This is a genomic window from Lentzea rhizosphaerae (assembly GCF_042649515.1).
GTDB classification, from domain to species: Bacteria; Actinomycetota; Actinomycetes; order Mycobacteriales; family Pseudonocardiaceae; genus Lentzea; species Lentzea aerocolonigenes.
This window is the reverse complement of the sequence record NZ_JBHRZI010000002.1, coordinates 1-57,671: the sequence shown is the minus strand read 5'-3', so window position 1 is coordinate 57,671 and position 57,671 is coordinate 1. Positions and strand designations below refer to the sequence as shown.

Annotated in this window: 37 protein-coding genes (1 of these 37 running past the window's edge); 26 read left to right on the top strand and 11 right to left on the bottom strand. The window is 69.7% G+C overall.

Annotated features, from left to right (window positions below; all coding sequences use genetic code 11):
- The 3 genes in view from ACFOWZ_RS00460 to yjfF are tightly spaced (each overlapping or abutting the next) and all read left to right on the top strand, a layout consistent with a single transcriptional unit that may run on beyond the window.
- Window positions 1-314: the 3' end of a sugar ABC transporter ATP-binding protein gene (locus tag ACFOWZ_RS00460; RefSeq protein ID WP_382367033.1), read on the top strand. Its footprint begins 1,216 nt before the window's first position; the window shows 314 of its 1,530 coding nt (coding positions 1,217-1,530); its start codon lies beyond the left edge, outside the window; it ends in the stop codon at window positions 312-314.
- A complete protein-coding gene (locus tag ACFOWZ_RS00455; protein WP_382367032.1) occupies window positions 311-1,294 on the top strand; it encodes an ABC transporter permease in 984 nt (327 codons plus the stop codon). The genes ACFOWZ_RS00460 and ACFOWZ_RS00455 overlap by 4 nt, the downstream gene beginning before the upstream one ends.
- Window positions 1,291-2,259 carry a galactofuranose ABC transporter, permease protein YjfF gene (gene yjfF, locus ACFOWZ_RS00450; RefSeq protein WP_382367030.1) on the top strand — a complete coding sequence of 323 codons (969 nt, stop codon included), beginning with the start codon at window positions 1,291-1,293 and terminating at the stop codon, window positions 2,257-2,259. Before ACFOWZ_RS00455 ends, yjfF begins: the two co-directional genes overlap by 4 nt.
- Window positions 2,260-2,305: 46 nt before the next feature.
- Here the strand turns inward: yjfF and ACFOWZ_RS00445 are convergent, their stop codons facing one another.
- Both ACFOWZ_RS00445 and ACFOWZ_RS00440 read right to left on the bottom strand, forming a co-directional pair.
- Window positions 2,306-4,177 carry a S8 family serine peptidase gene (locus ACFOWZ_RS00445; RefSeq protein WP_382367028.1) on the bottom strand — a complete coding sequence of 624 codons (1,872 nt, stop codon included), beginning with the start codon at window positions 4,175-4,177 and terminating at the stop codon, window positions 2,306-2,308.
- Between the two features lie 271 nt (window positions 4,178-4,448).
- The gene (locus ACFOWZ_RS00440; protein WP_382367026.1) at window positions 4,449-7,562 is read right to left on the bottom strand and encodes an AfsR/SARP family transcriptional regulator; all 3,114 of its coding nucleotides are present in this window, start codon (window positions 7,560-7,562) and stop codon (window positions 4,449-4,451) included.
- 176 nt (window positions 7,563-7,738) lie between these two features.
- Between ACFOWZ_RS00440 and ACFOWZ_RS00435 the strand changes: the two genes are divergently transcribed.
- Complete coding sequence (locus ACFOWZ_RS00435; RefSeq protein ID WP_382367024.1) at window positions 7,739-10,522, top strand: ATP-binding protein; 2,784 nt, start codon at window positions 7,739-7,741, stop codon at window positions 10,520-10,522.
- A gap of 5 nt (window positions 10,523-10,527) precedes the next feature.
- On the opposite strand, the gene ACFOWZ_RS00430 is transcribed toward ACFOWZ_RS00435, so the two are convergent.
- Window positions 10,528-11,322, bottom strand: a complete 795-nt coding sequence (locus ACFOWZ_RS00430) for a flavoprotein (RefSeq protein ID WP_382367022.1) — start codon at window positions 11,320-11,322, stop codon at window positions 10,528-10,530.
- Window positions 11,323-11,431: 109 nt separating this feature from the next.
- Here ACFOWZ_RS00430 and ACFOWZ_RS00425 point away from each other — a divergent pair, with 109 nt between their 5' ends.
- From ACFOWZ_RS00425 to ACFOWZ_RS00345, 17 genes are all read left to right on the top strand, one after another.
- Window positions 11,432-12,589, top strand: a complete 1,158-nt coding sequence (locus ACFOWZ_RS00425) for a hypothetical protein (RefSeq protein WP_382367020.1) — start codon at window positions 11,432-11,434, stop codon at window positions 12,587-12,589.
- Window positions 12,586-14,637, top strand: coding sequence for a tetratricopeptide repeat protein (locus ACFOWZ_RS00420; protein ID WP_382367018.1), 2,052 nt, complete (start codon window positions 12,586-12,588; stop codon window positions 14,635-14,637). Before ACFOWZ_RS00425 ends, ACFOWZ_RS00420 begins: the two co-directional genes overlap by 4 nt.
- Window positions 14,634-15,122 (top strand): flavin reductase family protein, encoded by a 489-nt coding sequence (locus ACFOWZ_RS00415; RefSeq protein ID WP_382367016.1) that lies wholly within the window; start codon window positions 14,634-14,636, stop codon window positions 15,120-15,122. The genes ACFOWZ_RS00420 and ACFOWZ_RS00415 overlap by 4 nt, the downstream gene beginning before the upstream one ends.
- 270 nt (window positions 15,123-15,392) lie before the next feature.
- Complete coding sequence (locus ACFOWZ_RS00410) at window positions 15,393-16,262, top strand: alpha/beta hydrolase (RefSeq protein WP_382367014.1); 870 nt, start codon at window positions 15,393-15,395, stop codon at window positions 16,260-16,262.
- Window positions 16,259-16,645 carry a hypothetical protein gene (locus ACFOWZ_RS00405; RefSeq protein WP_382367012.1) on the top strand — a complete coding sequence of 129 codons (387 nt, stop codon included), beginning with the start codon at window positions 16,259-16,261 and terminating at the stop codon, window positions 16,643-16,645. Before ACFOWZ_RS00410 ends, ACFOWZ_RS00405 begins: the two co-directional genes overlap by 4 nt.
- Before the next feature lie 93 nt (window positions 16,646-16,738).
- Entirely contained in the window at window positions 16,739-17,179 is a 441-nt protein-coding gene (locus tag ACFOWZ_RS00400) for a hypothetical protein (protein WP_382367010.1), read from the top strand.
- Between the two features lie 50 nt (window positions 17,180-17,229).
- The gene (locus ACFOWZ_RS00395; protein ID WP_382367008.1) at window positions 17,230-18,288 is read left to right on the top strand and encodes a FecCD family ABC transporter permease; all 1,059 of its coding nucleotides are present in this window, start codon (window positions 17,230-17,232) and stop codon (window positions 18,286-18,288) included.
- Window positions 18,285-19,334 carry a FecCD family ABC transporter permease gene (locus tag ACFOWZ_RS00390; protein ID WP_382367006.1) on the top strand — a complete coding sequence of 350 codons (1,050 nt, stop codon included), beginning with the start codon at window positions 18,285-18,287 and terminating at the stop codon, window positions 19,332-19,334. Before ACFOWZ_RS00395 ends, ACFOWZ_RS00390 begins: the two co-directional genes overlap by 4 nt.
- Before the next feature lie 274 nt (window positions 19,335-19,608).
- Window positions 19,609-21,099, top strand: a complete 1,491-nt coding sequence (locus ACFOWZ_RS00385) for a non-reducing end alpha-L-arabinofuranosidase family hydrolase (protein ID WP_382367004.1) — start codon at window positions 19,609-19,611, stop codon at window positions 21,097-21,099.
- Window positions 21,100-21,205: 106 nt separating this feature from the next.
- On the top strand, window positions 21,206-23,113 hold the full coding sequence (locus ACFOWZ_RS00380) for a tachylectin-related carbohydrate-binding protein (protein ID WP_382367002.1): 1,908 nt from the start codon (window positions 21,206-21,208) through the stop codon (window positions 23,111-23,113).
- A 50-nt stretch (window positions 23,114-23,163) separates the two neighbouring features.
- Window positions 23,164-23,997 (top strand): ABC transporter ATP-binding protein, encoded by an 834-nt coding sequence (locus tag ACFOWZ_RS00375; protein WP_382367000.1) that lies wholly within the window; start codon window positions 23,164-23,166, stop codon window positions 23,995-23,997.
- Between the two features lie 93 nt (window positions 23,998-24,090).
- Complete coding sequence (locus ACFOWZ_RS00370; protein WP_382366998.1) at window positions 24,091-25,119, top strand: iron-siderophore ABC transporter substrate-binding protein; 1,029 nt, start codon at window positions 24,091-24,093, stop codon at window positions 25,117-25,119.
- Between the two features lie 26 nt (window positions 25,120-25,145).
- Window positions 25,146-26,942 carry an ABC transporter ATP-binding protein gene (locus ACFOWZ_RS00365; protein WP_382366996.1) on the top strand — a complete coding sequence of 599 codons (1,797 nt, stop codon included), beginning with the start codon at window positions 25,146-25,148 and terminating at the stop codon, window positions 26,940-26,942.
- Window positions 26,943-26,957: 15 nt separating this feature from the next.
- On the top strand, window positions 26,958-37,823 hold the full coding sequence (locus ACFOWZ_RS00360) for an amino acid adenylation domain-containing protein (protein ID WP_382366994.1): 10,866 nt from the start codon (window positions 26,958-26,960) through the stop codon (window positions 37,821-37,823).
- Window positions 37,810-39,501, top strand: a complete 1,692-nt coding sequence (locus ACFOWZ_RS00355) for an ABC transporter ATP-binding protein (protein ID WP_382366992.1) — start codon at window positions 37,810-37,812, stop codon at window positions 39,499-39,501. Before ACFOWZ_RS00360 ends, ACFOWZ_RS00355 begins: the two co-directional genes overlap by 14 nt.
- The gene (locus tag ACFOWZ_RS00350; RefSeq protein ID WP_382366990.1) at window positions 39,498-40,448 is read left to right on the top strand and encodes an alpha/beta hydrolase-fold protein; all 951 of its coding nucleotides are present in this window, start codon (window positions 39,498-39,500) and stop codon (window positions 40,446-40,448) included. The genes ACFOWZ_RS00355 and ACFOWZ_RS00350 overlap by 4 nt, the downstream gene beginning before the upstream one ends.
- Before the next feature lie 23 nt (window positions 40,449-40,471).
- Entirely contained in the window at window positions 40,472-40,858 is a 387-nt protein-coding gene (locus ACFOWZ_RS00345; RefSeq protein ID WP_382366988.1) for a VOC family protein, read from the top strand.
- On the opposite strand, the gene ACFOWZ_RS00340 is transcribed toward ACFOWZ_RS00345, so the two are convergent.
- Entirely contained in the window at window positions 40,844-41,179 is a 336-nt protein-coding gene (locus ACFOWZ_RS00340; RefSeq protein ID WP_382366986.1) for a YciI family protein, read from the bottom strand. The two genes, ACFOWZ_RS00345 and ACFOWZ_RS00340, sit on opposite strands and share 15 nt — an antisense overlap.
- A gap of 196 nt (window positions 41,180-41,375) precedes the next feature.
- Between ACFOWZ_RS00340 and ACFOWZ_RS00335 the strand changes: the two genes are divergently transcribed.
- The 3 genes from ACFOWZ_RS00335 to ACFOWZ_RS00325 are packed head-to-tail and all read left to right on the top strand — an operon-like array spanning window position 41,376 to window position 44,630.
- On the top strand, window positions 41,376-43,700 hold the full coding sequence (locus ACFOWZ_RS00335; protein WP_382366984.1) for a glycoside hydrolase family 3 protein: 2,325 nt from the start codon (window positions 41,376-41,378) through the stop codon (window positions 43,698-43,700).
- A 3-nt stretch (window positions 43,701-43,703) separates the two neighbouring features.
- A complete protein-coding gene (locus tag ACFOWZ_RS00330; RefSeq protein ID WP_382366982.1) occupies window positions 43,704-44,339 on the top strand; it encodes a TetR/AcrR family transcriptional regulator in 636 nt (211 codons plus the stop codon).
- A 6-nt stretch (window positions 44,340-44,345) separates the two neighbouring features.
- Window positions 44,346-44,630: a PASTA domain-containing protein gene (locus ACFOWZ_RS00325; RefSeq protein ID WP_382366980.1), complete on the top strand. Its 285-nt coding sequence runs from the start codon at window positions 44,346-44,348 to the stop codon at window positions 44,628-44,630.
- On the opposite strand, the gene ACFOWZ_RS00320 is transcribed toward ACFOWZ_RS00325, so the two are convergent.
- Window positions 44,605-45,900, bottom strand: a complete 1,296-nt coding sequence (locus tag ACFOWZ_RS00320; RefSeq protein WP_382366978.1) for a nucleobase:cation symporter-2 family protein — start codon at window positions 45,898-45,900, stop codon at window positions 44,605-44,607. The two genes, ACFOWZ_RS00325 and ACFOWZ_RS00320, sit on opposite strands and share 26 nt — an antisense overlap.
- Before the next feature lie 401 nt (window positions 45,901-46,301).
- On the opposite strand from ACFOWZ_RS00320, the gene ACFOWZ_RS00315 reads away from it, so the two are divergent.
- Window positions 46,302-48,986, top strand: a complete 2,685-nt coding sequence (locus ACFOWZ_RS00315) for an AfsR/SARP family transcriptional regulator (protein ID WP_382366976.1) — start codon at window positions 46,302-46,304, stop codon at window positions 48,984-48,986.
- 46 nt (window positions 48,987-49,032) lie between these two features.
- Here the strand turns inward: ACFOWZ_RS00315 and ACFOWZ_RS00310 are convergent, their stop codons facing one another.
- From ACFOWZ_RS00310 to ACFOWZ_RS00285, 6 genes are read right to left on the bottom strand one after another with little or no spacing between them, the layout of a single operon-like run.
- Window positions 49,033-49,545: a DinB family protein gene (locus ACFOWZ_RS00310; protein ID WP_382366974.1), complete on the bottom strand. Its 513-nt coding sequence runs from the start codon at window positions 49,543-49,545 to the stop codon at window positions 49,033-49,035.
- Window positions 49,546-49,571: 26 nt separating this feature from the next.
- The gene (locus ACFOWZ_RS00305; protein ID WP_382366972.1) at window positions 49,572-50,528 is read right to left on the bottom strand and encodes an acyl-CoA dehydrogenase family protein; all 957 of its coding nucleotides are present in this window, start codon (window positions 50,526-50,528) and stop codon (window positions 49,572-49,574) included.
- A 26-nt stretch (window positions 50,529-50,554) separates the two neighbouring features.
- A complete protein-coding gene (locus tag ACFOWZ_RS00300) occupies window positions 50,555-52,096 on the bottom strand; it encodes an aldehyde dehydrogenase family protein (RefSeq protein WP_382366970.1) in 1,542 nt (513 codons plus the stop codon).
- A 20-nt stretch (window positions 52,097-52,116) separates the two neighbouring features.
- Window positions 52,117-52,974: a 2Fe-2S iron-sulfur cluster-binding protein gene (locus ACFOWZ_RS00295; protein WP_382366968.1), complete on the bottom strand. Its 858-nt coding sequence runs from the start codon at window positions 52,972-52,974 to the stop codon at window positions 52,117-52,119.
- On the bottom strand, window positions 52,971-54,698 hold the full coding sequence (locus ACFOWZ_RS00290; protein WP_449280275.1) for an NAD(P)H-dependent oxidoreductase subunit E: 1,728 nt from the start codon (window positions 54,696-54,698) through the stop codon (window positions 52,971-52,973). The genes ACFOWZ_RS00295 and ACFOWZ_RS00290 overlap by 4 nt, the downstream gene beginning before the upstream one ends.
- Window positions 54,699-54,755: 57 nt before the next feature.
- Window positions 54,756-56,696 (bottom strand): molybdopterin oxidoreductase family protein, encoded by a 1,941-nt coding sequence (locus tag ACFOWZ_RS00285; RefSeq protein ID WP_382366964.1) that lies wholly within the window; start codon window positions 56,694-56,696, stop codon window positions 54,756-54,758.
- A gap of 552 nt (window positions 56,697-57,248) precedes the next feature.
- On the opposite strand from ACFOWZ_RS00285, the gene ACFOWZ_RS00280 reads away from it, so the two are divergent.
- Window positions 57,249-57,671 (top strand): DUF222 domain-containing protein (locus ACFOWZ_RS00280; protein ID WP_382366962.1); only part of this gene is annotated, 423 nt, incomplete at its 3' end.

The window sequence follows — 57,671 nt, the reverse complement described above, 5'->3', positions numbered from 1 at the left end:
GTGGCAACCAGCAGAAGGTGCTGCTGGCCCGCTGGCTCGTCACCGAACCACGACTGCTCATCCTGGACGAGCCGACCCGCGGCATCGACATCGGAGCCAAGGCCCAGATCCAGCACCTCGTCACGACCCTCGCCTCCGAGGGCACGGCGGTGCTGTTCATCTCGGCGGAGTTGGAGGAGGTCGTGCGCATCGCCGACCGGATCGTCGTGCTGCGCGACCGGCACAAGATCGCTGAGCTGGACAGCGGCGCGAGTCTCGACGAGGTCGTCGGCCTCATCGCGGGTGAACAGCTCCCGGAAGGGATGGCGTCGTGAAGAACCGCTTGCTCTGGCCGATCGTGGCGCTGGTCGCCCTGCTGCTGCTCAACCTCATCTTCACACCGTCGTTCTTCGCGTTGCGCATCCAGGACGGCCACCTCTACGGCGGCCTGGTCGACGTGCTCAAGAACGGCGCACCCACCCTCCTGATCGCGATCGGCATGACGCTGGTCATCGCCACCCGCGGCATCGACCTCTCCGTCGGCGCCGTCGCGGCCATCGCGGCCGCGGTGACGTGTGTCCACATCGGAACGTCACCGGACGTCGGCACCGCACTGGTGGGCATGGCGATCGCGCTGGTGCTCTGCGCGGTGCTGGGCCTGTGGAACGGTTTCCTGGTCGCAGGCCTCGGCATCCAGCCCATCATCGCCACCCTGGTCCTGATGACCGCGGGCCGCGGCATCGCCATGCTGGTGACCGAGGGCCAGATCATCACGGTGAACAACAACGCCTACCGCCAGGTCGGTGCCGGGTTCGTGGTGCTGCCGGTCTCGATCCTGATCAGCCTCGCGGTGCTGGGCCTGGTCGCGTTCACCACGCGCAAGACCGCACTCGGCATGCTGATCGAGTCGGTCGGCGTGAACCCCGAGGCCTCCCGCCTCGCCGGAGTCAAGTCCCGCACGATCATCTGGACCGTCTACGTGTTCGCCGCGGTCTGCGCGGGCATCGCCGGTCTGATGATCAGCTCGAACGTGAGCGCCGCCGACGCCAACAGCAACGGGTTGTGGATCGAGATGGACGCGATCCTCGCCGTCGTCATCGGCGGCACGTCGCTCGCGGGTGGCCGGTACTCACTCGCCGGCACGCTGCTCGGCTCCCTGATCATCCAGACCCTCACCACGACCGTCTACACGATCGGCGTGGCGGCGGAGGTCACGCTGGTGTTCAAGGCGGTCGTCGTCATCACCGTGTGCCTGATCCAGTCGCCGAAGGCCCGCGCCGCACTCAGCTTCCGGAAGGTGGCCGTCTCGTCATGACCGCTCTCACCACCCGGCTGCCGTCGCGGTTCCTGCCGGTCCTCGCGACCGTGGTGCTGTTCGTGATCACGTTCGGCGTCGGCTCTGTCCGCTACGAGGGGTTCGCGTCCGGTCAGGTCATCGCGAACCTGTTCATCGACAACGCCTTCCTCATCGTGCTCGCCGCCGGCATGACCTTCGTCATCCTCAGCGGCGGCATCGACCTGTCCGTCGGCTCCGTCGTCGCACTGTCCACAATGGTCACCGCAGCGGGCCTCCGCGCCGGCTGGCCGGTCCCGCTGGTCATCATCGCGGTGCTGGTGATCGGCTCGACGCTGGGCCTGCTGATGGGTCTGGTCATCCACAAGTTCGACATCCAGCCCTTCATCGTCACCCTCGCAGGCATGTTCCTCGCCCGCGGCCTCTGCTTCCTCATCAGCGTCGAGTCCGTGTCCATCAAGGACACCACGTTCCGCGACGTCGCCACCGCCGTCATCGAACTGCCCGGCGGCGTCACGATCACCTACAACGTGGTCATCGCGCTCGTCGTCGTGCTGGCGGCGCTGTTCGTCCTGCACCGCACCCGCTTCGGCCGCACGGTCTACGCGGTCGGCGGCAACGAGCAGTCGGCGATGCTGATGGGGCTCAAGACCGGTCGTACCAAGGTCGGCGTGTACGTGATCAGCGGCTTCTGCTCGGCGTTGGCCGGGCTGCTGTTCAGCCTGTACATGCTCTCCGGGTACGGCCTGCACGCGGTCGGCATGGAGCTCGACGCCATCGCGGCAGTGGTCATCGGTGGCACTCTGCTCGCGGGCGGGCTCGGGTACGTGCTCGGCAGCCTCGCCGGAGTGCTGGTGCTCGGCACGATCCAGACGCTGATCTCGTTCCAGGGCACGCTCAGCTCGTGGTGGACGAAGATCGTGATCGGCGCGCTGCTGCTGGTCTTCATCGCGGTCCAGCGCGGGATGATCCGCGACCGGCGCTGAGCCGGACCGCCCGGCTGGTCGCTGACCAGCCGGGCGGTACCCCCAGCTAGGAGGCCAGCGGGACGTCACCTCCGATGCCCCACTGGGTGGTGAACTGGCCGCGCACGTACCAGTTGCCTTCCCACGGACGCCACACGGCGAGATCGGTCACGCCGTCACCGTTGAAGTCGCCGGGCACCGGGATGTCGCCGCCGATCCCCCACTGGGTCGTGCTGATCCCACGCACGTACCAGTTGCCCTCGGACGGCCGCCACACGGCGAGATCCGCGACGGCGTCACCGTTGTAGTCGCCCACCACAGGGATGTCACCGCCGATCCCCCATTGCGTGGTGCTGATCCCACGGACGTACCAGTTGCCCTCGGACGGACGCCACACCGCGAGATCCGTGATGCCGTCACCGTTGTAGTCACCCGCCACGGGAACGTCGCCGCCGATGCCCCACTGCGTGGTGCTGATCCCGCGGACGTACCAGTTGCCCTCGGACGGACGCCACACCGCGAAGTCCGTTACGCCGTCGCCGTTGTAGTCGCCGGGCACCGGAATGTCGCCACCGATGCCCCACTGGACGGTGCCGATGCCGCGCACGTACCAGTTGCCTTCGGACGGACGCCACACGGCGAGATCGGTGACGCCGTCACCGTTGTAGTCGCCGGGCACCGGAATGTCACCGCCGATGCCCCACTGGGTCGTGCTGATCCCGCGCACGTACCAGTTGCCCTCTGACGGACGCCAGACTGTCAGATCCGTTGTCCCGTCACTGTTGTAGTCGCCTTCCGGGCCCCACCGGGTGAACAGCGAGTACAGCAGCAGGTTCGGCGACCCGGTGCCGGGACTGCCGACCACGCCGGGCGTGGCGTTGCGGACGATGGCGTCGTGCACGCGCTGGGCAGGGGCGGCGGGATGCCGTTGCAGGTACAGCGCGGCCACGCCCGCCACGTGCGGGGTCGCCATCGAGGTGCCGCTGATGTTGTTCGTCGCGGTGTCGCTCGTGTTCCACGACGACGTGATGCCGACACCGGGTGCGAACAGGTCGGTGCAGGTGCCGAAGTTCGAGAACGACGCCCTGGCGTCGTTCGTGCCGGTGGCGTTCACCGTCAGCGCCTGCGCGACCCTCGCGGGCGAGGTCTGGCACGCGTCGGTGTTGGAGTTGCCCGACGCCACCGCGTAGGTGATGCCCGACGCGATCGAGTTGCGGATCGCCGTGTCCAGCGGGTCGAACGCGCCACCGCCCAGGCTCATGTTCGCGACCGCCGGCCTGACCGCGTTGGCGGTCACCCAGTCCACTCCGCTGATCACGCCGGCGAAACTGCCGCTGCCGGAGCAGGTCAGCACCTTGACGGCGACGAGCCGCACCGCCTTGGCCACGCCGTACTCGTTGCCACCGATCGTGCCCGCCACGTGCGTGCCGTGACCGTTGCAGTCGGTGTCGTTGCCGTCCCCGGTGGTGTTGGTGCCCCAGCTCGCCCGTCCGCCGAACGTCGAGTGGGACACCCGGATGCCCGTGTCGATCACGTAGGCACGCACACCGGGTGCGGTGGGCCCGTAGTTGTACCGCTGGTCCAGCGGCAGGTTCCGCTGGTCGACGCGGTCCAGTCCCCAGGACGGCGGGTTCACCTGAACGGCGTCCGCCTTCACCACCGCGTCCTGGTACACCGCCGCCACACGGGGATCACGCGCCAACGACTTGGCGCTGGCCGCGGTGGCGTTGACCGCGAACCCCTGCAGCGCGTGCTGCCAGGACGCGGTCACCTTTCCGTTGTACTGCTTGGCGAGCGAGCCCGAGCTCGTCGCCGCCACACCGTTGCGGAGCACGACCACGTACTGGTCCGCGATCGCCTTCCCCGCCGGTGCGGCGATGACGACCCCGTCGGCCGCCGACGCCGTCGTGACACCGGTCGTCAGTCCGGCCGCGGCCACGAGGATCCCTACAAGCGCACGCCGTCTGGCGCGTCTGCCCGAGGTTTTCACAAACGCCCCTCTCATCCGAGACAAGCCTTGTGCAGGCGCACGATGCGCCCGCACAGGAGGTCGTCGCAGCGGAGGTTTCGCTACCGGAAAAGTGGGTATTGGATCCAAATGGCTCCGTCGGGACCACCCGGCTACGCGATGTGCTCGCCAGGCCGCGGCGCAGACAGCAGTCAGCGATCTGGTCCTTTCGCCGCCGGGAAAGTCCTCAACTGCCGGTCGTTCAGGTCGGCACGGCGAGCCCGTCGAGGCGGGCTTTGAGCTGATCGGCTTCCGGCACACCGATCTCGTCGTAGATCGCGGCCGCCTCGCGCCACAACGCCACTGCCGCACCGGGGTTTCCCGTGCTGCAGCGCAACTTTCCGATGCCGTCGAGCGCGCGGGCCCGTTCGTACCGGTCACCGGTCTCGGTGGCCAGTGCGAGCGCCGCGTCGTGGTGCAGCTCCGCCTGGTCGAACCGGCGCATCGCCGTCGCGGCGGCCGCGATGCCGTTGAGCGCCTGTGCTTCCTGGAACCGTTCGCCGAGGCGTCTGTCCAGCGTCAGCGCCTGGCGGAACGACCGCAGCGCCTGTGCGGGCAAACCCATGTGCAGCAACAGGTCCCCCTGGAAGCCGAGCACCGCGGCCTCGCTCGCGATTTCGCCGGACGCCGCGTGCACAGCCAGTGCCCGTTCGACGTGGCGGCGCGCGACCCAGTGGTTGCCGAGCCTGGTGTGCAGGACGGCGAGGTTGCCGGACACGAAACCCTCGCCCTGGCGATCGCCCAGCTCGCGGCACATCTCGGCGGCCCGCCGCAACGACCGCGCAGACTCCCGGTGACGGCCGAGGAGCGCGTACACCAGCCCGAGGTTGCAGTGCTCGATGCTCTCCATCATCCGGTCGTCCAGCAGCTGGGTCAGTTCCAGCGCCCGCCGGTGGCAGTCCACCGTCTCCAGGTAGCTGCCGAGCCGCAGGTGCACGAACGCGAGGTTGGCCAGCACCATCGCCTCGCTCGCCCGGTCGCCGATGTCGCGGGTGATGGCCAGCGCCCGCCGGTAGTGCTCGATCGCGTCGCCGTGCCTGCCCAGCCTGGCGTACACCCCCGCCAGGTTGCTGGTGGTCCTCGCCTCACCGGTCCGGTCACCGGCCTGCCTGCGCAGAGCCAGTGCCGCGTCGAGATGTTCGGCCGCTTCGGCGTAACGACCGAGGTGGTGGCACACGCTGCCGAAGTTGTTCAGCGCCGCGCCGATGCGGGCGGGCTCGCCGAGGCGGCGGGCGGAGTGCAGCGCGTGCCGGTGGACGGTCTGCGCCTCGGCCAGATGACGGCCCTGGTCCAGGTAGGGCCGCAACGCCTGCGCCAGCTCACAGGCCTGGGCGTGCCAGCCGTGGATCGCGCAGTGCGCGACGACGGCGACCAGGTTCGCCCGCTCGGAGTTGAGCCAGTGCGCGGCCAGGACCGGGTCGTGCAGCGGCGGCGTGCGGAACGCGGACGGTGGCGGTGTGCGGCCGCGGCCCAGTGGCAGCACGGTTTCGGCGACGGTCGCGGCGTGCACGTAGTAGTCGAAGAGTCCGGTGAGCGCGACCGCGACGGCGTCGGCCGGCGGTTGGCGCATGCCGTAGGCGCGCAACAGGTCGTGGACGTGGTACCGGCCTTTGGCACCGCGTTGCACCAGATGCGCGCGACAGAGCGCCGCGACGAGCCGTCCCGCCTCCTCGGGCGTGGTCTCCAGCAGGGCGGCGGCAGCGTGCACGTCGAAGTCGGCACCCGGATGCCAGGTGAGAAGGCCGAACGCGCGTGCCGCGGCGGGAGGCAGCACCCGGTAGGACCAGTCGAACACGGCCACCACGGCGGTGCCCGGATCACCGCCGGCGTCCATCTCGTCCAGAGCGCGCTGCCGGTCGGCCAGCGTCGCGGCGAGCTCGTCGAGCGGGGTGGCGGACTGCGCCGCGAGCTCGGCGACGATGCGCAACGCGAGCGGCAGCCCGGCGCACTGCTCCGCGACCGCTCCCGCACCCTCCTGGTCGCCGATCAGCCTTTCGAGCAGAGCCTGGGATTCATCCGGTGTCATCGGATCCAGCCGCACGCGCCGGGCGCCGTCCCGCGCCACCAGACCGGCGAGGTCGTCGCGGCTCGTCACCACGACCACGCAGCCCGCGGTGCCCGGCAGCAGCGGCCGCACCTGCTCGGAGGCACGCGCGTTGTCCAGCACCACCAGCATCTTCCGGTCCGCGATCGCCGTCCGGTACCGGCCGGACAGCTCGGCGATGTCGTGTCCCGCGTGGGCGCCGCGTTCGCCGAGAACCCGCAGGAATCCCACCAGCACCTGCTCGGGCGGCACCGGCGCGCCGGGCCCGTAACCACGCAGGTCCACGTACAGGCAGCCGTCGGGGAACCGGTCACGTGCGCCGTGCGCCCAGTGCACCGCCAACGCGGTCTTGCCCACCCCCGCCGTTCCGACGACCGCGGTGGTGCCGGACGCCGCAGCCGACAGGCGATCCAGCGTGCGCAGCTCGTCGTGCCTGCCGACGAACGGTTCCGCGTCCGGCGGCAACTGCCACGGAACGGGAGCGGCGCGCTGCGGGACGGCGGCGGTCCGCACGGGCCCCGCCAGCCCCGGGTCGTCGCGCAGGATCCGTTGGTGCAGCTGCTGGATCTCGGGACTCGGGTCGGCGCCCAGCTCCGCGTGCAGCACCCGGCGCAACCGGTCGTACGCCCGCATCGCCTCGCCGGGCCTGCCGCTGCGGTACAGGGCGAGCATCAGCTGGCCCCACAACCGTTCCCGCAGCTCGTACCGGCCGGTGAGCTCACGCAGCTCGGCGGCGAGCCCCGCGTGCCTGCCGAGCTCCAAGCGCGCCTGGACGCAGTCCTCGATGGCGTCGACGCGCCGGTCCTCCAGCATCCGGACGGTGGGCGCAACCGCCTGCGGGACCGGCACTCCGTCGAGCACGGGACCTCGCCACAGCGCGCCCGCGCTGGTCAGCCGCTCGACGGCCTGTTCGTGGTCGCCGCGCGCGAGACAGTCCCTGCCCGCGAGCGCGAGGGCGGTGAAGCCGAGGACGTCGAGGTCGTCCGGCTCCGAGGCCAGCAGGTAGCCACCGCTGGCCGTCTCGATCCTCGTGCTGCTCCTCCCGCCGGAGCGCAGCAACCGGCGCAGGTCGCTGACGTACGAACGCAGGTTGATCCGCGCGGACCGCGGCGGGGACCCGTCCCACAGCGCGTCGACGATCCGTTCGGTCGGCACGAAGGTGTTGGCGTGCAGGGCAAGCACGCCGAGCAGCACCCTGGCCATCCGCCGCGCCGGCAACGCGGGACCGTGGTCTGTGGCGATCTCGACCGGCCCGAGAATGCGAAGTCTCACCCACACTCTCCAGCGTCACCAGGAACTGTCGACGTTTCGAGCCTAGGGCCGGGAACGCCGGTCGTACGCACCCAATCGGAGTGAAGCGTTTGCGTACACGACGCCGTGTACGCCGTTGTGTACGCGGGCAGCCGATCGTGCCGGACATGGGAGCCGTCACAGTGCCATCGCCTCGGATGATCGGGCGAGAAGAGGAGTTGCGGGTGCTCACCGGGGTGGTGGAGACCGGCGGCGCCGCGATCGTGCTCGGCGAGCCGGGCATCGGGAAGTCGCGGCTCGTGACCGCGGCGGCGGATCACGGGGTGACGCGGGGAATGCGGGTTTTGCGAGGCCGGGCCGATCCCTCGGCACCGCTGCGGGCGTTGTCCGAGGCGGTGCTCTCACTCGCCCGCGACGACGGCCTGCCCGCCGACCCCGTGCTCCTGCCCTACCGGCACGCGCTCGCCCGGTTCGCCCCTGAATGGCGCGACAGCGGGACCACCGACGAGCCCCTTGTCGTTGTCGCAGAAGGGCTTCTGCGGCTGCTGGGCGTCCTCGGCCGCGACACCGGCTGCGTGCTGGTCCTGGAGGACCTGCACGACGCGGACGTGGGGACCGCGGCGATTCTCGACTACCTCGCCGACAACCTGGCGGAGCAGCGGGTGGCCCTGCTCGCGACCGCGCGGGACGAGGAGTGCCCGGTGCTGGAGCTGGCGCGGGACGGCAGGCGCTTCGGCCTCGCCGTGGTCGAGCTCGCCAGGCTGGACAGGGCGCGGACGGGTGAGCTGGTCGCGTCCTGCCTCAGCGTGGCGTCGAGCGCGGTGCCCCGTGCCGCAGCGGAGAGGGTGTTCCGCGACAGCGAGGGTGTGCCGTTCGTCGCCGGGGAGCTGCTCGCGGCCGGCCATCTCGTGCAGGAGCTGGGCGGGTGGTCGGTGCGGGATGGCGCGGACACCGTTGTGCCGGAAGCGGTCGTGCACAGCGTCGCGGGCCGGGTGCGCAGGCTCGGCCCCGAGCTCACCGATCTGCTCACCACCGCCGCGGTGTTCGGGCGCCGGTTTCCGCTGCCGGTGCTGCGGATCATGTCCGGTCTCGGCAGGCACGAACTGGTGCGGCGGCTGCGTCCCGCCGTCACGAAGCAGCTCGTCGCGCCGGATCACCTCGCGGCGGGCTGGTACTCGTTCCGGCACGCGCTGACCCCGCGGGCCTTGCTGGAGAAGGCAGGCGGCGAACGGGCCGAGCTCGCCCGGCGCGCCGCCGAGGCAGTGGAGGCCTGCTGGCCGGGGCTGCCCGGCGAGTGGTGCGCGGTGGCGGCCGGGCTTTGGCTCGTGGCCGGCGAAACCGGCACTGCCCGGCGGCTGTTCGTCGACGCGGGACAACGCGCGCTCACCGACGGGAACGCGGCCGCGGCCGTGGGGCTGCTGCGCCGGGCACAGGAGCTGGCGACGGCGTGCTGCGAGCCGATCGCGGTGCTGACACCGCTGCTCACCGCACTCGCCGAGGCGGGCGAGGTCGAACAGGCCTTCGCCCTGGCCGCGAACGTCGACGACCTCGGTCTCGATCAGGCAGGACGAGCCGTGCTGCACACCACGCTCGCGCAGGTGGCCGTGCGGGCGGGACTGCCGTCACGCGGCCACGAGGAGCTGGAAACCGCTCGGAGGCTGCTGGGCCCAGGCGCCTCACCAGAGCTCACCGTGAGGATCGACCTGATCACCGCCGGACTCGGGCACCCGGACGCGGAGGACCTGGCGTTGCGCGCACTCGCCCAGGCCGCCCGCTCCAGGTTGCCCGTCCTCGCCTGCGAGGCGTTGGAGCTGCTCGGAACCCTTGCGGTGCAACGAGACCCCGCCGAGTCGGATGCGCGGTTGCGGCGGATGGCCGAACTGGCGCACCGGCACGGGCTGCCGGCGATGCGACTGCGGTCGCGCGCGAGGTCCGCCGTCAACCACTCCCTGCGCTCCGGCGACGACACCCGGCTGCGTCAGGTGTGCGGTCAGGCGTTCGAGGCGGGCGCGGTTCTGGAAGGGCACCTGCTGCAGGCGAAGCTCGTCATGACCACGGTGCTGCGCGGCGAGTTCGTGCTCGCCGCCGAGCTCGCCGACCGCTGCCTGCCCGAGGTGACCCGGCTGGGTCTGCGGCAGGTGGCCGACGACGTGATCACCGCCAAGGCTGTCGCGTTCGCGCTGCGCGGGCAGCGTTCGGCGATGGAGCGCGCGGTCCGGTCGCTGGACGGCACCACATCCGCTCTGGCCGCGTGCGAGACGTTCTGCGCCCTCGCCGAGGAGGACAGGCGACGAGCGGTGGAAGCGCTGGACGTGGCCGATGCACGGGACGCGGCGCACCACCTCCAGGCGTGGCCGCACGGGCTGAGAGTTCTGCTGGGGGCGCTCGACGGCGAGATGGGCTGGTCGCACCACGGTGACGCGGTCGAGGCCGCACGCGCGGGATCGGCGTGGCACCGCCAGTTCCTCCTGCTGACCGAAGCAGTGCTGGCCGGCAGGGACGGGCGCGCCGAACAGGCGGCGGAGGCGATGGCGGAGCACGGCCGGGTCGCCGAACCGTTCGCGCTGACCCGCAGACTCGGGCTGCGGCTGGCCGCGGAAGCCGCGCTCACCGACGGATGGGGTGACCCGGCGAGCTGGTTGCGCGAGGCGGAGGAGTACTTCCACGTCGGTCAGCTGACCGCGCTCAGGAACGCCTGCCGCACGTTGCTGCGGGGAGCAGGGTGGACCGCGTCGCAACGCCGCACCGGCACCAGCGACGTGCCGGCCCGGCTGCGGCTGCTCGGCATCACCGCGCGGGAGAACGAGGTGCTGCGGCTGCTCGCGGAACGGCTCGGCAACACCGAGATCGCCAGACGGCTCTACATCTCCCCGCGCACGGCCGAAAAGCACGTCGCGAGCCTGCTCGCCAAGACCGGTGAGCACGACCGCAGATCACTGCACAGGTTCGCCATCGACCACCTGAGCGACCTCGCGGGCTGACCCCGTCACCCGTTGACCGTCGCGGCTTCCGCCTCCTCCTCGCCGACGCTGTCGAGGAGCACCTCCAGCCAGGCGACGATCAGCTCCGTCGCCTCCTCCGGCTCCGGCATGCCGATGCCCAGCACGTTCTCCTTCTGCCACAGCTCGAACACGGGCCGCCGCTGCGGTTCGACCACGGTGTGCCCGTCCGCGCGCAGCGCCTCGACGTGCCTGCGCACCACCGGTTTGTCCCACATGACCTCGTTCATGGCGGGGAAGAACAACGCCGGCCTGGTGGCGGCCAGCAGCGCGGTCTGGGCCGGTGACGAGCCGAGGCCGAGAGCGGTCGCCGCCAGCACGTTCGCGGTGGCCGGCAACACCACGATCCCCAGCGACCTCCTGGCGAACTCCACGGGATTGAGGTCCGGGTCGTCGCTGACGCAGACCTCGTCCGCGTACCAGCCCGCGACCTCGCGCCGCAGGAACCGTTCCGCGCTGTGCGTCAGCAGCACGCGCAGGCTCAGGTCGATCTCCTGCCGCAGCCACGTCAGATACCCCGGCATCCCCAGTGCGGCACTGGATCCGGTCACGATGATCGAAAGCGCGTCGTCTCGCATGCGCACACCGTCCACCGTCCCGCCCGGTGGTGGCCATGGGGGACGGCCCCCAATCCACGCACGGCGGCCGCGGCGAATTCCGGGGTCCCGTCCCCACTGCGGCACGAGGTCCGCCGCTGACACGGTGAGCTCCGCCGACGCCTCGGCAGAAACGGAGGTGACTCCCATGAAGAAGATCGCGATCCGCAAGAACGGTTCGATCAAGCTCACGTCTTCCGCGCCGGGCTACTGCACTCCTTGTTGCTGATGAACCGGGCGGCCGCTCCCGTGCTCTGCCCGGGAGCGGCCATCCACCTACCTCCCGGAGTTCTCGATGTCCGCGCATCGTCTGGAGTTCCACCCGCTGACCTACGTCGAGGAGCACGACGGGATCACCGTCGGCAGGCCCGACGCCGAGTCCTACGCCACGTTGCCGGAGGACGGAGCAGCCCTGCTGCGCCGGCTGTCGGAGGGCATGCCGGTGCCGGAAGCGGCCGACTGGTACCGGACCGAGTTCGGCGAGCCCATCGACATGGAGGACTTCGTCGCGGCGCTGCACGAGCTCGGGTTCATCCGCGAGGCCGGTGAAAGTCCTGCCGTGGCCAGGGAAGTACGGTTCCAGCGACTCGGCCGTGCGGTGTTCTCACCACTCGCCTGGGCGTGCTACGCCGTGCTCGTGGGCGTGGCGCTGGTCCTGATGGCCGCGCAACCCCAGCTGCGCCCGCACGCGGAGAACGTCTTCTTCACCTCCTCGCTCGTCGCGGTGCAGCTGGTGCTGACGTTCTCGCAGATCCCCGCTCTCCTGCTGCACGAGGGCTACCACGTGCTGGCCGGACGCAGACTCGGTCTGCCGTCGAAGCTCAGCGTCGGCAGGCGGTTGTACTTCCTCGTCGTGCAGACCGAGCTCGACGGTCTGCTCAGCGTGCCGCGGCGCAAGCGCTATCTGCCGTTCCTCGCGGGCATGCTCGCCGACCTGCTGCTGTTCAGCCTGCTGACGGCGACCAGTGCGGTGGCGGGGCCGAACCTGGTGGGGCGGTTGGCACTCGCCGTCGCTTACCTGGTCGTGTTGCGGCTGGCCTGGCAGTTCTACGTGTTCCTGCGCACCGACCTCTACTTCGTGTTCACCACCGCGTTGGGCTGCACGAACCTGCACGAGGCCACCACCGCGTACTTGCGTGACAGGTTCGCCTGGTTGCCGGGCGTCCGCAGATCCCCGCAGCAGGACTGGTCTCCCCGCGATCGGCAGGTCGCGCCGTGGTTCGCGGCGATCACCGTCGCCGGAGTGGGTTTCCTGTTGGTGACGCTCGTGGTCGCGATCCTGCCGGTGATCGTGGGGTTCGCGGTCAGGACGTGGACCGCGCTGGCGCAGGGCACCTCGGGCGGCGCGGGTTTCTGGGACTCCGCCGTGTCCGTTCTGTTGATCTTGATCCAGGCCGTCCTGCTGCTCGTGGTCTCCCGCCGCGACAGCTCATCGAGGAAGGAACGAGCATGAGCGAACACCTGTGGCGGACCGGTCCGCGAGCCGAGGCCTTCGGTGACGCCGACTTCGAGGTCGACTGCCACTCCAGACTGCGCGGGCCCTACACCGGCGTGGGAACCCTGCTGCGCGCGCTGGTGCCGGCCGTGCACGCCGAACGGCCTGATCTCGTCCAGCGCCACGCACTGGAGATCCTCTCCGCCGCGCCCGAGCTGTCCGGCCTGATCGGCGCGGGACCGCAGACCCTCACCTCGCTCGCGATTCCCAGTGAGCGCACGAGGATCTACCCCGCGAACAGGACCCGGCGGCTCGCCCACGGCGTCTTCGAGTTCCTGCGGTCGCACGCCGAACTCGCCGGCCACGATCCGCTGACGCTGGCGTTCACGAACCTCGACGAGGCCGACCACACCGACCAGGAGTTCGTCGCCATCGCGTTGCGGCGCAGCGGATCCGGCCCGCTGCGGTTCGTGATCACGACCCGCACCGAGCACGTCGACGAGGAGCTGGCGGCCTCGCTGCGCCGGTACGCGCGGCAGACCGTCCCGGCGCAACGTCCGGACTTCGGTGGCACGGAAGAAGAAGCGTTGCGGGCGTTCATCGACTCCGACTGCACCTCGGACGACCCCCGTCTGCTCGCCGCGTACGCCTCGGCAGCCGACGACGTGCGCGCCCGGCTGCACGACGAACGCGCCGCCCAGCTCGCGGGAGGTGACAGCAGCCTCGGGCTCGGTGCGTTGCTGTACCACCTCGAACACGGCAGCGATCCCGCCGGAGCGGGCAGCATCGCGATGCTCGACGCCGCCAACCACTGCTTCGACATGGGTTTCTACAACATGCTCCTCGACATCGTGCCGCGCGGCAGGGCGATCACGGATCCGGACGCGGAGCAGGAGCGCCACTGGCTTCTCACCACGAAGATGACCACCGCGCTCGCGTCGCTCGACCGCAGCCTGGAGAGCCTGCCGTACTACGACGAGCTGCGTGAGCGGCACACCCTGCCGATGGTGCACCTGTTCTGCTCCTACGCGATGGCGATGCTCTACACGCGTCATCATCCGCCGGAGCACAAGGACCACCACCAGGCCAAGGTGCTGCTCAACAATGCCGTGGCCATCGCCTCGCTGCTGCCCGACATCGAGCAGCGGACCTTCCAGACGGTGTTCCAGAACAACGGCAAGGCGCTGGTCGAGATGCACCTGGGCAACCTTCCGGGATCCCTCGCGCTGGTGAACGAGGGCGTGCGGCGGCTCGACGCGGAACTGGACCCGGAGAAGCACCAGCTGCACAGGTCGGTGCTGCTGAACAACAGGGCCAAGGTGCTGGTGGCGCTGGGCCGCGTCGAGGAAGCGCTCGCCGACCTCCACGCGGTGATCGAGGTCGACCCCAACTACCCCGACTACTACTTCGACCGCGCCGACGTGTGGCGCAGACTGGGCGAGCCGGAGCACGCGCTGGCCGACTACGCCAAGGCCATGACGCTGACGGCGCCGTTCCTCGAGCTGCACTACAACCGCGCCGACCTGCGCGCGGAACTGGGCGACCTCGACGGCGCGATCGCCGATCTGTCCTATGTGGTCGAACTCGAACCGGACCAGCTGGACGCGCGCATCAACCTGGTCAGCCTCCTGATCGACACCGGCTCGTTCGGCACCGCCCGCGCCTGCGTCGACGAAGGCCTGCGGGTGCACCCGGAGGACGCGCGGCTGCTGCACGCGAGCGGCCTGCTGGCGATGGAGACGAACGATCTCGACCTCGCGGCCAAGGAGTTCGATCATGCACTGCGCGTCGACGCCCAGCTCGTGGCCGCACGGGCCAGCCGCGCCGCCCTCGCCCACGCCATTGGCGACCAGGACGCGGCCATCGAGGACCTCACCGTCGCCATCTCACTCGACACCGGCAACCCGGACCTGTTGTACAACAGGGGTTTCGTGTACCAGGCGGCCGGAAGGTTCCGCGAGGCCATCGACGACTACTCCCGCGCACTGGTGCTGCCCGGAGCCGACGAACCGGGACTGCTGCACCAGCGGACGATGTGCGAGGCCGAACTCGTGGACCACCGATGACGACCCGTGCTGACCCCGCGCTCACCGGCGAGGACCTCCGCGCGTTCATGCGGACCTGGCCCACCGGCATCGCGGTGGTGACCAGCACCGCGGGCACGAACCCGGTGGGCTGCACGGTGAACAGCTTCACGTCCGTCTCCCTGCACCCGCCGTTGCTGATGATCTCGCTGGCCCAGCGCAGCAGCACCCTCGCGGTGATCCGGCAACGGGAGTCGTTCGCCGTCAACGTGCTCGGCTTCGCGCACCGCCAGCTCGCCACCCGGTTCGCCACATCCGGCGACGACCGGTTCGCGGGCGTGCCGTGGAGCGAACGCCTCGGCGTCCCCCTGCTGGACGACGCGACGGCCGCGGCGGTGTGCGAGGTGAAGCAGGTCGTCGAGGCCGCCGACCACGTGCTGGTGATCGGCAGCCCGTGCTGGTGCGGACACCGCGACGAGGGCGACCCGTTGGTGTTCTTCGACAGCGGGCACCACCGGCTCGCGTGACACCGCTCGGCAGGTGCTTGTCGAGGATCGCGGTGAACACACGTGGCCCGAACTCGTAGGCGAGGTGTGGGTGAAGGTGCGGAGCAGGTTGGGCTGCGCCTGAACGGCGAACGTGCCGGAGCTGCTCACGCCGATGACGACCGATGTGCGGCGAGAACCTGTGGTTTTTTCGTGGTTCGGCGTGGGGTTCCAGCAGGGTGGTCCCCGATCAAGTGAGTGATCGCGTCGGCGTACCGTCGGGCGGCGGTACGCCACATCAGGGGGACACTCATGCGGTTGGGACTGAACGGTTTCATCGATCCTGCGCTCACGGCGCACGTCGAGGAGATGCGGGGCCTCAACGCCCAGCGCGGAACCAGAAGGGGCCCAGCGAACCTCGACGAGGTGCGCGAGGTCCGTGCCGCGCTGACCGGGGCGGGTGAGTTGGTCGACGGCGGCGGAGTGCCCGTGCGGATTCTCGAGCCCCAGGGCACACCTCGCGGCGTCCACCTCGACTTCCACGGCGGCGGTTTCTACCTGGGTTCGACGGCCCAGGACGACGAACGCAACCAACGGCTCGCGGACGCCCTCGGGGTCGTCGTCGTGAGCCCCGACTACCGGCTGGCCCCGGAAGATCCCTGGCCCGCCGCACCCGACGACTGCGAGACGGCGGCGCGGTGGGTGCTCGACGCATTCGGCGCGGTGCCATTGACCATCGGTGGTTTCTCGGCCGGCGCCACCCTCGCCGTGACGACGTTGCTGCGCCTGCGAGAGCGCGCCGGCCGGTTCCGCGGTGCCGCGCTGCAGTTCGGCACGTACGACCTGAGCGGTCGGACTCCGGCGGGAAGGCTGATCAGGGACGAGTACTTCATCGAGGCCTACGCCGGTCACGTGCGCGACCGCACGATCCCGGACATCTCACCGATCTACGGCGATCTGCGCGACCTGCCGCCGTTGCTGATGATCGTCGGCGCCCTGGACGTCCTGCTGGAGGACAACCTGGCGATGGCGGCCCGCGTGTGCGCGGCGGGCGGTTCGGTGGACCTGCGGGTGTACCCGGAGTCGCAGCACGGGTTCACGAACCGGTCGACCGGGATGGCGAAGGCGGCACGCCAGGACATCGAACGGTGGCTGGCGGCTCTCCTAGACTCTGCGGGATGAAGCTCGGCGATGTCACGCGGACCGCACTGGCCTGCATCAGGATTTTCAACGGAGCGCTGGGGTTGTTCGCGGCGAGCAGGATGGCGAAGAGCCTCGGTGACGAGCTGGGCGACGACAAGCGGTTCGTCTACCCGGCGCGCATGTTCGGCATCCGCACGCTGGTCCTCGGCGTGGACCTGCTGACGCTGAAGCGGGACGACGCCTCCGCACAGCGGGTGCTGCGGCAGGCCGTGCTGATCCACGCCACGGACACCGCGGCTGCCGTGTACGCCGGGACACGCGGTGAGCTGCCCGCCAAGGCCGCGAAGCTGACCACGATCATCTCGGCGGTCAACACCGGGCTGGCGGTCGTGTCGCTCGTCACCTCCACAAAGGACCGGTGAGTGATCGACCAGGGAGTCTCCCTGGCGCGAACACCCTCTCCGACCGGCCAACCTGAGTCCTGTCGAAAAACAGGACGTCGAGAGGCCGAGGACATGCCCACCATCACCCTGACCCAGCAGACCACCGCGACCCCCGAGCAGTTCGTCGCGGGCCTCACCGACTTCGGCCCCGGCCGCGCCGAGCTCTTCCCCAACAGCGCCGACGACTCCCTGGTCGTCCACGAGAAGCGCGACACCTTCGCCGACGTCACCGAGGGCTCCGGCGGCATCTGGGAACGGCTGCACTACGACTGGTCCGACCTGGGCCACGTCGTGCTCCGGACCGTCGACTCCAACGTGTGGGGCGGGCGTTCCGGCCACACCTACACGTTCACCAGGCAGGCCGACGGCACGACGATCGTGCGGGCCGAGGTCGTGCGCGAGGGCAAGAACTTCAAGGGCAGGCTGCTCGGCCTGTCGCTGGGGTTGCTCGGGCCGAAGGTGCTGGGCGGCGCGCTCGCCAAGACGGTCAAGGCCATCGAGGCCCGGAGTTAGGTAAGGGTGCCCTGAGTCAAGAAGGCGGGCAGCAGATAACGTAGCCCGTCGTGAGCATCGTGGTGGAGCGACGCGGGCTGGATCCCGCACCGGCCGGGGCGCGCCCCCGGCGGCTGGCCGGGCTCGTGTTCCTGGTGGCGTTGCTCGGTGCCGTGGCGGTGCTGTCGCTGGTCGTCGGGGTGCGGGCGCTCAGCCCCGCCGAGGTGTGGCAGGGGTTGTTCGGCGATCCCGGCACCGACCAGCGGCTCACCGAGATCACGCTCATCGTGCAGACCCTGCGCGTGCCGCGGACGGTGCTCGCGATCGTGGCGGGGGTCGCGCTCGGGGTCGCGGGCGCGTTGATCCAGGGCCACACCCGCAACCCCATCGCGGACACCGGGTTGCTCGGCGTCAACTCCGGGGCGTCGTTCGCCGTGGTGCTCGCCGTCTACCTCTTCGGGTTGCAGAACCCGCTCCAGTACATGTGGTTCGCGTTCCTGGGCGCGGCGGCGGCCGGGGTGCTCGTGTTCGGGCTGTCGAGTCTCGGCCGCGGCTCCGGCAACCCGCTCACCCTCGCGCTGGCCGGCCAAGGGGTGACGATCTTCCTCGCCGCGATGACCACCGCGGTCGCGTTGTCCGACAAGCAGTCGCTGGACGTCTTGCGGTTCTGGAACGCGGGTTCCGTGCAGGGCGTCGGGTTCGACGTGATCGGGATCGCGGCGGTCTTCGTCGTCGCCGGGCTCGTGCTGGCGCTGCTGAACCTGCCGACGATCAACCTGCTCAACCTCGGTGACGACGTCGCGCGCGGTCTCGGCGTGAACATCGCGGCAGGGCGCACGGTCGGCGTCGTCGCCGTCACGTTGCTGGCCGGTGCGGCCACGGCGGCGTGCGGGCCGATCGCGTTTCTGGGGCTGATGGTCGCGCACGTCGCGCGGTGGATGACCGGGCCGGACTACCGCTGGCTGGTGCCGTACGCGGGGGTGCTCGGCGCGGTCGTGCTGCTGGCCGGCGACATCGCGGGACGGCTCGTCGTGCGGCCGGCCGAACTCCAGGCAGGCATCGTCATCGCCCTCATCGGCGCACCGTTCTTCGCGGCGCTGGTCTGGCTCGGGAAGTTCAGGCAGGCATGAGCACACAGATGCACCGCGGTGTCCGCGTCGCAGGGTGGTCGTGGGTCTGGCGGCCGTGGATCGTGCTCGTCACGGTGGTCCTGGCGGCGCTGACGTTCCTCGTCTTCTGCGTGTCGATCTCGGTCGGCGACTTCACGATCGAGCTGTCCGCGGTGTTCAGGACGCTGATCGGGCAGGGCGAGCGCGTCGACGAGTTCGTGATCATGGACCTGCGGATGCCGCGGGCGCTCGTCGGCCTGATCGTCGGCGTGGCGCTCGGGATCTCCGGCGCGCTGACCCAGTCGATCGCACGCAACCCGTTGGCCAGTCCCGACGTTCTCGGCATCACCGGCGGTGCCAGCGCCACGGCCGTCTTCGTCGTCACGGCGAGCGGCGGCGCGGCGGTGTCGAGCACGATCGGACTGCCCGCGGCCGCACTCACCGGCGGGCTGCTGACCGGGCTGCTCGTGTACTTCCTGGCGTGGCGCCGGGGCATCGACGGCTTCCGGCTGATCCTCATCGGCGTCTCGGTCAGCGCGGTCATGCAGGCGGTCACGACGTGGCTGTTGGTGCTGGCCGACATCCGTGACGTCGCCCGCGCGCAGTCCTGGCTCGTCGGGTCGCTCGACTCGCGGTCGTGGACCGAGGTGTGGACCACGCTGTGGATCACCCTCGCGCTGGTCGCGGTGGTGCTGGTGATCGCCTTCCAGCTCCAGCCGATGCACTTCGGTGACGACGTCGCCGCTGGCCTCGGTGTCCGGTACACGGCCGTGCGAGCGATTCTTCTTCTGTGCGCGGTACTTCTCGCTGGTGTCGCGGTCTCCGCAGCGGGTCCGGTTCCGTTCGTGGCACTGGTCGCGCCGCAGATCACGATGCGGCTGCTGCGCTCCCCCGTTCCGCCGTTGATCGCGTCGGGTCTCTTCGGCGCGTTGCTGCTCATCGGCTCGGACTTGATCGCACGAATCGTGCTGCCGAACGACATGCCCGTAGGCGTGGTGACGGCCATCATCGGCGGCCCATTCCTCGTTTACCTTCTGGTGCGCGCAAACCTCAAACGCGCAGCCTGAGGCAATCGAACGAATCGAATCGGGTGTCGAACCGAAAAAACCGAATAGTGTTCGCTCCCGTCGAACTAATTCGACAACACTGCAGGTCGTCTCGTATGGCAGAGCAGACTGCCTCTTGTAGATTCGACACAGGTCTGGCAATCTCACGAAGCAGTGTTAGCACTAACACAAATACGTGTTCCCGCTGACCAATTGCGACAACGGCAAATCCGTGGGGGCGCGACAACGGCAATGCCGCATTGGCGAATTGTCGAGGAGGATCACTGTGGATTCGATGGACCAAGTCCCACGCCGCCGTGGGACCCGCTTCCGGCGCGGCCGGTGGGCCTCGGCGCTGAGCCCGGTGCTCGCGACCGTGCTCGTGGCCGGTGCGGTGGTCGCACTCACTCCGAGCGCGGCGTCGGCGGCGACCGTCGACACGACTGCGTGGTACGTGCTCGTCAACCGCAACAGCGGCAAGGCGATGGACGTCGCGAGCGCGTCCACGGCCGACGGAGCGGCGGTCCAGCAATGGTCCCGCCACGACGGCGGGAACCAGCAGTGGCAGTTCGTGGATTCCGGTGGCGGCTACTACCGGTTGAAGTCGAAGAACTCCGGCAAGGTTCTCGACGTCGCCGGTCTGTCGGCCGCGGACGGCGCGAAGGTCCAGCAGTGGACGGATCTCAACGGCACCAACCAGCAGTTCCGGCTCGCGGACTCCGACGGCGGGTACGTCCGGCTGATCAACCGCAACAGCGGCAAGAGCGTCGAGGTGACGGGCCTGTCGACCGCGGACGGGGCGGCCGTCGTGCAGTACGGCGACTGGAACGGCGCCAACCAGCAGTGGCAGCTCGTCCGCGTGGGCGACACGGGCGGATCGTGCCAACTCCCGTCGAACTACCGCTGGTCGTCGACGGGCGTGCTGGCGACGCCGAAATCGGACTGGGTGTCACTCAAGGACTTCACCAACGTCGTCTACAACGGCAAGCACCTGGTCTACGGCTCGACGGTGGACAAGACCGGGCAGCACTACGGCTCGATGAACTTCGGGACGTTCACGAACTGGTCGGACATGGCCTCCGCACCGCAGAACACGATGAACCTCGGCACCGTCGCACCCACGCTGTTCTACTTCGCACCGAAGAACATCTGGGTGCTCGCCTACCAATGGGGCCCGACGACGTTCAGCTACCTCACGTCGAGTGACCCCACCAACGCCAACGGGTGGTCGGCGCCGCAGGAGCTCTTCTCGGGCAACATCCCCGGCGGTGGCGCACTCGACCAGACGCTGATCGCCGACGGCACGAACATGTACATGTTCTTCGCCGGTGACAACGGCAACATCTACCGCGCCAGCATGCCGATCGGGAACTTCCCGGGCAGCTTCGGCACCTCGTACACGACGATCATGACCGACACGCGGGAGAACCTGTTCGAGGGAGTCGAGGTCTACAAGGTCAAGGACCAGAACCAGTACCTCATGCTCGTCGAGGCGATGGGCACGGGCGGACGCTACTTCCGCTCGTTCACGTCCAGCAGCCTCGGCGGCACGTGGACCCCGCAGGCCGCGACCGAGAGCAACCCGTTCGCCGGCAAGGCCAACAGCGGCGCCACCTGGACCAACGACATCAGCCACGGCGACCTGGTGCGCACGAACCCCGACCAGACCAAGACCATCGACCCCTGCAACCTCCAGTTGCTCTACCAGGGCCGCAGCCCGAGTTCGGACGGCCAGCCGTACAACTCCCTGCCCTGGCGGCCAGGCGTGCTGACGCTCCAGCGCTGATCGCCTGACACCAACCGGACCGGCGCCCTCACCAGGAGAGGGCGCCGGTTCGTATGCTCTCGCGGACCGCCGGGCGTTCGGGCCCGGCTCGACCTGGGGGCTTCTCTTGAGCACCAAGCTGAGATCGTTGTGCCTGGCCGTCGCACTGGCGGCGGGCACGATCACCGCACTCACCGCGGAGAACGCCGCCGCGCTGCCCGCCACCTGCAAACCGACGGTGCGCATCTTCACCATGCAGGCCGACGGCGACCTGTGGCTGTACGACCACGCCGACCCGGTGAACGGCTCGTTCGCCTGGGCCGGAGCGAAGCAGGTCGGGTGGGGCTGGGGCGGCAAGACGTTCGCCGGTGCCGACGGGCGCGTCTACAACATCACCACCAGTGGAGAGCTGCGCAGGCTGCGGTACAACGGCAGCGGCTGGGACACGTACCCGAACGGACTGCAGTACGAGACCATCGGATGGGGCTGGCAGCGCTACCTCACCGAGCGCGACAAGATCACCACGGATGCCGAGGGCTCCCTCTACACGCTCGAGGGCGACCGCCTGCGGTGGTGGATGTTCAACGAACAGTCGGGGCAGTGGAGCGGCGGCAGCGGCCGGACGATCGACGTCGGCTGGAGCCGGTTCCACTCGATCACGGGAAGCGCTCCCGGTGCGCTCCAGGCCCGTGACGCGCAGAACGTCCTGCACCGCTTCCGCTTCGACCGCACGACCGAACGCGCGATGATCTACGACGAGGTCGACGCCTCGGCTGACTGGCGGCCGGGGGGCCAGATCCTGTCGCCGGGTGGGGACATCTACTACTCGGTGCGTGCCGACACCGGCGATCTGGTGTGGAACTACTACCTGGAACACGTGCCGACGTGGAACGCGGAGAAGGTCGTCGGCCACGGCTGGGGCACCGATCTGGACGTGACGGCGTCGACCACCGACTGCGAGGTGACGGATCTGCCGATGCCGAACACCAGCAGGCCGGCTCCCGGCGCCGAGGGGCCCGCGTCGATCGCTCTCCCGCCGGGCATCGACGACGCGCACGTCCTGGGCGTCGACACGACAGGCGGCCTGTACGACCTCAACGGCGGCGAGCGGGGCTGGACGACGACCAAGGCGACGGGCCAGTACGTCGGGGTGTCCGACGGAGTGGCGGGTGACGGGATCGCAACGCTGGCGAGCACGTCCGCCTCCACCGGTGACGTCACCCTGCACCGGGTCCCCACGGACAGGTTGCCGCACGTCGCGTCGCTCGCGGGGCGCATGGAGGGCAAGCCCGAGATCTCCCGCCGCGGCGACGGCACGATCTCGGTGTACGCGGCGGGAGACAGGGGTGACGGCACGCCGCAGCAACGCCTCCGGAAGCTGTACGTGCGAGAGCAGATCCTCGGCTACTCGCAGTCGCCCGAGTTCCGTCCGTGGCGCGACTTCGGGCACTACACCACCGACTACACGGGCGAGATGTCCGTCGTCTCCAGGGTGACCGGGTGGACGCTGATCGTGGCGCGGACGTCGACCGGCGAGTACGACGTGTTCAAGCACGTGCAGGGCACTGTGCCGGCTCTGCTCGGCAGACTGCCCGGCGGCCGGTTCCCCAGCAGGGTGGTGCTGAGCGGCGACGGTGCCTACGGCGTCTACGCGTTCGCACGCGTCGGCGACTCGCTGTCGTACCTGCACTACGACGAAGACAGCGGGTTCGAGGGCCAGTGGCGGCCCGTTGCCGACGCCGCGGCGAAGCACGTCACCGGTGACGTGCTGTCCGCGGGCGAGGTCGAGGGGCGCACCGTCGTCACCGCCACCGGCGACTGCGGCGTGTGCGCGACGATCACCATCGGCGAGAACTTCCAAGCGTGGCAACAGGTCGCACCTGACGCCGGACCGGCAGCCCTGGTGCGGGTGTTCCCCGTCAAGGGCACCGAGATCGGCGTGCTGACGGGCCCGGTCGGAGCGCGCAGGCTCTACACCGCGCCGTCCCCGCCGTGGAACACACCGATGGAGTTCACCGGAGGCCCCATCGGCTGAGCGCGGAAGTGTGCGGTCATGGGGACAACCCAGTTAGGTAAGGTTTCCCTATGACCGCGCTGCGCAACGATGTCGCCCGACTGGGGGCCGAGGGCGTCACGGTCGGGTACGCCGACCGCATCGTGCTCGACAACCTCGACGTCTCCGTCCCGACCGGGGTGATCACCACGGTCATCGGGCCCAACGGCTGCGGCAAGTCCACGCTGCTGCGCACGCTGTCCCGGCTCCTCAAACCGCGCCAGGGAACCGTGCTGCTGGACGGTCACGACATCGCGCGGCTCAAGACCAAGGACGTCGCGAAGCGGATGGGCCTGCTCCCGCAGACCCCGATCGCGCCGGAGGGCCTCACCGTCGCCGACCTGGTCGCACGCGGCAGGCACCCGCACCAGAGCTGGGTGCGCCAGTGGTCGAGCGACGACGCGGACGTCGTCGCCAAAGCGTTGCAGATGACCGGGGTCGCCGACCTCGCGCACCGCCCGGTCGACTCGCTCTCGGGCGGTCAGCGGCAGCGGGTGTGGATCTCCATGACGCTCGCCCAGGGCACCGACCTGCTGCTGCTCGACGAGCCGACGACGTACCTCGACCTCGCGCACGCGATCGACGTGATCGACCTCGTCGACGACCTGCACGAGGGCGGCTGCACGATCGTCATGGTCCTGCACGACCTCAACCTCGCCGTTCGCTACAGCGACAACCTCATCGTGATGAAGTCCGGGTCGATCGTCGCGCAGGGGCACCCGAGCGAGGTGATCACGAGCGACCTGCTGCTGGACACGTTCGGCCTGCAGGCGAAGGTCATCGACGACCCGGTCAGCGAGCGGCCGTTGATCGTGCCGATCGGGCGGACTCACGTGGTATCGAAGAGTGACCAAGGACTAGGTTAGCCTGCCCTAAGTGGGTGATAAGGTTCGGCTGTCCTAATTTCCACCGCCGCGTGGGCAGCGAGAACGAGGTGCCGAATGGGCCAGCGAACGACCATGACCTGGAAGCGATTGACCGCCGTGGCAGCAGCCGTGGTGGTCGGCGCCGGCGTCCTCGCCGGGTGTGGTTCGTCCACGCCCACGTCGACGCCTGACGCGAACAACGCCTCCGGTGGCACGTTCCCGACCAAGGTCGAGCACTTCTTCGGCGAGACGGAGATCAAGGAAGCGCCCAAGCGCGTCGTCTCCCTCGGCTACACCGACGACCAGACGATGCTCGCGCTGGGCGTCGTCCCGGTCGGCATGGTCGACCAGTACCCGAACCCCGAGGGCAAGAAGCCCGACATCAACACCCAGTGGGCCTGGGTGAAGGACAAGTGGGGTTCGACCACGCCCGAGGTCGTCATGAAGAACGGCGACACCGAGCCGAACTACGAGAAGATCGCGCAGCTGCGCCCCGACCTGATCGTCGCCGTGTACTCCGAGGCGGACCAGGCCTGGTACGACAAGCTGAGCAAGATCGCCCCGACGGTCGGCCGCACCAAGGCCGAGAAGGAGCCGTTCAGCGCGAAGTGGCAGGACAACGCGCTGCAGGTCGCCAAGGCGATCGGCAAGGGTGACGAGGGCGCCAAGATGATCAAGGCCATCGACGACAAGATGGCAGAGGCCAAGAAGGCGAACCCGGGCTGGGCGAACGAGACCGCGGTCGTCACGTCCTGGTACAAGGACGCCGTCGCGCCGTTCACCACCACCGACGTGCGCGGCCAGCTGCTGACCGGCATCGGCTTCAAGGGCAACACGAAGATCGACGAGATCGCGGGCGGCAAGTTCTACACGACGCTGTCGCCGGAGCGCATGGACCTCATGAACGTCGACCGCATCTTCGTGATCGCCGACGAGGCCGACCAGAAGTCGCTGAAGAACTTCCAGCTCTTCGCGAACCTGCCCGCGGTCAAGGCGGGCAAGGTCCACTGGCTGCTCGACAGCGAGGGTCCGGCCATCGGTGCCGCGATGTCGCAGGCGACGCTCGCGTCCATGCCGTACGCGGTCGACGAGCTGGTGAAGTCGGCCAAGTCCGCCGGCTGATCTCCACCCACCGAAAGGTCTCCCTCGTGACCACGAGTGTCTCCGCCGTGCCCGCGAACGTCCTGCGCACGGCAACCGGGCGGGAGGCCCGCCGGTGGGTGTTCGACCACTGCCGTTCCGCTCCCGGCCTGCCGATCGCCACCGTGCTGGCGACGGTGGCCGGGGCGGTGCTGCAGATCGTCCCGGTGTTCCTGCTGGGCACCGTGGTCGACGGGATCGTGCAGGGCCGAGACGCCTCGATCCTGTGGACGATCGGCATCGCCACGGTCGTGGCCGCACTGGCCGGCGCGGTCATGACCGCTGTGTCGACCTACCTGGTCGGCAGGGTCGGCGCGGAAATGCTCGCCAGACTTCGAGAAGGTGCGGTCCGCGCGGTGCTCGGGATGCCGAGCGCGCGGATCGAGCAGGTCGGCCGCGGTGACGTGCTGTCCCGCGTGGGTGACGACGTCGCCGTCATCTCCAAGGGTTTCCGCACGGCGATTCCGACGATCTTCTCGGCGGCCGTGCTGGTCGTCATCGCGACCGCGGGCATGTTCGGGCTCGACTGGCGCCTCGGCGTCGCCGGTGCCTGCGCGCTTCCCGCGTACGCGTTGGCGTTGCGCTGGTACCTGCCGCGGTCGCAGCCGCTCTACCGGGCGCGTTCCGAGGCGCAGGCCGACCGCGCGCAGGCGTTGATCAGCGGTCTCGACGGCATCGCCACCGTGCGCGCCTACCGCCTGGAGAACGTGTTCCGGGACAGGGTGACCGCCGAGTCGTGGCGGGTGCGCAACATCGGCATCGACGTCTTCCGGTTCTTCGGCCGGTTCATCGGCAGGGAGAACCGCGCGGAGTTCATCGGCCTCGGGCTGATCATCGTGGTCGGGTACTTCCTGGTGACCAACGGGCAGTCGTCGCTCGGCCAGGTTTCCGTTGCGGCGCTGCTGTTCCACAAGTTGTTCGTGCCGCTCGGCCTGATCATGGCCTTCTTCGACGAGGCGCAGAAGTCCGGTGCGGGACTGACGCGACTCGTCGGTGTGCTGACCGAATCCGACGGTGACGAGCTCGTCCGCAGTGCGGTCGCCGTTGACGCCGACGCACAACCGCTTCCGGTGTCGGTGCGCAGGGTTTCCTTCCGGTATCCCGAATCCGAGCACGACGTGCTCCAGGACATCGACCTGGACATCCCCGCCGGAACCTCGCTGGCGCTCGTCGGCGCGACCGGCGCGGGCAAGACGACGCTGGCCGCACTGGTCGCCGGCACGGGCACCCCGCAGGTCGGATCCGTGCACATAGGACAGACGAACCTCGCCGACGTCGACGAGGCCGGCGCCCGCGCGTTGGTCAGCATCCTGACCCAGGAAGCGCACGTCTTCGCCGGTCCGCTCGCGGAAGATCTCCGCCTGGCGGCGCCGGATGCGACCGACGACGAGCTGATGGACGCTCTGCGCACCGTCGGCGCCGACACGTGGGTCGAAGCGTTGCCTTCCGGGCTCCAGACCGATGTCGGTGAGGGCGGTGAGCGCCTCGACGTGACCAAGATCGCCCAGATCGCGCTGGCCAGGCTCGTGCTCGGCCGCTCCCCCGTCGTGGTGCTCGACGAGTCGACGGCGGAGGCGGGCAGCCAGGGTGCCGCCGCGCTGGAACGGGCCGCGCTGGCCGCCTGTCGGGGCCGCACCACGCTTCTCGTCGCCCACCGGCTGACCCAGGCGATCGCGGCGGACCGGATCGCCGTGCTGGACGGCGGGCGCGTGCTGGAGCAGGGCACGCACGAAGAACTCGTGGCGCGTGACGGGCGTTACGCGGCGCTTTGGGCCGCTTGGCGATTCGGATCATCGGCCACTTAGGTTAGGCTCACCTTCATGGAACAGGTGCTGCTTTCGACCGACCGGATCGCCTCTGTTCGGCGCCGTGCCGGTGAGTACCCGCAGCGGACGATCGCCGTCGCGAGTGCGGTGGCGCTGACGCACTGGGCGAACCCCGCACTCGAGGTCGACGGGCTCGATCTCGCCCCTGCAACGCTTTTCGGGGATCTGCTGGTCTGGGCCGACAAGGGGCAGCGGTGGGACGTCGTCGAAGAAGCTGACGGCTGGCGGATTCCACTGCCTTCCGGCGTCGATCCGGTTGCGGCGCAGCGCACTCTCGACGACCTCGCCGAGTTCCCGAACCGCGCCATCGGCACGCTGACGTCCCAGACGGTCGAGGAGCGCCTCGCGGACCTGGCCCGGTGGAACGACAACGAGTTCCCGCGCGACCGGCCGAGCATCGTCGAGCTGTTCCGCGAGCAGGCCCGCCTGCGCCCGGACGCGGTCGCGATCAACGACGGCGACCGCGCGTTCACCTACGGCGAGGCGCTGGCCCGTTCCAACCAGCTCGCCCGCCACCTGCTCGAACGCGGTCTGGGGAGCGAGCAGGTCGTCGGCATCTCGCTCGACCGCTCGGCCGAGATGGTGATCAGCCTGCTCGCCGTGCTGCAGGCCGGGGCCGCGTTCGTGCCGCTGGACCCGCAGTGGCCGGCCTCCCGCCGCGAGTCCGTGATCACCGACGCCCAGGTCGTCCTGCTCCTCGGCACCGGTGGGGAGGGCGAACCCGAAGCGGTCGCGGTCGACCTCGACGCGTGGGCTTTCTCCGACTACTCCGTCGAACCGACCGACGTCACGATCCTCGGTCCGCAGCTCGCGTACGTGATGTTCACGTCCGGTTCGACCGGCCGCCCCAAGGGTGCGATGATCCGGCACGAGGCGATCAGTGAACGCCTGCTGTGGCAGGTGCACCAGATCCTCCACTTCGGACACGACGACGCTTCCCTGTTCAAGGCGCCGCTGTCGTTCGACATCTCGATCAACGAGATCTTCCTGCCGCTCGTGTGCGGCGGACGGACCGTCGTCGTGCGCTCCGGCGGCGAGCGCGACCCGCACCACCTGCTGCACACGATCGCCCGCCACCGCGTGACGTTCGTGTACCTGGTGTCGTCGATGCTGGACGTGCTGCTGAACATCTCGGGCGAGGGCGAGCTGGCGAGCCTGCGGCACGTGTGGTGCGGCGGCGAGGTGCTCACTCCCGAGCTGTACGACAGGTTCCGCACACAGCTCGACATCCCGATGTACCACGGGTACGGCCCGGCCGAGGCCACGATCGGCGTCTCGCACGTGATCTACCGCGGTGAGGCGGAGCGGCTGTCGACGTCGATCGGCAAGGCCAACCCGAACACCGACCTCTACGTGCTGGACGACCAGCTGCGACCGTGTCCTCCCGGTGTCGGCGGCGAGCTGTACATCGGTGGTTTCCTGCTGGGCCGCGGATACGTGAACGCTCCTGGCCTCACGGCGTCGCGGTTCGTCGCGAACCCGTTCGCGGCGGACGGCTCGCGCCTCTACCGGACCGGTGACCTGGCGCGGTTCGCGCCGGACGGGTCGCTCGACTTCCTCGGCCGCGTCGACAACCAGGTCAAGATCCGCGGCATGCGGCTGGAGCTGGAGGACGTCGAGGTCGCGCTCGCCGAGCACCCGCGGGTCCGCCACACCTGTGTCGTGGTGAAGAAGAACTCGGCGGGCGGCAACTACCTCGTCGGGTACGTCGTGCCGGCCGACGGCTCGCTGACCGCGGACGCGGTGAAGCAGTGGGCGACCGAGCACCTGGTCGAGTACATGGTGCCCGCGCACGTCGTGGTGATGAGCGAGTTCCCGTTGACCCCCAACGGAAAGCTCGACCGCCGCGCCCTGCCGGAACCGACGGTCGAGACCGGGCCGGTCACCGCGGCCGCCAACGACGTCGAGGCCGCTGTGTGCGCCGCCGTCGCTTCGGTGCTGCGGGTCGAGCAGGTCGGCACCGACCAGGACTTCTTCGAGCTGGGCGGTGACAGCATCCTCGCGATCTCGCTGCTGTCGGCGTTGCGGGCCGAGGGAATCTTCGTCACCGCCACCCAGATCTTCGTCAACCGCACTCCGCGCACACTGGCCGCCGTCGCGTCGCTCGACGGTGCCTCGACCGTCGACCACGACGACGTTCCGACGGGTCCGGTGGCGGGTCTGCCGATCGTGCAGTGGCTCGGTGAGACCACGGACGCCGTCGACGGGTTCGTGCAGTCGGTGGTGCTCAACACCCCGGCGGCTTTGACCGCTGATGCGCTCACCCGGATCCTGGACGCCGTGGTGGCGCGGCACGACATGTTGCGCGCCAGGCTGGTGCGGGGCGAGCGCTGGTCGTTCGACATCCCCGCGACGGGCGCTGCCCAAAATGATCAGGCGCTGTGGGAGGAGAGCAACGCGCCGGTCGAGGAGTGCGTTGCTCTGGCGACCGCGGGCCTGGATCCGGACGCGGGCGTCATGCTGCGCGCGGTGTGGCGTTCCGAGGCTCGTCAGCTCGTGATCGTGATCCACCACGTCGTGATCGACGGTGTCTCGTGGCGGATCCTGTTCGACGACCTCGCTTCGGCGTGGCAGCAGGTCTCTTCCGGTGCGGCCGTTGAACTCCAGCCGGTCGGGACGTCGTTCCGCCGCTGGACGCAGCTGCTGGAGCAGGCGGACTTCTCGGCAGATCACTCGTACTACCAGCGCGCGTTGCCGGGTGTGGACCAGTTGATCGGTCGCCGGGATCTCACCGAGTCCGATGTCGTTGCGGGCGAACAGGTTCGCACGGTCACCGTCGGTGCCGCCGCGACCGCCGCGCTGCTCGGTGACGTACCCGCGTTGTTCCACGCCAAGGTCAACGACGTGCTGCTGACCGGTCTCGCGGTCGCGCTGGCCCGGTGGCGGCGGGACAACGGGCAGGACCAGACGTTCGCGCACGTCGAGCTGGAGGGCCACGGCCGGGAGGGCCGGTTCGTGCCGCTCGACCCGGATCTGTCGCGCACGGTCGGCTGGTTCACCACGTTGTTCCCGGTGACGGTGGATCCGGGGTCCGGCGACGATCTCGCGGTGGCGTTGAAGCGCGTCAAGGAAGACCTCGCACGAGTGCCGAGCAACGGTGTCTCGTACGGTGCGCTGAAGTACTTGGGGGACAGCACTTTCTCCTCGCCACGGCCGCAGGTGTTGTTCAACTACCTCGGCCGGTTCGGTGGTGGCACGACCGGCGACTGGCAGCTCGCGGAGAACGCAGGTCAGCTGGGCGAGAAGCGTGATCCCGCGATGAGGCTGCCTCGCGCGTTGGAGTTCAACGCTTCCGCCGAACCGGGTGCCGACGGCGAGCTGGAGCTCGTCACCGTCATCTCGTGGCCGTCGGGTGTGTTCACCTCCGAGGACACGGCGAAGATCGGCTCGTACTTCGTGGAAGCGCTGGAAGGTCTGGCCGCGTTGACCCGCGGTGGCCACTCCCCCAGCGACTTCGACCTGGTGTCGTTGACCCAGGCCGACGTCGACTCGCTGGACGGTCCCGCGTTGCGCGACGTCCTGCCGCTGACGCCGTTGCAGGAGGGCATGTACTTCCACTCGGTCTTCGACGACGAGTCCGCCCACCGGTACGTCGAGCAGCAGCTGCTGACGCTGTCCGGATCCGTGGACGCCCGCAGGCTCGAAGCGGCCGCGACCCGAGTGCTGGAGTTGTTCCCGAACCTCGCCGCGCGGTTCGTCGCGCTGCCCGACGGCCGGGTCGTCTCGGTGCTGGAGTCCGGGGTCCGCCCCGACTTCTCCACTGTGGACGGTCAGGGCATGACCGACGAGGAGGTCCAGGCGTTCGCCGAGCAGGACCGCGTCGCCGGGTTCGACCTCGCCCGCGGGCCGTTGATGCGCTACACGTTGATCCGGACGGCTCCGCAGCGGTACGTCCTGGTGCAGACCGTGCACCACATCATCGCGGACGGCTGGTCGGTGCCGCCGATGCTGCGCGCGTTGCTGGCCGAGTACGACGTGCCGGGTTCGGTGCACACGCGCGGCAGCTACGCGGACTACGTGCGCTGGCTCGTCCGGGCCGATGCGGCGGAGAGCGACCGCGTGTGGGCGTCGGAGCTCGCCGGACTGCCGGGTCCGTCGCTGGTCGTCGAGGGCCATGAGCCGTCGGAACGGTTCGCCGACACCGCGATCGACGCACCTTCTGGCTTCGACGAGATGCTGCGGGCGGCCGGAGTCTCCTTGAGCGTGGCCGTGCACAGCGCGTGGGGCGTGACGCTCGGCGGGATCCTGGAGAGCCAGGACGTCGTGTTCGGGTCGACGGTGTCGGGCCGTGACGCGGACGTGCCCGGGATCGACTCGATGGTCGGCCTGTTCATCAACACGATTCCGGTGCGCGCCAAGTGGTGCGGTGGTGTGAGCGCGGCCGAGCTGCTGGCTTCCGTGCAGCGGCACCAGACCGCCGTCCTGCCGCACCAGCACGTCTCGCTCTCCCGGATCGGCCGGCAGGCGGCGTTCGACACCCTGGTCGTGTTCGACATCGCGCTGGACGTGTCTGCGTTCCGGTGCGAGGGCTTCGAGATCACCGGCGTGGTGAACGAGGGCGCGCCGCACTACCCGTTGACCATCGAGGTCCAGCGCGACCACGACGGTTCTCTGCGGTTCAACCTGATCTACGACACGCTCGTGGTGCGGGAGCCGGGCGCGCGGCGGATCGTGCGCGCGTTCGTCGACACGCTCACCGGGCTGTTGACCGGTGATTCCGTTCCGGTTCCCGTGCTCGCGGACACCCGTGCCGGCGCGGACATCACGCCGGTGACGTTGGCGCAGCTCTTCGACCGGGCCGCTCTGCGCGACCCGGCCGCGACCGCCGTGACGTTCTGCCGCCTCGACGGCACGTCCGAGTCGATGACCTACGGCGAGCTCGCGGAGGCCAAGACCCGGCTGGCGGCGACGTTGCAGGCGTGCGGCGTCGGCCCGCACACTCGTGTGGCCGTCGCACTGCCGCGGTCGTTGGAGCAGGTCACCGCGCTGATCGCGATCGTGTCGGCCGGTGCCGCGTACGTGCCGCTGGACCTCGCCTACCCGGACGACCGTCTGGAGTTCGTGCTCGCGGACGCCGCTCCCCAGGTCGCCCTGGTGGAACCGGGTCAGCAGGACCGTTTCTCCGCGATGCTCGCCCGTGCCGGCGTCTCGGCTCGTGTGTTGACCACCGACGACGTCGTGCCCGCCTCGTTCGTGGAACCTGCCTCGGACTGGCGCCACCCGGCGTACATGATCTACACGTCCGGCTCGACCGGGCGCCCCAAGGGCGTCGTGGTGTCGCACGAGAACGTGGTCTCGCTGCTCGTGAACACCGCGCCGGAGATGGAGTTCGGCCCTTCGGACGTCTGGACCCAGTTCCACACCTACTCGTTCGACGTGGCGGTGTGGGAGCTGTGGGGCGCGCTGACCCACGGCGGTCAGCTGATCGTGCCCGAACACAGCCTCACCCGGTCACCGTTGGACTTCCGGGCGCTGGTTCTCGACCGCGGAGTCACCGTCCTCTGCCAGACGCCTTCGGCGTTCTACCAGTTCGTCGACGCGGACCTGCATTCCGACGTGCCGCTTTCGTCGCTGCGACGGGTGATCTTCGCGGGCGAGGCCCTGGACCTGGGACGTCTGCGCGGCTGGGTCGAGCGCTACGGCCCTGACCGCCCCGAGCTGGTCAACATGTACGGCATCACCGAGACCACCGTCCACACCACGTACCGCCTGCTGGAAGAGCGCGACTTCGGCCTCGACGTCAGCCCGATCGGCGGCCCGATCGCCGGCCTGCGGTGCTACCTGCTCGACTCGTTCCTCCGGCCGGTCCCGCCGGGCCAGGTCGGCACGATCTACGTCGCGGGCCCGCAGGTCACGTTGGGCTACAACGGCCGGCCGGGCCTGACGGCGTCGCGGTTCATCGCGGACCCGTTCGCGGGCGACGGCTCCCGGATGTACCACTCGGGAGACCTGGCTCGCCGCAACCTGGACGGAGAACTGGAGTTCCTCGGCCGCGCCGACCTGCAGGTGCAGCTCAAGGGTTTCCGCATCGAGCTCGGTGAGGTGGAGTCGGCGATCCTGTCGGTTCCCGGCGTCGTGGACGTCGCCGTGACCGTGGCGGACACCGCCGACCACCTGGTCGCGCACGTGGTGGGCAAGCCTTCGGTGGACGTTCTGGGGGTGTTGGGTACCAAGCTGCCGGTGCACATGGTGCCGCAGCGGGTCCTCTTCCTGGACGCGTTGCCGCTGACGGTGAACGGCAAGCTCGACCGTCGTGCGCTGGCCGAGCGGGCCCGGACCTCTGACGAGGAGCCGTTGCCGGCCACTTCGGAAGCTCCGGCGCTTTCCTCGCTGGTGGAGATCTTCGCGGCGGCGCTGCCGGGTTCTGCGGTGGACGCGGACACCGACTTCTTCGCGGCCGGTGGGGACAGCATCATCGCGATCGGGGTCGTCAACCGTGCCCGCGCACACGGTCTGCGGTTCACTCCCCGCGACCTCTTCCTGCACAAGTCCCCCCGCGCTCTCGCCGCGCACGTGGGGGCCCTTCGTACTCTCGGTGAGTACGAAAGCTCCCCGCGTACTCTCGAAACAGCGGCGGACGGGCCGGTGGTGCCGACGCCGATCGTGTTGCGGCAGCGGGAGCTGGGGGGCGAGCTCCGGATGTTCGCGCAGGCTCGGCAGCTGCCGTGTTCGAGTTTGGAGGAGGCGCAGCGGGCTGCGGAGGCCGTGGTGAAGGCGCACGCGGCGCTACGGATGCGGCTCACGGTGGAGCACGGCGTATGGTCGCTCGGAATCGATCCGGACTGGCAGGCCCCCTGGGGGGATCGGGTCCCCACTCCTATCGTCTCAAGCGGGTCTGACAATTCTGACGATCCGCAGGTCGCCGTCATCCTCGCCACCACCGACGACCCCCAGGTCGCCGCCAACGAAGCCGCCGCCCGCCTCGACCCCGAGTCCGGCGTCATGGCCGCCTTCACCTGGCTGGAGCCCACCAAGACGCTCGTCGTCGTGGTCCACCACCTGGCCGTCGACTCGGTCTCCTGGCTGATCCTCCTCGACGACCTGACCACCGCCATGCGCGGCATAGACCTCGCCCCGACCACCACCCCGTTCCAGTCCTACGCCGACGCCCTCACCCTGGACGCCCAGTCCAGCGGCGCCGACCTGCACCGCTGGATCGAGGTCCTCGACACCCCACCCCTCACCCCACAAATCGGCGCCCAGCGAGAAATCACGGTCACCCTCGCCGCAGCCATCACCAACCGCGTAGTCCACACCGCCCCCACCGCCCTCAACATCGGCCTCACCGAGCTGCTCGCCGGTGCACTCCGCACAGCGTTGACCGAAATCCAAGGCACCCCAACGGATCTGGTCATCGAGCTGGAACGCCACGGCCGCGTCCCGGTGCGCGACCACCACGACTACACCCGCACAGTCGGCTGGTTCACGTCCATCGCGCCGGTGAAGCTGAGCGCGCACACCGACCCCGTCGAGGCCGCCCGCGAACTCACCAGCAGGCAGCCGGACGAGCGGGCCCACGTCGGCTACGGCCAGCTGCGGTACCTCAACCCGCAGACCGCCCCGGTCCTGAAAGCACTGCCGACACCGCAGGTGCTGTTCAACTACCTGGGCAGGGGCAGCGAGGACCAGGCGCTCCACCTCGACCACACCATGCCGAGTCCGTACGCGGTCGAGGTCAATTCCTGGCTCGACGCCGAGACCGGGAGCCTGCGGGCCACCTTCGCGTTGAGCGAGGACGTGTCCGACGAGATCGCGGCCCGGTGGTTGCTGGCGCTGGAACGGATCGCGGACGCGTCGAACACCGCTCGGCGGACGGCGCCCGTGTCGCCGTTGCAGCGAGGGCTGTACTTCCAGGCCCAGCTCGCCGGGGACGCCGGGCACTACGTGGCGCAGACCTGCTTCACGTTCGACCGGCGGCTCGACGCCGACAAACTGGAGCGGGCGATGGCGCACGTCATCGCGAAGCACCCGGTGGTGGGTGCTGGGTTCGAGGACGAGGACGGATCGCCCGTCCAGGTGCTCACGCCGAACGCCACGGTGCCGGTCCGGGTCGTCGACGTGCTCAACCGCGAGGCCGTGGACGCGTTGCGGGACGAGGACCGGGCTACCGGGTTCGACCTGAGCGCGCCGCCGTTGGTGCGGATGGCCGTGCTGCGCCTGCCGGACGGGCGGGACGCTCTGCTGTTCAGCCACCACCTGCTGCTGTGGGACGGCTGGTCGCGCGAGATCGTGCTGCGCGACTTCTTCGACGCCTACCGGGCGATCCTCAACGGCCAGCCGCTCGACGACGCACCTGCCACGCCGAGCTTCGAGGACTACACGCGCACACTGGCCGCGAAGGACGCGAGCACCGCCGAACGGTTCTGGGCTCAGTACCTCGCGGACCTGCCGGGACCGACGCTGCTGGCCGGACAGTCCACTTCGGACTCGCTGCCCACCAAGATCGTGCGGACGCTGTCGGCAGAGCAGTCGGAACGCGTCCGGAACGCGGCACGCGAGAACGGCGTCACGCTCAACTCGGTGGTCACCGGCGCGTTGGGACTTCTGCTGGGCAGCGAGACCGGGCGCGGTGACGCGGTGTTCGGCGTGACGGTTTCCGGTCGTGAGGAGGAAGGCACCGAGGGAATCGTCGGCGTGCTGCTCAACACCGTGCCGATGAGGGTGTCCGCCAAGCCGCACGACAGCGTGGCGACGTTCCTCGCGGGAGTGCAGGCCTCGCGGGTCGACGCGATGGAGCACGAGCACATCGGGCTCGGCGAGATCCAGCGCGCCAGCGGGCAGGACCAGTTGTTCGACAGCCTGTTCGTGCTGCAGAACTTCCTCGACGACGACACCTTCACCGAGTTCAACGCGGTCAACGGCATCACGGCCCACGAGTTCGAGGACTCGACGCACTACCCGTTCACCTGGGTCGTGACGCCGGGCAGGCAGCTCACGGTCAAGCTCGAGTACCGGCCCGCGATCACCGAACCCGCCACGGCGCAACGGTTGTTCGACGAGTACCTGCGGATCCTCGACGACCTGGCGACGTCAGAGAACAAGATCGGCGCGATCGAGGCCACCGGTCCGAAGCCGGAGCTCAACGCGCCCAACGACTTCGGGAACAAGACAGTCGTCGACCTGTTCGACACCGCGGCCGACCGCAACCCGGACCGGATCGCTCTGGTCTCCCACGGCGACACGATGACGTTCGCGGAGCTCAGGGACCGCAGCCGGCACCTCGCCGGAGTGTTGAAGGACAAGGGCATCGGCGTGGAGACGTCGGTCGCCATCGCGGTGCCGCGGTCGTTGGACTGGGTCGTCGCGCTGTTCGGCATCCTCAGGTGTGGAGCGGCGTACGTGCCGTTGGAGCTGGACCACCCGGACGAGCGGATCGCCGCGATCGTCGAGGACGCGCGACCGGAGCTGATCATCACGACCAGCGCGGTGGCGCCGAGGATCCAGGGCACCACGTTCGAGCTCGACATGCCGTGGCCACGAGCAGAACCCGTGATCACGTTCGAGCCCGACAACCCGAACAGGCTCAAGCACGCCGCCTACACGATCTACACGTCCGGTTCGACCGGCAAGCCCAAGGGCGTGGTGACCGAGTACGCGGGTCTGACCAACATGCTGGTCAACCACCAGCGGCGGATCTTCGAACCGGTGCTGGCCGAGCACGGGCACCGGACGTTCCGGATCGCGCACACCGTGTCGTTCGCGTTCGACATGTCGTGGGAGGAGCTGCTCTGGCTCGCCGACGGCCACGAGGTGCACATCTGCGACGAGGAGCTGCGGCGTGACGCGACCGGGCTCGTCGAGTACTGCCTGAAGCACGAGATCGACGTCATCAACGTGACGCCGACCTACGCGCAGCAGCTGGTGGCCGAGGGGCTGCTCGACGCGGACCACAGGCCGGCGCTGGTGCTGCTGGGCGGCGAGGCCGTGACGCCGACGCTGTGGCAGCTGCTCGCCGACACCCCCGGCACGATCGGCTACAACCTCTACGGGCCGACGGAGTACACGATCAACACGCTGGGCGTCGGCACGTTCGACTGCGTCGACCCGGTGGTCGGCGTGGCGATCGACAACACCGACGTGTACGTGCTGGACCCGTGGCTGCGGCCCGTTCCGGACGGTGTCGCGGGCGAGCTCTACGTGTCCGGCGTGGGCATCGCGCGGGGCTACCTCGGGCAACCCGGGCAGTCCGCCGAACGGTTCGTGGCGTGTCCGTGGGTGCCGGGTGAGCGCATGTACCGGACGGGCGACCTGGTGATCCGGCGCCCCGACGGCAACCTGCTCTACCTGGGCCGCACGGACAAGCAGGTCAAGATCCGCGGTCACCGCGTGGAACTGGGCGAGGTCGAAGCGCGGTTCGCCGCGCACGAGGGCGTGCGGTTCGTCGCCGCCGTGGCGCAGGCCGACCCTCAGGTCGACGGCGCGTACCGGCTCGCGGCCTACCTGGTTCTCGACGAAGGAGCGGACATCGGGGCGATCGCGGCCGAGGTCGGCGCCGGGATGCCCGACTACCTGCGGCCCACGCACTACGCCGCGGTGGACGCGATCCCGTTGACGGTCAACGGAAAGGCCGACACGAGCGCCTTGCCCGAGGCCCGCCCGCTCGGCACCCTGGTCCAGCAGGAAGATCGGGAGCTGACCGAGACCGAGATCGTGGTCCGCGAGCTGTTCGCCGAGGCGCTCGACCTCAACGAGGACGAGGTGGGCGTGGCGAGCGGCTTCACCGACCTGGGCGGGCACTCGATGCTCGCGGTGCGGCTCGTCGGCCTGCTCCGCCGCGAGTTCGGTCCGGTCGTCACGATCCGCGACCTGCTGGCCCTGTCCACCCCCGAAGCGATTGCGCGCCACGTTGACGAACACTGAAGTCCGCACCGGCAAGGAGATCCTGCGGGTCGCCCTGCGCCGCAACGTCGGCGCGATGGCGTCCGGCACCCTGCTGATGGGGTCGTACCAGGCCGCGGAGACCGCCGTGCCGATCCTGCTCGGCGTGATCGTCGAGTACGCGCTGCGCGGCGGTGAGCTCAGCTCGCTGGGGCTCGCGCTGCTGGCGCTCGGGCTCGTCATGGCGACGGTGTCGTACTCGTGGCGGTTCGGCATGCGGATCCTGCAGAAGGCGAACACGACGGAGGCGCACCGGTGGCGCGTCGCGGTCGCGGACCACGGCCTGCAACCGGTGGCGCGCGACGTCGACCTGAAGTCCGGCGAGGTGCTGACCATCGCCACGGAGGACGCCGACCAGACCGCGGACATCATCGAGGTGGTGCCGCTGCTGGTCAGCTCGTTGGTGTCGGTGGTGATCACCGGTGTGGTGCTGGCGGTGATCAGCGTGCCGCTCGGCGTGCTGGTGTTCGCCGGCACGGCGGCGATCCTGACCGTGCTGAGCGTGATGTCGCGCAGGATCGGCGCGAACACCCGGGTGCAGCAGGCGAAAGTCGCGCGGGCCGGGGCGAAGGTGTCGGACCTGATCGCGGGTCTGCGGCCGTTGCACGGTTTTGGTGGCAGCTACGCGGCTTTCCAGGCCTACCGCCGGGTGAGCACCGAGGCGAAGAAGCAGTCGATCGTCGTGGCGCGGGTCAACGGCGTCTACGCGGGCACGGCCCTGGCGTTGAACTCGTTGCTGGCGGCGGCGGTCACGTTGTGGGCGGGACATCTGACGTTCCAGGGCACGATCACCATCGGTCAGCTGGTGATGGCCGTCGGCCTGGCGCAGTTCCTGATCGAGCCGCTGAAGATGTTCTCGGAAATGCCGAAGTACGTGATGATGGCGCGCGCCTCCGCCGAACGGATGGCGCTGGTCCTGGCCGCACCGCCGCTGATGACGCCCGGTGTCGAGGTGCCCGGCCCGGAAAGCGGCCTGGAGGTCTCCGGTGTCACGCACGGAACGTTGCGGGACCTGAGCTTCTCTGTGCGGCCAGGTGAGTTCGTGGCGATCGCGGCCTACCAGCCCCAGGCGGCGGCCGAGCTCGCGGCGCTGCTGTCCGTCGACGTGCCACCGGCTTCGCACGCGGGCGTGGTGAAGGTCGGCAAGCGGGACATCGCGTCGCTGACGATCGAGAGCGTGCGCGAACACCTTCTGGTCAACCCGTCACACCACGAGGTGTTCGCGGGAACGTTGCGGGAGAACGTCGACCCGTCGGGTTCCAGTGCGCTGGTGGAGGAAGCGGTGGCCGCCGCGATGCTGACCGACGTGGTGGCACTGCACTCCGAAGGCCTCGACTACGCCGTGCGAGACCGCGGCGCGAACCTGTCCGGTGGCCAGCGCCAGCGGTTGTCCCTGGCGCGTGCGTTGGCCGCGGATCCGGAGATCCTGGTGCTGCACGACCCGACCACGGCCGTGGACGCGGTGACCGAACAGCTCATCGCCCGCAACGTCACGGCGTTGCGCCGCGGCCGCACGACGATCGTGATCACCAGCAGCCCGGCGCTGCTCGACGTGGCCGACCGCGTGATCGTCCTGTCCGACGGCGCGGTGGCGGGCGAGGGCACTCACCGCGACCTGCTCGGCCGCGACTCCTCCTACCAGCTGGCGGTGGCCCGATGACGGTGTTCGAGTGGCGCGGCGGCCCGGCGACCCTGCGGTTCGAGAGCGTGCTGGAACCGGTCGAGCTGCAGCAGCGCGGCGACGTCTGGTGCGCCGAGGTCGACATGCCCGCGCGGCTGCGCGTCACGTACCACTTCCTGTGCGACGGCGAGGAGTTCGCCGACCCGCTCAACCCCTCGGGAGCGGGCCCGGACAGGTCGATCTTCTCGACCCCGGACCTGGAGCCGCAGCCGCACTGGCCGGTCGTCGGGCCGGACGAGGTGCTGGACGTGCCGTCGTTGCGCATCAGGTGGAACGGTGCGTTGGGGCGTAAGACAGTGCGCGTGCACAAGGGCGGTGACGCCGTCGTGCTGCTGCTCGACGGCGATGACTGGATGTACGTGCATCCGGCCGTGGCCGCGTTCGAGTCGGCGATGGGCGACGCGATGCCCACCCTGGTTTTCCTGCCCACACCGCGGGATCGCGACGCCGAGTACACGAATCCCGGTTTGTGGCAGGCGATCCAGGACGAGCTGCTGCCGCTGCTGGCGTCGAACGGCGTGACCGTCGACCCTGCGAAGTTCGTGGTCGCCGGGCAGAGTCTCGGCGGGCTGAGCGCGTTCCAGGCGGCGCTGGACTTCCCGCAGCTGGTGTCGCGGGTGGCCTGCCAGTCAGGGTCGTTCTGGTGGGCACGCGACCTGCCGGGCCACGGGATCTCGCTCGACGGACCTGCCGGTGGTGACACGGCCGAGCGCCTTCGATCAGGCCCTGATCTGTCCGGTCTGCGCGTGGCGTTCGACGTCGGCGAGCACGAACCGAGGATGCACCGGCACTGCGAGGCCGTGGAGGAGCTGACGTCTCAGGCGGGCGCGACCGTGCGCGTGAACCGGTCGCCCGCCGGGCACGACCGCGTCGGCTGGCGGCACGCGCTCGTCAGGGACGTCGCCTGGTTGCTCAGCGATCTGTGAGCTGATCCGGCAAGCTGTCCGGCATGTCCGTACCTCCGGTCATCTCCGTGATGCTGATCGTCCCCGACGCCGACGCCGCGGTCGCCTGGTACAGGACCGCGCTCGGCGCCGAGGAGCTGTGGAACCTGGGCGGCGTCGCCGGTCTCCAGATCGGCGGCGCGCCCTTCTTCCTCCACGAGAACAACCCCGAGAACCCGGCGGAGTCGAGCCCCGCCGGGGTCACGAGCGTCCGCGTCGAGGTGTTCACCGACGACCCCGACGCGTTCATCGCCCGCGCGGTGGCCGCCGGTGCCGTCGCAGGGTCCCCGGTCGTCGACCACCAGCTGCCGTGGGGAACGCACCGGCAGGGCGGCTTCACCGATCCGTTCGGACACAAGTGGTCCGTGGGCGACAGGTCACCCCTGCGCTGACTGCCACGGCCACACCTCCACGACGCCGTAGCCGACCGCGCACGGCGTCTTCGACACCAGTTCGACGGCCTTCTCCAGCGACTCCGCCTCGATGATCGCGAACCCCGCGACGGGCAGGGCCGACTTCTGGAAGGGTCCGTCCTCCACGGTCACACCGGCGTTCTCGTGGTTGCGCACCTGCACGGGTGCGCCCGCGATCCCCATCTCCGCACCTGCCGCACGCAGGCGGTCGTCGTGGGCGTGCGCCTCGGTGCGCAGGGGTTCCGGGGTCCGGTCGTAGCCTTCGCGGTCTCCGTATCCGATGGTCACGAACTTCGGCATCTCCGCTCCTTCCTCGTGTCACCAGTGTTGACTCGAGTGACGCCCGGAACTCATCGGATCGCCGCGAGCAGCCTCGCGATCACCTGTCATTCGCGATGTTCCCGCACGAGCGTCAGATCACCGTGAGATAACCGAACAGTCACAGGCAGATATACCGACCGACCACTCGGTCGGCGCTTCTGGTGTGCTCGCTGACATGGACATCGAGAAGGCGATCACCAGCCTGGACCTGCGCAGGAAGGTGCGGCTGCTGACGGGTTCCGCGCTCTTCGCCCTGTGGCCGGAACCGGAGATCGGGCTGGCGTCGCTGAAGCTGTCCGACGGGCCGACCGGAGTGCGCGGCGCGGAGCTGCGGGGCGGTGTGATCGCCTGCGTGCTGCCGAACGCGACGCTGCTCGCCCAGCACTGGGACGTCGCACTGGCCCGCGAGGTCGGCGAGGTGCTCGCGGACGAGGCTGCCGCGCAACAGGTGCACGTCGTGCTCGGTCCGACGATCAACCTGCACCGCACGCCGCTCGGTGGCCGGTTGTTCGAGGCCTACAGCGAGGACCCGTTGCTCACCGGGGCGCTCGCCGCCGCGTACGTGCAGGGCTTGCAGGACAACGGCATCGCGGCGACGCCCAAGCACTACGTGGCCAACGAGTCCGAGACCGAACGGCGCACGGTGAGCTCGGTGCTGAACGAGAAGACGTTGCGCGAGGTGTACCTGCTGCCGTTCGAGATCGTCGTCGAGGACTCCTCGCCGTGGGCGATCATGGCTGCCTACAACAAGGTCAACGGCATCCCGGCCACCGAGCACACCGAGCTGGTCGAGCGCGTGCTGAAGGGCGAGTGGGGTTTCGACGGCGTGGTCGTGTCCGACTGGTTCGCCACGTCGTCCACCGCCGAGAGCGCGAACGGCGGCCTGGACCTCGTCATGCCCGGCCCCGGCGGCCCGTGGGAGGACAAGCTCGTCGCGGCCGTCGAGGCGGGTGAGGTCGCCGAGTCGACGGTCGACGACCACGTGCGGCGCCTGCTGCTCCTGGCGTCACGCACCGGTGCGTTCGGCGAGCGCACCTGGCCGACGGACGTGCCGGCGCCGGACAGCGCGGTTCGCCGTGAGCAGCTGCGCAGGTTCGCCGCGGGTGGGATGACCGTGCTGAAGAACGACGGCGTGTTGCCGCTCAACGCCTCCCGCGTCGCGCTGATCGGCCGGCACGCGATCGACACCGTCGCGCAAGGTGGCGGTTCGGCCGGGTTGCGGCCGCCGCACGTCGTCAGCGTCGCCGACGGCCTGACGTCGTTGCTGGGCGATGCCGTGTCCGTTGTGGACGGTGTGGAGGTGCGGCAACGGCACGCAGCTCCTGGCGCCGGGGTCCTGCGCGACATCCGTGCCACGACGTTCGCCGCATCGGGCGAGGTGCTTGCTTCACGTGAGATGGAGGTCGCCGAGCTCGCCGCGTTCGGCGGGTGGGCGCAGGGTGCCGCGTCGATCGAGGTGTCCGGCGAGGTCGTGCTGTCCGAGCCGGCGCGGATGCTCGTCGGGGTGCGCGGGTTCGGCCGCTGGACGCTGGAGGTGTCCGGCGAGCAGCACGACACCCATCTGGCCTGGGCCGACGGCATCGTGGAGGAGGCGCTGCTCAAGCCGCCGTCCTGGACGACCGAGGTCCTGGTGTCGCCGGGAGACCGCATCACGGCCCGCGTGCGCGAGGCCGCCGCACTGGTCGGCCTGATCACCCAGCCGGTCCCCCGCCCTCCCGCCGACGCGATCGGCGCCGCGGTGCGGGCCGCGCGCGAGGCGGACGTGGCGGTCGTGGTCGTCGGCCTCACCGACGAGCAGGAGACCGAGGGCTTCGACAAGACGACGCTCGCGTTGCCCGGCGAGCAGGACGCGCTGGTCGCGGCGGTGGCGGCGGCCGCGAAACGCACTGTCGTCGTGGTGAACGCCGCGACGCCGGTGCTGATGCCGTGGCTCGCGCAGGTCGACGCCGTGCTGTGGGCAGGCCTGCCCGGACAGGAAGCCGGTGACGCCGTGGCGGCCGCGTTGACCGGCGCGATCGAACCGGCCGGGCGGCTGGTCACCACGTTCCCGCGCACCGACTCTCAAGCGTTGAGCCCGGTGCCGTCCGACGGCTCGTTGCCCTACACCGAGGGCACGGCGATCGGCTACCGGGGCGCTTCCGACCCGTTGTTCTGGTTCGGTCACGGACTCGGCTACACGACGTGGCAGTACGGCGAGGCTTCCACGTCCACTGTGGACGATGTGATCGACACGGTCTCGGTGCGGCTCACCAACACCGGCGAACGGCAGGGGCGCGAGGTCGTGCAGGTCTACCTGCGGCCGGAGGACGAACCGGTGCGTCTGATCGGGTGGACGGTCGCGGACGTCGGTGCCGGGCAGACCGTGCAGGTCGAGGTGCCGTGTTCTGCGCGCGTACAACGAGTGTGGGCAGGCGGCTGGCAACCGTTGCCCGACGGCGAGGTCCTGATCGCCCGCGGGCTCGGCGACGTCCGGGTCACCCTGCGCGCCGACGAGGGGTGAGCCGTGTCCTTCCCTCCCCGGTACCGGGCCAGGTCACGGGTGGACGTCTCCGGCGAGGAGTCCAGGGCGAAGGCCGTCGCCGCCGCCATCGAACTGTTCGCGCTGGCAGGCTTCAAAGGCACGTCGGTCGCCGCCGTCGCCGCGAAGACCGGCCTGTCGCAGTCCGGTCTGCTGCACCACTTCCCGAGCAAGGCGGCGTTGCTGGCGGCCGTGCTCGAGGAACGCGACCGCCAGGACGGCGACTTCCTGACCGGCACCACGGCGCCACCGCTGGGCTGGGCGGCGTTCGACGCACTGACCGCGCTGGTGGCGCGCAACTCGACGCGGCCGCACCTGGTGGGACTGTTCGTGCGGCTCGCGGCGGAGGCCGTCGAACCGGCGCATCCCGCGCACGCGTGGGTGCAGGAGCACTACGCGAGCGTCCGGACGTGGCTGACCGAGGCCGTGGAGGCGGGCAAGGAGCGCGGCGAGTTCGCTCCGGACGCACCGGTCGGCACGATCGTGCGGACGACGATCGCGGTGATCGACGGGTTGCAGCAGCAGTGGTTGCTGCAACCGGACGAGGTGTCGATGGCGGCGGAATTCGAGGCGTTCACCGGAATTCTGAGGGCTCGGTGGAGTACCGTCGGTTCCGGGTGAAGTCAGGTGACAGTGGTGGTTCCGAACTTCCACGGCAAACAGGCGCTCGACGCGTGGCTCGTGGGCCACGACGCGGGTCTGCTCCTGCAGAGTCCTGATCCGGACAGTCCCCATCCCCTGATGAACGGCGTCGTCGTGGCGCAGCGTCCTGCTGCGGGCACGCGCGTCGGACGGTGGGACGTCGTGACCGTCTGGGTCGAGGGCGGTGGTGACGGCAGCGGGGTGCGCGAACCCCGCCGTCCGCTGCCACAACGCCGTGAAGCGTTCAAATACCTCGACGAGTGTGGTTGAACAGCAGGTTGAGCACGAAGGCGGTCAGCGCCGCGCTGGTGATGGCGCTGCCGCCGATCACCTGTGCCCACGCGGGGAACGACTGGTAGATCTTCGGCGCCACCACCGGCAGCAACCCGACCCCGATGGTGACCGCGACGATCAGCAGGTTCCCGGTGTTCTCGAAGTCGACCCCGCGCAGGATCGCGATGCCCAGCGCCGCAACGGTCGCGAACATGACCAGCCCAGCCGCACCGACCACCGGGCCGGGCAGGGCCGCGACGACCGCGCCGAGCTTCGGGATCAGGCCCAGCAGCACCAGAATCGCGCCGGCGACCGCGGCGACGTACCGGCTGCGTGCCTTCGTGATGCCGACCAGGCCGACGTTCTGGCCGAAGACGGTGTCGAGGAACCCGTTCATCACGCCGCCCAGCACGCCCGAGACGCCCTCGGCGGCCAGTCCGCGGGCCAGGTCGCGGGACGTGACCGGGCGCCCGGTCATCTCGCCGACCGCGAGCACGGAGGCGGTCGACTCGGTGAACGTCACCAGCATCACCACGCACATCGACACGACCGCGGCGAGCGGGAACTGCGGCGGGCCGAAGTGGAACGGCTGCGCGATCCCCAGCCACGCGGCGCCACCGACGCCGGAGAAGTCCGTCAGGCCCAGCAAGATCGCCGCGATCGTGCCGCCGACCAGACCGATCAGCACGCCCAGCTGGCCGAGCAGGCCGCGGGCGAACCGGCCGACGAGCACGATCACCAGCACGATGCCGAACGCCAGCCCGAGCTCCCTGCCCGAACCCTCCCCGTCCTGACCCGTGATCAACCCGGCCCCGACACCGATCAGCGACAGGCCGATCACCGTGATCACCGAACCGGTCACGACCGGCGGGAAGAACCGGACGGCGCGGGCGAACGGCACCGCGATCAGGATCCCGAACACACCCGCGGCGAGCATCGACCCGTAGACCGCCTGCACGCCGTACTGGCCCGCGATCAGGATCATCGGCGTCACGGCGGTGAACGTCGCGCCCGCCACGACCGGCAGGCGGATGCCCAGGACGGTGCCGATGCCGAGCGCCTGCAGCACCGTGATCAGGCCGGCCACGAGCAGGTCTGCGTTGACCAGCAGGCCGATCGTGCGGGTGTCGAGGCCCGCCGCGGCGCCGAAGACGAGCGGCACCGTGACGCAGCCGGTGTACATCGCGAGGACGTGCTGCAAACCGAGCAACCCCAGGCGCGCGGGTGGCAGCACCTGATCGACCGGATGCTTCAGAGCGGTCTCCATGGACCCTTCGTAGCGCCTGATCGTTGCGGCGTCGTCACACCGGCGAGAAGTCCGCCCGCTCAGCGGTACGTGGCCGGTTTCCCAAACCGTTTCCGCCTGGCGGCACAAGGTGGTGGCCCGTTCCAGTCTGGGGGACCCGTCCGGGCCACCGGTCTTGTGAAGGTGGCCGACGCGCGCGGTGACTTTCACACGTCGGCCGGGTTCTTGGGGGAACCGGACCTGGCAGCTGCGCCGACCCCCTGTCCCAGGTCTTCCCAGGCCCGGCGGCGCAAGTACCGGATCTGGGTACAAAGGTGCCAGGGGGCGCGCACAGATTTCGCCCAGGCTGTGCACAGAAGGTCAGTGCGTGCGCGAGGATGACCCGATCAGGACGTTCAAGATCGTTGAGGAGAGACACGCCTGTGGAGTTCCTGCTGCTCGGTTCGCTGGCGGTACGGCGGGAGGGCGCACTGCTCGAGCTGGGCGGACCCCGGCAGCGCGCGGTGCTCACGATGCTGTTGCTGCACGCGGGCGAGGCCGTCAGCGTCGCCCAGCTGACCGACGCGGTCTGGGACTCACCGCCCGTCTCGCCCGAGTCCAACCTGCGCACGTACGTGGCCGGGTTGCGCAAGGTGCTGGGAGACCGGCTGATCACCAGGCCCGGTCACGGCTACCAGCTCCTCGTCGAGCCCGGCGAGCTCGACCTGGACGCGTTCGACGAGCTCGTGCGGGCCGGCGAGGAGGCGTTGGCGGACAACGACACCGGGGCCGCGGCGGAGGCGTTCGCCCAGGCGCTGGCCAAGTGGCACGGCGTCCCGACCGGGGAGCTGAGCGGTGGACCGTTGCTGCGCGCCGAGCTCACCCGGATCCAGGAACGCAGGCTCACCGCCGTCGAGCGGTACGCGAAGGCGGCGCTGGAGCTCGGCCGGTTCGACGACGTGATCGACCGGCTGCGGCGGGAGTCGGCGCTGCACCCGTTGCGGGAGGAGCTGTGGGCGCTGCTGATGCTCGCGCTCGACCGGTCCGGCCGCCGCGGCGAGGCGCTGGAGGCCTATGCGACCGCGCGCAGGCACGTGGTCGAGCAGCTCGGGGTCGAGCCCGGCGCGCGGCTGCGCCAGTTGCAGCAGGTGATCCTCGAGAGCCGGGTGTCCTCGCCCGCCGCGTTGAACGCGCACCGGCAGCTGCCGATGGACATCGCCGAGTTCACCGGCCGCGAGTCGGAGCTGCGGCGGTTGTGCGAGCCGGGGCCGCACTCCACGGTCGTGATCTCCGCGATCGAGGGCATGGCGGGCGTCGGCAAGACGAAGCTCGCCGTGCGCGCGGCACACCGGCTCGTGAAGCACTATCCGGACGTGCAGCTGTGGGCGGACCTGCACGGCTTCGACCCCGACGAGCTGCCCGCGGAGCCGGCCGCCGTGCTGGAGAGCTTCCTGCGCCTGCTGGGAGTTCCCGGCGGGCAGATCCCCGAGTCGCTGGAGGAACGGGCCGCGCTCTACCGCGACCGGCTGGCGGGCAAACGCGCGTTGGTGTTGCTGGACAACGCCGCGGGCGAGGACCAGGTCCTGCCGTTGCTGCCCGGCAGCGCGACCTGCGTGGTACTGATCACCAGCCGCCGCACGCTGCTGCGGCTCGACGGCGTGAAGTCGGTTTTGCTGGACGTCTTCACGTCCTGTGAGGCACTCGCGCTGCTCTCCCGGATCGCCGGGGAGGACCGGGTGCAGGCCGATCACGAGGCCGCCGAACGGGTCGCGGAGCTGTGCGGTCACCTGCCGATCGCCGTGGCGCTGGCCGCGAAACGGCTCGCTCGCCGTCCACAGTGGACGATGCTGGACCTCGTGGCGCAGCTGGAAAGAGGGGGCGGTCTCGGCACACGGGGCGTGTTCGACCTCTCGTACCAGGCGTTGCCGGAGAACCAGAGGCGCCTGTTTCGCCTCCTCGGACTCCACCCGGGAGAGGACGTCACGGCCGAGTCCGCCGCCGCACTGGCCGGTCTGACCGCGCACGAAGCCGCCGACCTGCTGGAGACGTTGCTCGACGAGCACCTGCTCCAGCAGCACACACCCGGCCGTTACAGCCTGCACGACCTGTTGCGTGCGTACGCCGTGGAGCAGGTCACCGCCACCGAACCACCGCCTGCACGCACGATGGCACGTCGCCGAGTGCTGGACTGGTACGTGCACACGTCGTGGCACAACGTGCAGCAGCTCAACCCCCAACGCAAGCTGGACATCCCACCCGCGGACCCGGCCGTGCACCCGCGCACGTTCGCCGACCGCGACACCGCGTTGCTCTGGTGCGACACCGAACGCGCCAACCTGGTCGCCGCGGTCCGCGACGCCGCCGAGCACGGTCTACCGGAACACTCCTGGACCCTCGCCCAGTGCCTGTGGGACTTCTTCAACCTGCGCAAGCACTGGGCCGACTGGCTCGACACGCACGAGGTCGCGCTCGCGGCCGCGCGTTCCGTCGGTGACCGCAGCGCGGAAGGCCGGATGCTGATCACGCTCGGCATCGGTCTGCGCGAGGTCCGGCGCCACGACGAGTCGATCGAGTGCTACCAGCAGGCGTTGACGATCTTCCGGGCGACCGGCGACAAGGCGCGGCAGGAACCGACGCTGAACAACCTCGGCATCGCCTACATGGTGAAGGGACGGGTCGACGAGGCGTTGTCGTGCTACGAGCAGGCCGCCGAAATCGCACGCGAGCTCGGCAACCTGCACACGGAAGCCGTGACGCTGAACAACATCGGCCTGCTGCACGCCGACGCCGGCCGGTTCGACGTCGCGCTGTCGCGGTATCTGCGGGCGCTGGAGATCCGGCGCGAGGTCAAGGACCCTTACAGCGAGGCCATCCTGCTCAACAACATCGGCGAGGTGTACCGCGGGCTGCTCGACCACCCCCAGGCCGTGTCGTACGTCGAGCGGGCGCTGGAGACGTTCCGCGCGATCGGCGACCTGTACGGGCAGGCGGAGTCGCTCGACAACCTCGGCCTGGCGCTGGACGGCATCGGTGACCGCCGCGGCGCCGAGAAGTGCTGGCTGGAGTCGGTGACGCTGTTCGAGGAACTGGGTGAGCCGAGGGCCGACGAGGTCAGGGCGCGGCTCTAGTGGGGCGGCGCAGAACGTTGCCGCGAGGCACCCTGCTGAGCGTGAATTACCCGCCAACGTACTGCGTCGCGCCACGAGAACTCAGCACCTGTTCGCGCAGGATGTCGGCGTGCCCGCAGTGGTGGGCCAGCTCCCGCAGCACCTGGAGGTACACCCAGCGCAGCGTCCGCGGCCCCATGCGGTGGCCCGTCACGACCGTGTCCAGCGGCAGGCCCGCGACCAGCTTCCTGGCCGTGGCGCAGGCTTCCCGGTGGGCTTGCGTGACGGTGGCGACGGTGTCGTCGTCGGAGAGCTGGAAGGACTCGTCGGGAGTCTGCCCCAGCCCGAACTCACGGCGGGGCGTGCCACCGACGCACTCCTCGAACCACACCCGCTGCATCCACGTGACGTGCTTGAGCAGCCCGAGCAAGGTCGTCGCCGACGGGACGAGCCTTCGGCGGGCCTCTTCCTCGGTGAGGCCGTCGAGGGTGGCCTCGACGGCACGGCGGTAGTCCTCGACGAAGGCTTCGAGCTGGGCGCGTTCACCGTCGAGGGGTACGTCGAACGCTCCGGAGGTCATGATCGCGACCCTAGCCAACCCGATCGTCAGATCTCCAGCGAATCCAGCAACGCGTCCACGGTCGGCTCGATCGCCGCGGCCGCCCGCGCGTCCCGGAACCGGCGCTCGATGCCCAGGTCCCGGCGGAAAGCCGCGTCCCCGCACACCTTCATCGCGAGGTCGGTCACCGCGACGGCGGCCTCGGTCGCGGTGACCGCCAGCAGCCGGACGCGGTCCTGCGATCGTTCCGGATGCCACGTCACCGCGGACAGCGTGTCGTTGTAGAGCACGCGGACCGAGTCGGTCCGCAGCCGCATCCTGGCGAGGTCGGCCCTTGTGCGCGGATCTCCGCCGCCGAGATGTCCCAGCGCCGCCGCCAGCGCGCCTTCCATCAGCCCCAGCGACACCGCGGCGCCGAGCACCAGGAACCACGGGTACGCGAGCTCCTCCGACCACAGCCTGTTCGACGCAGGTATGCGCACGGGATCCGCCTCCACGCACGTGGCGACGGTTCCGCGCAGGCCCATCCCGGCGTGGTCGGCCGGCACGAGCAACCCAGGTGCCTGAGCGGGGACCAGCCACAGCCCTGGGCCGCAGGACCAGACGTAGCTGTCCGCCTCCCCCGCCGCGATCACCCAGCTCTTGCGCGCCCGCACCTGCACCACGTCGCCGTGCGTCGAGACCTCGCCGCCCGTGCCGAACGCCGCGAGTGTCGCCAGGTGGCGGCCCGCCGCGATCTCCGCCCGCAACCAGTGCGGTCCCGAGCGGTCCAGCACGGCCGCTGCCGAGTAGTGCGAGCGCAGCACGGAAGCCGTTGCGCCGCATGCTTGTGCGACGTGTTCGACCACTCGTCCGGCCGCGCGCAGGTCCTGTCCCCCGCCGCCGACCGTGCGCGAGATCGTCATGCCCAGCAGTCCGCGCGCGCCCAGTGCGTTCAGGGCGGCGCGTGGGAATCTGGCGTGTTGGTCGATGTCGGCGGCGGACGGTGCCACGACGGTTTGCACGATGCGGAGCAAGTCCGCCCGATACGTCACGTGGGTGGGTAGAGCGAGTAGGAGGGGAAGTTGCCGTACGGCCGTTCACCCGGAGGCCCTTCCGTGACGGCGTGGACGAGCAATTCCCCGCCCACGAAGGCACCGCGCCACGAAGCGCCGCGGCCGCCGAACACCTCGTCCCGGTCACCCCGCGAACGAGGCTTGTTGATGCCGACCTTGAACGCCTGGACGTCCTCGCTCAAGCGTCGCGCCGTCGCCTCGTCGTCACAGGCCAGCGACGCGACCAGGGCACCGTTGGACGCGTTCATCGCGGCCAGCAGTTCGGCCTCGGTGTCCACCAGCACGATCGTGTCGACCGGACCGAACGGCTCGGCGTGGTGCAGCACCGACGACCGCGGCGGGTCGAGGATCGCGACCGGTGCCAGGTAGGCGGCGGTCTGCTGGCCCGGCAGGAACCGGCCGGAGCCGAGCGATCCCCGGTACAGCGGCACACCGCCCGCGCGGACGGCCTCGTCGACGACGTCACCCAGTTCCTTGGCCTTGGCGTCGTTGATCAGCGGCCCGAAGTCCAGTTCCGGCAGCTCGTCGCCGGGTGAAGCGACGGCGAGCGGGTGCCCGAACCGCACGTCCCGCACGGCGGGCAGGTAGACGTCGAGGAACTTGTCGAACAACGACCGTTGGACGACGTACCGCGGATAGGCCGTGCAGCGCTGCTTGCCGTAGTCGAAGGCCTTGCGGATCTGCGTGCCGAGCATCTCCCAGGAGTCGGTTTCCCAGACACCCCAGCAGTTCAGGCCCTCCTGCTCCAGCACGTGCCGCCGCTGCGAGTCGACCAGCCGCGCCGCGATGGCGCTGCCGACGTCCCGACCGCCCACAAAGGACACACAACCCAGGACCGACGATCCGACCAGCACCGGCGCCAGCTCGGCACCGCTGCCGCTCACGAGCGTCAGCGGCAGCCCCGACCTCACAGCCAGTGCCGTCGCCAGGGTCAGGCAGCTCACGCCACCGTCGGTCGGCGCCTTCGCGATGACGGCGTTGCCCGCCAACGCCTGCACGAGCATCGCGTGCATCAGCACGCTCATCGGGTAGTTCCACGACGCGATGTTGCTCACCGGGCCGGACAGCGGTGCGCGGCCTTCCAGCATCCCGTCGATCTCCTCGACGTACCACCGCACACCCTCGATGCAGCGGTCGACGTCGGCCGTCGCGAGCCGCCACGGCTTGCCGATCTCCCAGACCAGCAGCAACGACAGCAGGTCGCGGTGCTCGGTGAGGGAGTCAAGGGCCTCCGAGACGCGCGCTTTGCGTTCCGCGAGCGGCACTTCACGCCACTGCACGTGCTGCTCGACGGCGGAGACCACCGCCCGGCCCGCGACGTCGAAGTCGAGGAACGGCGGGCCCGCGGTGGTGGAGCCGTCGACCGGAGTGGTCGCGGGCATCGGTTCGCCCGAACGACTCCACGCACCGCCGAAGTGGTTGAGCAGCCGATCGTCGTGGAACGCTTCAGGTGCGACCCGGGCGCACCGCGAGTACACGTCGTTCCAGGAAGTTCCAGGCTTGAGGATCAACGACATCTCCAGCGCCCTCCCGGTACCTAGCGGTTCTGCACGTGCTGCCAGCCGAATCGGCCCTTGATGCACAGGTTTCCGTGCGTGACGGCGCTTTCGTGCGGTGAGGTGACCTTGACGATCTCGTTGTCCTGCACGTGCAGGGTGAGGTTGCAGCCCACACCGCAGAACGTGCAGATCGTCGTCGTCTGGGACTGCTTCGACTCGTCCCACGTGCCGTCCTGGCGCTTGTCGTGCTCGCGCTTGAAGCTCAACGCACCGGTCGGGCAGACCTCGATGCAGTTGCCGCAGTAGACGCAAGCGCTTTCGGGCAAAGGCGTGGCGAACTCGGTGGAGATCCGCGCGTCGAACCCGCGCCCCGCCACGGAGATGGCGAAGCTGTTCTGCCACTGGTCGCCGCACGCGTCGACGCACTTGTAGCACATGATGCACTTGCCGTAGTCGCGGACGTACAGCGGATTGTCCACTGTGGTCGGTTGGAGTTTCGTTTCGGCGTCAGGACCGAAGCGGGACGGGTCGGCGCCGCACGCCGACATCCACTCGTCCACGTGCGGCGTGGTGGACAGGTCCGTGGCGGACCCCAGAAGTTCCAGCACCAGCTTGCGGCTGTGTTGCGTGCGCTCGGACTCGGTGCGCACGACCATGCCGGGCTCGACCTTGCGCGAGCACGACGGCACCAGCGTGCGCGAGCCCTCGACCTCGACCATGCAGACGCGGCAAGCGTTTGCGGGCTCGAGAGTGTCGCCGTAGCACAGCGTCGGGATCGACTTCCCGACCGACGTGCACGCGTCGAGGATCGTCGCACCTTCCGGCACGCGAACGCTTTCGCCGTCCAAGGTCAGCTCGACCAGCCGCTTCGGAAGTCCGATTTCGACGATCGTCATGTCGCTGCCTCCTCTCGCCCAAATGATTCAGCACAGCCGAGCCTGTCGAGCGCTGATTCGATGGCGTTCCAGGCGGTTTGCCCGAGACCGCAGATGGACGAGTCGCGCATGACCTGCCCGACTTCCCGCAACAGCTGGAGATCCTCGGCACTGGTGCTCAACGGGCGTTTGCCGACGAGCCGGTGCAGCGCTTCTTCCTGGCGCACGGTCCCGATCCGGCACGGCACGCACTGCCCGCACGACTCGTCGCGGAAGAAGGCGGCGATGCGCAACAGGAAGCTGCCGAGGTCGGCGGTGTCGTCCAGCACCAGCACGACACCGGAGCCGAGCGTGGTGCCGGCGGCGCGGGCGTCCTCCAGGGTGAGCGGCAGGTCGAGCTCGTCCGGCCGGACGAACCCGCCTGCCGCCCCGCCGAGCAGTACCGCTCGCAGCTCCCGGCCTGGCGGCACGCCACCCGCCAGATCGAGGAGTCCGGAGAGCGTGGTACCGAACGGCACCTCGTACACGCCCGGACGACTCACGTTCCCCGACAGGCAGAAGAGCTTCGGACCCGTGGAACCGGAAGTGCCGATACGCGTGTATGCCTCGCACCCCTCCGTGAGGATCACCGGCACGTTGACCAGCGTCTCCACGTTGTTGACCACTGTCGGTTTGCCGAAAAGCCCCTGCTCCACCGGGAAAGGAGGCTTCGACCGCGGCTCACCGCGGAAGCCCTCGATGGAGTTGAAGATCGCCGTTTCCTCGCCGCAGATGTAGGCGCCGGCGCCGCGCCGGATCTCGATGTCGAACGAGAAACCCTCGTGGCCCATGATGTTCTCGCCGAGGAAGTTCCGCTCGCGTGCCTTGGCGATCGCGTTGCGCAGCAGGTGCAACGCGCGCGGGTACTCGCCGCGCAGGTAGAGGTAGCCGCGCGAGCACCCGGCCGCGAACCCCGCGATCGTCATCGACTCGATCACCGCGAACGGGTCGCCCTCCATGAGCAGCCGGTCCTTGAACGTGCCGGGTTCGCTCTCGTCCGCGTTGCACACCAGGTAGTGCGGCCGGACGGGCTGGCGGGCGGTCGCGTCCCACTTGCGTCCCGTCGGGAACGCCGCACCGCCGCGGCCCATCAGCTTCGCGTCGGTGACCTCGCGGATCACCCCGGACGGCCCGAGGAGTAGAGCCGTGCGCAACGCCGTGTAGCCGCCCGTCGCCCGGTAGTCGTCCAGCGACTCCGGATCGACGACACCAACCCGTTTGAGCAGCCGCAGGGCGGGAGAACCGGCCTGCGGCACCTCCGCGCGCCCGTCGTCGGTGCAGGAGGGACCGGCGGCCGCCACCGCGATCACCTCACCGGCGTGGGTGGGCGCGAGGAGCTGCTCCTTCGCCACCTCCCCCGCCTCGAACGCCAGCGCCGCCGGAGCCTTCTCGCACACCCCGAGACACGGGCTGCGCAACCAGCCGCTCTTCGCCCCGGCCGGCCCGAGCTCGTCGGTCAGCCTGTCGCACAACGCCTTTGCGCCGTTGACCTGGCACGCCAGATCGACGCAGACGTGCACGACCTTCGCCGGACGTTCGGTCAACGAGAACAACGAGTAGAAGCTCGCCACCCCGTACGCCTCGGCCGGCGGGACGTGCAGCACTCGGCAGACGTGGTTCAGCGCGCCCTGACTGATCCAGCCCACCCTGTCGTTGACCGCGTGCAGGGCCGGCAGCAGCTGGTCCCGCCCCATGCCGGTGAACAGGTCGACGACGACGCGTTCGGCCTCGGTGGGCTCGACGTCGAGCAGTTTGAGGTCCACTCAGCCCACCTTCCCGGACACAGCAGGCACCGGAAGCTTGTCGATGCGGATGGCGGCGGCTTTGTACTCAGCCGTGCCCGCGATCGGGCAGGTCGCCTCGATCGTGATGACGTTGACGTCGATCTCGTCCGGGAAGTGGAAGGTCATGAACACCAGGCCGGGCGTGAGACCGTCGTCGATCCGCACGGGCGCCTGGATCTGGCCGCGCCGGGACGTGATCTTGACTTCCTCGCCGTCGGTGACCCCGAGCATCGCCGCGTCCTGCGGGCACAGGTCGAGCGTCTCGCCCTTGCGCAGTGGCGAGGAGAACCCGCCCGACTGCACGCCGGTGTTGTAGGAGTCGAGCCGGCGCCCGGTGGTGAGCCGGAACGGGAACTCCTCGGTCAGCTCGTCGACAGGAGGACTGTGCAGCACCGGCGAGAACGTGGCGGGCATGCCGCGCTTGACCGGGTCCTCCTCCCACAGCCGCGCGTGCAGGAAGCTGGGTTCGAGGGAGTCCTCGCTGGGACACGGCCACTGGATGCCGCCGAGCTCCTCCAGCCGCCGGTAGGACATGCCGGTGTGCAACGGGGACAGGCTGCGCAGCTCGTCCCACACGTCCTCGCCGGTCTTGTGCTCCCAGTCGGCGCCGAGCCGTGCGGCGATCTCGCTCATGATCTCGATGTCGTCGCGCGCGCCCTCCGGAGGGTTGAGCGCCTTGCGCACCCGCTGGACGCGCCGCTCGCTGTTCGTGAACGTGCCGTCGGTCTCGCACCAGGCCGCCGCGGCGGGCAACACCACGTGCGCGAGCTGCGCGGTCTTGGTGAGGAAGATGTCCTGCACCACCACGTGGTCCAGGTTGGACAGTCGTTTGATCGTGTGTTCGCAGTCGGCCTCGGACTGCACCGGGTTCTCGCCGATGATGTAGACGGTGGTCATGTCACCGCGTTCCATCGCCTCGAGCATCTGGGTGAGGTTCCAGCCCTTCTGCGCCCTGATGTTCGAGCCCCACGCGGCGTTGAACTTGGCCGTGACGGCCGGGTCCGTGACGTCCTGGAAGCCGGGCAGCCGGTCGGGAATGGCGCCCATGTCACCACCGCCCTGCACGTTGTTCTGCCCGCGCAACGGGTTCAGCCCCGCGCCGTAGCGGCCGACCTGGCCGGTGAGCAGCGACAGGTTGATGAGGCTCAGCACGTTGTCCGTGCCGTTGTGGTGCTCGGTGATGCCGAGCGTCCAGCTGAGCTGCCCGCGGTCGGCCTTGGCGTAGGCGTGCGCGAGCTCGCGGATCAGCTCGGCGGGCACCCCGGTCTCCAGTTCGGCGACCGGCAACGTCCACGGCTCGACGGCCTTGACGAACTCCTCGAACCCTTCAGTCGCCCGCTCGATGAACGACGTGTTGGTGAGGTCGGACGCGATGATCTCGCGCGCGATGGCGTGGGCCAGCGGGATGTCGGTGCCGACGTTGAGCCGCAACCACCTGTGCGCCCACTTGCCGGTGCTGGTGAGCCGCGGATCGACCACGTACAGCTTCGCGCCCTTGTTGACCGCCTTCAGCACGTGCTGGAAGAAGATCGGGTGGGCCTCACGCGCGTTCGAGCCCCACAGGATGATCAGGTCGGCGTCCTCGATCTCCTGGTAGGAGGAGGTGCCACCGCCGCTGCCGAACACCTTGGCGAGACCGGCCACGCTCGGCGCGTGACACGTCCGGTTGCAGCTGTCGACGTTGTTCGTGCCGATCACGGCCCTGGTGAACTTCTGGGCCATGTAGTTCATCTCGTTGGTGGCCCGCGCACAGGAGAACATGCCGAACGCGTCCGGCCCGTGCTGGGCGACGTTGCGCCGGAACCCCTCGGCCGCGCGGTCCAGAGCCTCGTCCCAGGTGGCGGGGCGCAGGACGCCTGCGTCGCGCACCAGCGGCCGGGTGAGCCGCACGTAGGGCTCCGTCTTCTTCCGCCTGCTCATCAGGACACCTCCTACGTCCATACTGTATTCAATCTGCGGTATGCGCTAGTCCCTAGATGCGGGTTTCTACGACAGGGCTGGGGTGGATGGCTCCCGCGATCAGCTCGTGCGAGGCCGGGGTTCGGCTGACACCGACGAGTTCCGGTTCCAGCGGAGGGGGTCGCGTTTCGCTGGTCGTGTCGCCTCGTGTTGTCGGTTGCGCGGGTCGTATGACGAGCCGGGTCTTTTCATCGCCGCTTCGCGACGATTGCGATTGGGGCTTGACTTCGGGGCCCTTGCGAGGCGCTGTGTCGGGCGGAAAAGGCCGGATGCTCCGCACCCGCCCGATCCGAAAAGGCTAGCACCTCGCTCCCAAAGTCAAGCCCCAATCGCACTCGTGCGTGGTCGCGTTGGGCTGTTCGGCTCACGTCATTACCGCTTACCCGATGACGCATAGCCCTGTACGGCTCGCCTTCGGCATCGCGTTCCCGGGTGGGGTCGGCTGGGTGATTCACTCGATTGTGTTCGCACTTTCCCGTTATCTTACTGTGATCTTGCGGTAGAGTAGAACACGTGATCGAAACCCGACTCCTCTCCACCGACGAGCTGCTGCGCAGTCTCGTCGACGAGGTGACGGAAATCCGGGTCCGGGAAAATGCCGCGTTGCAGATCGTCGCCGAGCTGGATCGGCGTGGGGCCGCGAGCGAGCTCGGGTACAGGAATCTGCCGCAGGTGTTGCGGCACGTCGTCCGCTGGGATCTGCACGTCGCCACGCGGTGGATCGACACCGCCGCACTGCTGACCAAGGACATCACCCCGACCGGTAGTGAACTCGCCCCGGTGCTTCCGCTCACGGCGCAGGCGGTGGCCGAGGGCGCGTTGTCGGTCGAGCACGTCGCCGCGGTGGCCGCGGTGATGAAGACCGTGCCCGCCGAACACGAGGCGACCGTGGTGGGCTACGCCCGCACCTTCGAGCCCCGCACCGTGCGCACCCTG

Coding starts and splice junctions, on each gene's coding strand:
- ACFOWZ_RS00310 (WP_382366974.1), bottom strand. CDS start 49,545: ATGACCTCCGGAGCGTTCGACGTACCCCTCGACGGTGAACGCGCCCAG.
- ACFOWZ_RS00400 (WP_382367010.1), top strand. CDS start 16,739: ATGCCCACCATCACCCTGACCCAGCAGACCACCGCGACCCCCGAGCAG.
- ACFOWZ_RS00420 (WP_382367018.1), top strand. CDS start 12,586: ATGAGCGAACACCTGTGGCGGACCGGTCCGCGAGCCGAGGCCTTCGGT.
- ACFOWZ_RS00390 (WP_382367006.1), top strand. CDS start 18,285: ATGAGCACACAGATGCACCGCGGTGTCCGCGTCGCAGGGTGGTCGTGG.
- ACFOWZ_RS00415 (WP_382367016.1), top strand. CDS start 14,634: ATGACGACCCGTGCTGACCCCGCGCTCACCGGCGAGGACCTCCGCGCG.
- ACFOWZ_RS00425 (WP_382367020.1), top strand. CDS start 11,432: ATGTCCGCGCATCGTCTGGAGTTCCACCCGCTGACCTACGTCGAGGAG.
- ACFOWZ_RS00435 (WP_382367024.1), top strand. CDS start 7,739: ATGATCGGGCGAGAAGAGGAGTTGCGGGTGCTCACCGGGGTGGTGGAG.
- ACFOWZ_RS00360 (WP_382366994.1), top strand. CDS start 26,958: ATGGAACAGGTGCTGCTTTCGACCGACCGGATCGCCTCTGTTCGGCGC.
- ACFOWZ_RS00295 (WP_382366968.1), bottom strand. CDS start 52,974: ATGACGATCGTCGAAATCGGACTTCCGAAGCGGCTGGTCGAGCTGACC.
- ACFOWZ_RS00285 (WP_382366964.1), bottom strand. CDS start 56,696: ATGAGCAGGCGGAAGAAGACGGAGCCCTACGTGCGGCTCACCCGGCCG.
- ACFOWZ_RS00370 (WP_382366998.1), top strand. CDS start 24,091: ATGACCTGGAAGCGATTGACCGCCGTGGCAGCAGCCGTGGTGGTCGGC.
- ACFOWZ_RS00320 (WP_382366978.1), bottom strand. CDS start 45,900: ATGGAGACCGCTCTGAAGCATCCGGTCGATCAGGTGCTGCCACCCGCG.
- ACFOWZ_RS00345 (WP_382366988.1), top strand. CDS start 40,472: ATGTCCGTACCTCCGGTCATCTCCGTGATGCTGATCGTCCCCGACGCC.
- ACFOWZ_RS00340 (WP_382366986.1), bottom strand. CDS start 41,179: ATGCCGAAGTTCGTGACCATCGGATACGGAGACCGCGAAGGCTACGAC.
- ACFOWZ_RS00335 (WP_382366984.1), top strand. CDS start 41,376: ATGGACATCGAGAAGGCGATCACCAGCCTGGACCTGCGCAGGAAGGTG.
- ACFOWZ_RS00385 (WP_382367004.1), top strand. CDS start 19,609: ATGGACCAAGTCCCACGCCGCCGTGGGACCCGCTTCCGGCGCGGCCGG.
- ACFOWZ_RS00375 (WP_382367000.1), top strand. CDS start 23,164: ATGACCGCGCTGCGCAACGATGTCGCCCGACTGGGGGCCGAGGGCGTC.
- yjfF (WP_382367030.1), top strand. CDS start 1,291: ATGACCGCTCTCACCACCCGGCTGCCGTCGCGGTTCCTGCCGGTCCTC.
- ACFOWZ_RS00410 (WP_382367014.1), top strand. CDS start 15,393: ATGCGGTTGGGACTGAACGGTTTCATCGATCCTGCGCTCACGGCGCAC.
- ACFOWZ_RS00300 (WP_382366970.1), bottom strand. CDS start 52,096: ATGTCGTTGATCCTCAAGCCTGGAACTTCCTGGAACGACGTGTACTCG.
- ACFOWZ_RS00405 (WP_382367012.1), top strand. CDS start 16,259: ATGAAGCTCGGCGATGTCACGCGGACCGCACTGGCCTGCATCAGGATT.
- ACFOWZ_RS00350 (WP_382366990.1), top strand. CDS start 39,498: ATGACGGTGTTCGAGTGGCGCGGCGGCCCGGCGACCCTGCGGTTCGAG.